The 57,671-nt window shown below is 71.8% G+C and carries 49 protein-coding genes and 1 tRNA gene (1 of these 50 running past the window's edge); 19 read left to right on the top strand and 31 right to left on the bottom strand.

The genetic code is table 11. The features are described from left to right. Window positions 1-16: 16 nt before the first annotated feature. From AB0K08_RS05335 to AB0K08_RS05345, 3 genes are all read right to left on the bottom strand, one after another. Entirely contained in the window at window positions 17-1,762 is a 1,746-nt protein-coding gene (locus AB0K08_RS05335) for a DUF5719 family protein (protein ID WP_363352415.1), read from the bottom strand. Then, complete coding sequence (locus AB0K08_RS05340) at window positions 1,759-5,229, bottom strand: glycosyltransferase (protein WP_363352417.1); 3,471 nt, start codon at window positions 5,227-5,229, stop codon at window positions 1,759-1,761. Before AB0K08_RS05340 ends, AB0K08_RS05335 begins: the two co-directional genes overlap by 4 nt. Window positions 5,230-5,303: 74 nt before the next feature. Then, window positions 5,304-5,903 (bottom strand): WhiB family transcriptional regulator, encoded by a 600-nt coding sequence (locus AB0K08_RS05345; protein WP_363352419.1) that lies wholly within the window; start codon window positions 5,901-5,903, stop codon window positions 5,304-5,306. 376 nt (window positions 5,904-6,279) lie between these two features. On the opposite strand from AB0K08_RS05345, the gene AB0K08_RS05350 reads away from it, so the two are divergent. After that, entirely contained in the window at window positions 6,280-7,116 is an 837-nt protein-coding gene (locus tag AB0K08_RS05350; protein ID WP_363352421.1) for a TIGR03089 family protein, read from the top strand. Here AB0K08_RS05350 and AB0K08_RS05355 read toward each other — a convergent pair. Then, window positions 7,113-7,742: a GtrA family protein gene (locus tag AB0K08_RS05355; protein WP_363352423.1), complete on the bottom strand. Its 630-nt coding sequence runs from the start codon at window positions 7,740-7,742 to the stop codon at window positions 7,113-7,115. The genes AB0K08_RS05350 and AB0K08_RS05355 overlap by 4 nt on opposite strands. Before the next feature lie 186 nt (window positions 7,743-7,928). On the opposite strand from AB0K08_RS05355, the gene AB0K08_RS05360 reads away from it, so the two are divergent. The 3 genes from AB0K08_RS05360 to AB0K08_RS05370 are packed head-to-tail and all read left to right on the top strand — an operon-like array spanning window position 7,929 to window position 11,295. Beyond that, on the top strand, window positions 7,929-9,116 hold the full coding sequence (locus tag AB0K08_RS05360; RefSeq protein ID WP_363352425.1) for a 5-(carboxyamino)imidazole ribonucleotide synthase: 1,188 nt from the start codon (window positions 7,929-7,931) through the stop codon (window positions 9,114-9,116). Beyond that, the gene (gene purE / locus AB0K08_RS05365; RefSeq protein ID WP_363352427.1) at window positions 9,113-9,670 is read left to right on the top strand and encodes a 5-(carboxyamino)imidazole ribonucleotide mutase; all 558 of its coding nucleotides are present in this window, start codon (window positions 9,113-9,115) and stop codon (window positions 9,668-9,670) included. Before AB0K08_RS05360 ends, purE begins: the two co-directional genes overlap by 4 nt. After that, the gene (locus AB0K08_RS05370) at window positions 9,670-11,295 is read left to right on the top strand and encodes an LCP family protein (protein ID WP_363352577.1); all 1,626 of its coding nucleotides are present in this window, start codon (window positions 9,670-9,672) and stop codon (window positions 11,293-11,295) included. Before purE ends, AB0K08_RS05370 begins: the two co-directional genes overlap by 1 nt. A 45-nt stretch (window positions 11,296-11,340) precedes the next feature. On the opposite strand, the gene lhgO is transcribed toward AB0K08_RS05370, so the two are convergent. Continuing rightward, window positions 11,341-12,564 (bottom strand): L-2-hydroxyglutarate oxidase, encoded by a 1,224-nt coding sequence (gene lhgO, locus AB0K08_RS05375; RefSeq protein WP_363352429.1) that lies wholly within the window; start codon window positions 12,562-12,564, stop codon window positions 11,341-11,343. Between the two features lie 151 nt (window positions 12,565-12,715). Between lhgO and manA the strand changes: the two genes are divergently transcribed. Then, entirely contained in the window at window positions 12,716-14,068 is a 1,353-nt protein-coding gene (manA, locus tag AB0K08_RS05380; RefSeq protein ID WP_363352431.1) for a mannose-6-phosphate isomerase, class I, read from the top strand. 113 nt (window positions 14,069-14,181) lie between these two features. On the opposite strand, the gene glpX is transcribed toward manA, so the two are convergent. Beyond that, window positions 14,182-15,147 carry a class II fructose-bisphosphatase gene (gene glpX, locus AB0K08_RS05385; RefSeq protein WP_363352578.1) on the bottom strand — a complete coding sequence of 322 codons (966 nt, stop codon included), beginning with the start codon at window positions 15,145-15,147 and terminating at the stop codon, window positions 14,182-14,184. Window positions 15,148-15,345: 198 nt separating this feature from the next. On the opposite strand from glpX, the gene AB0K08_RS05390 reads away from it, so the two are divergent. Further along, window positions 15,346-15,948, top strand: a complete 603-nt coding sequence (locus tag AB0K08_RS05390) for a DUF4245 domain-containing protein (protein WP_363352433.1) — start codon at window positions 15,346-15,348, stop codon at window positions 15,946-15,948. A gap of 4 nt (window positions 15,949-15,952) precedes the next feature. After that, window positions 15,953-16,624 carry a carbonic anhydrase gene (locus AB0K08_RS05395; RefSeq protein ID WP_363352435.1) on the top strand — a complete coding sequence of 224 codons (672 nt, stop codon included), beginning with the start codon at window positions 15,953-15,955 and terminating at the stop codon, window positions 16,622-16,624. 39 nt (window positions 16,625-16,663) lie between these two features. Here AB0K08_RS05395 and AB0K08_RS05400 read toward each other — a convergent pair whose 3' ends face one another. Continuing rightward, window positions 16,664-17,314: a response regulator transcription factor gene (locus AB0K08_RS05400; protein WP_363352438.1), complete on the bottom strand. Its 651-nt coding sequence runs from the start codon at window positions 17,312-17,314 to the stop codon at window positions 16,664-16,666. Beyond that, window positions 17,311-18,642 carry a histidine kinase gene (locus AB0K08_RS05405; RefSeq protein ID WP_363352441.1) on the bottom strand — a complete coding sequence of 444 codons (1,332 nt, stop codon included), beginning with the start codon at window positions 18,640-18,642 and terminating at the stop codon, window positions 17,311-17,313. Before AB0K08_RS05405 ends, AB0K08_RS05400 begins: the two co-directional genes overlap by 4 nt. Before the next feature lie 210 nt (window positions 18,643-18,852). On the opposite strand from AB0K08_RS05405, the gene AB0K08_RS05410 reads away from it, so the two are divergent. The 3 genes from AB0K08_RS05410 to AB0K08_RS05420 are packed head-to-tail and all read left to right on the top strand — an operon-like array spanning window position 18,853 to window position 22,216. Then, window positions 18,853-19,998, top strand: coding sequence for an FtsX-like permease family protein (locus tag AB0K08_RS05410; protein WP_363352443.1), 1,146 nt, complete (start codon window positions 18,853-18,855; stop codon window positions 19,996-19,998). Window positions 19,999-20,055: 57 nt separating this feature from the next. Beyond that, a complete protein-coding gene (locus AB0K08_RS05415; RefSeq protein WP_363352445.1) occupies window positions 20,056-20,763 on the top strand; it encodes an ABC transporter ATP-binding protein in 708 nt (235 codons plus the stop codon). Window positions 20,764-20,773: 10 nt separating this feature from the next. Continuing rightward, a complete protein-coding gene (locus AB0K08_RS05420) occupies window positions 20,774-22,216 on the top strand; it encodes a class II fumarate hydratase (protein WP_363352447.1) in 1,443 nt (480 codons plus the stop codon). A gap of 122 nt (window positions 22,217-22,338) precedes the next feature. On the opposite strand, the gene AB0K08_RS05425 is transcribed toward AB0K08_RS05420, so the two are convergent. Next, a complete protein-coding gene (locus AB0K08_RS05425; RefSeq protein ID WP_363352449.1) occupies window positions 22,339-22,854 on the bottom strand; it encodes an NUDIX domain-containing protein in 516 nt (171 codons plus the stop codon). Window positions 22,855-22,883: 29 nt separating this feature from the next. Further along, the gene (locus AB0K08_RS05430; RefSeq protein WP_363352451.1) at window positions 22,884-23,390 is read right to left on the bottom strand and encodes a prepilin peptidase; all 507 of its coding nucleotides are present in this window, start codon (window positions 23,388-23,390) and stop codon (window positions 22,884-22,886) included. A 57-nt stretch (window positions 23,391-23,447) separates the two neighbouring features. Here AB0K08_RS05430 and AB0K08_RS05435 point away from each other — a divergent pair, with 57 nt between their 5' ends. Then, window positions 23,448-24,101 carry a rhomboid family intramembrane serine protease gene (locus AB0K08_RS05435; protein WP_363352453.1) on the top strand — a complete coding sequence of 218 codons (654 nt, stop codon included), beginning with the start codon at window positions 23,448-23,450 and terminating at the stop codon, window positions 24,099-24,101. A gap of 359 nt (window positions 24,102-24,460) precedes the next feature. On the opposite strand, the gene AB0K08_RS05440 is transcribed toward AB0K08_RS05435, so the two are convergent. Together AB0K08_RS05440 and AB0K08_RS05445 are read right to left on the bottom strand one after the other, a co-directional pair. Continuing rightward, window positions 24,461-25,801: a PhoH family protein gene (locus AB0K08_RS05440; protein WP_363352579.1), complete on the bottom strand. Its 1,341-nt coding sequence runs from the start codon at window positions 25,799-25,801 to the stop codon at window positions 24,461-24,463. 279 nt (window positions 25,802-26,080) lie between these two features. Next, the gene (locus AB0K08_RS05445; protein ID WP_363352455.1) at window positions 26,081-26,854 is read right to left on the bottom strand and encodes an isoprenyl transferase; all 774 of its coding nucleotides are present in this window, start codon (window positions 26,852-26,854) and stop codon (window positions 26,081-26,083) included. A 221-nt stretch (window positions 26,855-27,075) separates the two neighbouring features. Between AB0K08_RS05445 and AB0K08_RS05450 the strand changes: the two genes are divergently transcribed. From AB0K08_RS05450 to AB0K08_RS05465, 4 genes are all read left to right on the top strand, one after another. Next, a complete protein-coding gene (locus AB0K08_RS05450; RefSeq protein WP_363352580.1) occupies window positions 27,076-27,729 on the top strand; it encodes a hemolysin III family protein in 654 nt (217 codons plus the stop codon). A gap of 73 nt (window positions 27,730-27,802) precedes the next feature. After that, window positions 27,803-28,600 (top strand): MOSC domain-containing protein, encoded by a 798-nt coding sequence (locus tag AB0K08_RS05455; protein WP_363352457.1) that lies wholly within the window; start codon window positions 27,803-27,805, stop codon window positions 28,598-28,600. A gap of 89 nt (window positions 28,601-28,689) precedes the next feature. Then, window positions 28,690-29,355 (top strand): NAD(P)-binding domain-containing protein, encoded by a 666-nt coding sequence (locus AB0K08_RS05460; protein ID WP_363352459.1) that lies wholly within the window; start codon window positions 28,690-28,692, stop codon window positions 29,353-29,355. A gap of 298 nt (window positions 29,356-29,653) precedes the next feature. Then, on the top strand, window positions 29,654-32,806 hold the full coding sequence (locus AB0K08_RS05465; protein ID WP_363352461.1) for an S-layer homology domain-containing protein: 3,153 nt from the start codon (window positions 29,654-29,656) through the stop codon (window positions 32,804-32,806). An 88-nt stretch (window positions 32,807-32,894) separates the two neighbouring features. On the opposite strand, the gene AB0K08_RS05470 is transcribed toward AB0K08_RS05465, so the two are convergent. Then, window positions 32,895-33,329, bottom strand: coding sequence for a hypothetical protein (locus tag AB0K08_RS05470; RefSeq protein WP_363352463.1), 435 nt, complete (start codon window positions 33,327-33,329; stop codon window positions 32,895-32,897). Between the two features lie 40 nt (window positions 33,330-33,369). Continuing rightward, on the bottom strand, window positions 33,370-34,290 hold the full coding sequence (mca, locus tag AB0K08_RS05475; RefSeq protein WP_363352581.1) for a mycothiol conjugate amidase Mca: 921 nt from the start codon (window positions 34,288-34,290) through the stop codon (window positions 33,370-33,372). Between the two features lie 234 nt (window positions 34,291-34,524). Here mca and AB0K08_RS05480 point away from each other — a divergent pair, with 234 nt between their 5' ends. From AB0K08_RS05480 to AB0K08_RS05495, 4 genes are all read left to right on the top strand, one after another. Continuing rightward, window positions 34,525-34,989: a DUF4307 domain-containing protein gene (locus tag AB0K08_RS05480; RefSeq protein ID WP_363352465.1), complete on the top strand. Its 465-nt coding sequence runs from the start codon at window positions 34,525-34,527 to the stop codon at window positions 34,987-34,989. Window positions 34,990-35,280: 291 nt separating this feature from the next. Next, entirely contained in the window at window positions 35,281-35,772 is a 492-nt protein-coding gene (gene greA / locus AB0K08_RS05485; RefSeq protein ID WP_363352467.1) for a transcription elongation factor GreA, read from the top strand. A gap of 106 nt (window positions 35,773-35,878) precedes the next feature. Further along, window positions 35,879-36,517, top strand: coding sequence for a GPP34 family phosphoprotein (locus AB0K08_RS05490; protein ID WP_363352469.1), 639 nt, complete (start codon window positions 35,879-35,881; stop codon window positions 36,515-36,517). A 181-nt stretch (window positions 36,518-36,698) separates the two neighbouring features. Continuing rightward, window positions 36,699-38,516, top strand: a complete 1,818-nt coding sequence (locus AB0K08_RS05495) for a DUF222 domain-containing protein (RefSeq protein WP_363352471.1) — start codon at window positions 36,699-36,701, stop codon at window positions 38,514-38,516. Window positions 38,517-38,546: 30 nt separating this feature from the next. On the opposite strand, the gene ilvA is transcribed toward AB0K08_RS05495, so the two are convergent. The 17 genes from ilvA to AB0K08_RS05580 form a co-directional block, all read right to left on the bottom strand. Continuing rightward, window positions 38,547-39,767 (bottom strand): threonine ammonia-lyase, encoded by a 1,221-nt coding sequence (gene ilvA / locus AB0K08_RS05500; protein ID WP_363352582.1) that lies wholly within the window; start codon window positions 39,765-39,767, stop codon window positions 38,547-38,549. A gap of 80 nt (window positions 39,768-39,847) precedes the next feature. After that, window positions 39,848-41,473 carry an AI-2E family transporter gene (locus AB0K08_RS05505; RefSeq protein ID WP_363352473.1) on the bottom strand — a complete coding sequence of 542 codons (1,626 nt, stop codon included), beginning with the start codon at window positions 41,471-41,473 and terminating at the stop codon, window positions 39,848-39,850. Further along, entirely contained in the window at window positions 41,470-42,435 is a 966-nt protein-coding gene (locus AB0K08_RS05510; RefSeq protein ID WP_363352475.1) for an aldose 1-epimerase family protein, read from the bottom strand. The genes AB0K08_RS05505 and AB0K08_RS05510 overlap by 4 nt, the downstream gene beginning before the upstream one ends. A gap of 118 nt (window positions 42,436-42,553) precedes the next feature. After that, window positions 42,554-43,426 carry a Bax inhibitor-1/YccA family protein gene (locus AB0K08_RS05515; RefSeq protein ID WP_363352477.1) on the bottom strand — a complete coding sequence of 291 codons (873 nt, stop codon included), beginning with the start codon at window positions 43,424-43,426 and terminating at the stop codon, window positions 42,554-42,556. A gap of 186 nt (window positions 43,427-43,612) precedes the next feature. Next, window positions 43,613-43,686: transfer RNA gene (locus AB0K08_RS05520), tRNA-Leu, on the bottom strand. Window positions 43,687-43,817: 131 nt separating this feature from the next. Beyond that, window positions 43,818-45,233, bottom strand: a complete 1,416-nt coding sequence (locus AB0K08_RS05525; protein WP_363352479.1) for an FAD-dependent oxidoreductase — start codon at window positions 45,231-45,233, stop codon at window positions 43,818-43,820. Window positions 45,234-45,312: 79 nt separating this feature from the next. After that, window positions 45,313-46,800 (bottom strand): S8 family serine peptidase, encoded by a 1,488-nt coding sequence (locus AB0K08_RS05530; RefSeq protein ID WP_363352481.1) that lies wholly within the window; start codon window positions 46,798-46,800, stop codon window positions 45,313-45,315. Then, a complete protein-coding gene (locus tag AB0K08_RS05535) occupies window positions 46,797-48,500 on the bottom strand; it encodes a DUF501 domain-containing protein (RefSeq protein WP_363352483.1) in 1,704 nt (567 codons plus the stop codon). The genes AB0K08_RS05530 and AB0K08_RS05535 overlap by 4 nt, the downstream gene beginning before the upstream one ends. 29 nt (window positions 48,501-48,529) lie before the next feature. Next, a complete protein-coding gene (locus AB0K08_RS05540; protein WP_363352485.1) occupies window positions 48,530-49,432 on the bottom strand; it encodes a septum formation initiator family protein in 903 nt (300 codons plus the stop codon). Between the two features lie 181 nt (window positions 49,433-49,613). After that, entirely contained in the window at window positions 49,614-50,897 is a 1,284-nt protein-coding gene (gene eno, locus AB0K08_RS05545) for a phosphopyruvate hydratase (protein ID WP_363352487.1), read from the bottom strand. A 62-nt stretch (window positions 50,898-50,959) separates the two neighbouring features. Then, window positions 50,960-51,817, bottom strand: a complete 858-nt coding sequence (locus AB0K08_RS05550) for a MazG nucleotide pyrophosphohydrolase domain-containing protein (RefSeq protein WP_363352489.1) — start codon at window positions 51,815-51,817, stop codon at window positions 50,960-50,962. 27 nt (window positions 51,818-51,844) lie between these two features. After that, window positions 51,845-53,074 (bottom strand): adenosine deaminase, encoded by a 1,230-nt coding sequence (locus AB0K08_RS05555; RefSeq protein WP_363352491.1) that lies wholly within the window; start codon window positions 53,072-53,074, stop codon window positions 51,845-51,847. Beyond that, window positions 53,067-53,741 (bottom strand): DedA family protein, encoded by a 675-nt coding sequence (locus AB0K08_RS05560; protein ID WP_363352492.1) that lies wholly within the window; start codon window positions 53,739-53,741, stop codon window positions 53,067-53,069. The genes AB0K08_RS05555 and AB0K08_RS05560 overlap by 8 nt, the downstream gene beginning before the upstream one ends. A 147-nt stretch (window positions 53,742-53,888) precedes the next feature. Next, on the bottom strand, window positions 53,889-55,235 hold the full coding sequence (locus AB0K08_RS05565) for a thymidine phosphorylase (protein WP_363352494.1): 1,347 nt from the start codon (window positions 55,233-55,235) through the stop codon (window positions 53,889-53,891). Continuing rightward, entirely contained in the window at window positions 55,232-55,663 is a 432-nt protein-coding gene (locus AB0K08_RS05570; RefSeq protein ID WP_363352583.1) for a cytidine deaminase, read from the bottom strand. Before AB0K08_RS05570 ends, AB0K08_RS05565 begins: the two co-directional genes overlap by 4 nt. Window positions 55,664-55,780: 117 nt before the next feature. Beyond that, window positions 55,781-57,097, bottom strand: coding sequence for an ABC transporter permease (locus tag AB0K08_RS05575; protein WP_363352496.1), 1,317 nt, complete (start codon window positions 57,095-57,097; stop codon window positions 55,781-55,783). Beyond that, window positions 57,094-57,671, bottom strand: partial view of an ABC transporter permease gene (locus AB0K08_RS05580; protein WP_363352498.1) — the 3' portion only. 829 nt of this gene lie beyond the right edge of the window; only the last 578 of its 1,407 coding nucleotides appear in the window; its start codon lies off the right edge, out of view; it ends in the stop codon at window positions 57,094-57,096. Before AB0K08_RS05580 ends, AB0K08_RS05575 begins: the two co-directional genes overlap by 4 nt.

The following is a 57,671-nucleotide window of genomic DNA, read 5'->3' on the forward strand; positions in this document are numbered from 1 at the left end:
CCTGAGCTCCTCGGGCTCAGTACCCCACGCGCACCGGCACACCGGAGACCGGCTGTTGCTGCGGCACCACCGGGTAGGCGGAGATCCCCTGCTCGCCGCGGACGTCGACCCCGGCGTGCACCTGTCCCTGGGTGGTCTCCACCAGGGCCCCTGCGACCTGCGACTCGTCTGCGTCCACGAGGCCGCCGAAGGAGACGGCGCGGGTGGCCTCGGGGCCGAGTTCACGGACCAGGGGGTCCCCCAGGCTGCCGTCGCGCAGGACGGGGGTGATCTCCACGGACCCGCCGGTGCCCGAGTACAGCACCAGGTTCGCCTGGGTCTCGGCAGGCCGCGCCACCAGCCGTTCCAGGCCGAGGGCGCCCACGGCGGAGACGCTGGAGAAGTCGATCGGGCCCCCGGCCTGGCCGGAGAGCCCGCGGGCGCCGGCCACGAGGGGCGCGTCCGCCGTCACGGTGACGGTGTAGACGTCGTGGTCCAGCCCGTCCAGCGGGAAGCGCACGGTGGCGCCGGCCGGCACCTGAACCACGCCGCCCTCGGGAAGCTCCACCGGTCCGTCCGGGCCGCTCACGGTGATCTCGGCGGTGGCGCCGGCGGCCGGTGCGGCCAGCAGCACGGCGGGCCCCGCCTGCTCATAGCCGTCCTGGCCGGTGACGGCCTCGCCGTGCTGCCGGGACGGGACCACCAGCCCCGGCAGCACCGCGCTCTGGGCCGGGGCGGCGGTCGGCTGGATGATCTCCACGCCCCCGGGGGTGATGCCGAACAGCCGGTGCTGCTGCACCGTGGCTCCCACCGCCCCGCCCTGGGCGGTGACGTGGACGGCCAGGTGCTCCTCGTCCGGGGCCAGCCCGCCCAGCACGATCGAGCGTGACTCGCCCGGCGCCAGCACGATCCCGGACGTCCCGGGCGCCTCCACGGGACCCGACCCCCCGTACAGGGACAGGGCCACGGTGCTCGCGGAGGCCGAGGGGTTCGAGAGCACCAGCACGGCGGTGGAGCCCACCGTGGTGGTGGCCCCGGCCAGCCAGTGGTCGTGGCCCGGGGCGGTGCAGGAGCTGGCCTCCGTGCCGGCCAGGTCCCCGTCGGTGGCGGAATACACTGACACGGCGTCGGAGCCGGTGGCCTGTCCGCCGATGGGCTCGACCGTGACCGCGGTCGGACTCCCGGCCTCCCCGCCGGGGGACCCGATGTCCTGGACCGTGGCCTCCCGCACCGGGACGCCGTCCTCGCCGGAGGTGGCCGGGGCACCCTGCTGGACGTCCTCGGGCTGCGAGGCCGTCAGTTCCTCCGGATCACCGCCACCGGCCCCTGCACCGTCGCCGCCACCCTCCGGCTCGGCCGACGGCAGGGTGGCCAGTTCGCTGCCCGGGAACCGGCCGGCCAGGTCGGAGAGCAGCACCGAGGTGACGCGGGAGACGGCCGAGGTGGAGACCGGGCTGAACTGGGTGTCCGTGCCGTCCTCCGCCCCGGCGGGCAGCCGCGGCGGCCCCGCGCACACCGACTGGGTCGGCACGGCGTTCAGGGCGGCGGGCACCGCGGCGCCGTCCACCTCAGGGGCAGTCGGCGGGACGAGGGTCCCAGCGGTCACGGCGGCGGCCACGAGGAGCACGACGCCGGCCCCGGCCAGTCCCGCGGTCACGGGAGCCTTGCGGACCATGCCCCGCTGGTGGGCCTCAAGTGCGGCCTGGCGCCTCTGGTCCCGCGCCTCGGCGGCCCGCTGGACCCGGCGCTGGCCCCGGGACGTGGGTTCGTGGTCCTGGCTCATCGTTCCTCCCTCCGGCTGTCCGTCCGGCGGGTGGGCGAGGGGATCGCCAGCAGGACGGCCAGCACCAACAGGATGCCGGGCAGCCACCAGGCCCAGGAGGCGGCCGGGGAGGAGTGCCAGAGCCGCAGTTCGCCGCCGTGCTCCGGCAGCTCGAACGACTGGTTCCAGGCGGTGCCCTCCACGGGGGCGGCCGTCAGGGGTTCACCATCCAGCGTGGCCTGCCAGCCGGAGTCGGCCCGCTCGGCCAGGACCAGCCGGCGTTCCGGCTCAGCCGCTGCGGCGTCGGAACGGTCCGCAGCCGGGATCTCGGTGTCCACGGTGGCGCCGGACCGGGCCACCAGGTGGGTGGTCTCGCCGGCGCCGTCCTCGATCCGCACCCGGGAGGCGGCGAATCCCATCCGGTCCTCGAGGTCGTGGGGGCCCACCACCGGGATGCCGCCGTCGTCCTCGGGGACCACGCGCCACAGCCAGCCCGAGTCGGTCAGCCCCACGGGGGCCAGCCCCGGGACGGCATCGATGGAGGCTGCCGTGCCCAGCTCACCGCCGTCGGGGTCGCGCAGCACCACGAACCCGGCGCCGAAGTCCTCGAGGGTGGGCCGCGGATCCGCGTTGGCGCCGGAGACCAGCTGGGCGGCCAGGCTGCGCAGCTGTTCGTCCGCGCGGTCGGGGGTGGCCGCCGTCGGGCCCCGCAGGGATCCGGTGAGGGAGCGGGCGGTCCACCCGGCGCTGAGCCGGTCCAGAGCGGGCCCCGCCCCGGTGGCCAGGCTGACCTGGAGCTCGTCCGCTCGGCGTTCCAGCACGACGGTCCGGGCCGCCAGGGCGCTGGTGCCCTGGTCCGCGGCGGTGGCCGGCAGGAGGCGGGCGGGGCTGGATGCCAGCACCGAACCGGTGCCGAGGGTGGACAGGACGGGCTCCGCCTCGCCGTCCGCGGTCCGGGACTCCAGTGCGTGAGCGACGGCGGGGTCCAGGGCGGTGCCGGGTGCCAGGCGCGGGATGGCCCACACGGTGGCGGTGAGCGCGAGGGAGCACACGGCCAGTCCGGACAGCACCACCACGCCGGTGCGGCGCAGCGGGCCGATGCGGCGGCCGAGGGCGCCGTCAGAGCGGTGCCGTCCCAGCAGTCCGTTCAGTCCGGCCACGGCAGCCACCAGCACACCGAGCAGCACGGTGGAGGTGAACGGCCCGGTGAACACCGTCACGAGCTGACCGCGGTCATCCAGGGACGTGGCGATCAGGGGGGCCAGCGCCGTCCCACCCAGTCCGAACAGCGAGAATCCGAGTCCGATCCGTGCCTGCACCCCGATCCTGCCGGTCATGAACGCCCCGGTCAGGGCGGCCAGCAGCACCGGGACCCCGATGACGAGCGCCGCCACCAGGGCCCAGGGGAAACCGGCCCCGCCCGGCACGGCGGAGTCCAGCCAGGGCAGGGCCAGCAGCCCCGAGTCGGCCGCGAAGGCCTCCGGGAAGCCGAGCAGCTGCTGCCAGAGCGGGGCGGGGTCGTAGGCCTGGGGGACGCCCGGATCGCCGAGCAGGGCCCGCGGATCCGTCCAGTGGGAGAGTACGGCGGGCAGGTGCAGGGCCAGCGCGGGCAGCGGGGTCCACCACAGGGCCCGGCCGCGCCGGCGGACCAGGGCCGCCAGGATCAGGACCCCCGGGACGAGGAAGAGCAGCAGGAGCGGGGCGGCCGCGCCGAGTCCGGCGAGCAGCAGGGCCGTCCAGCCGGAGGCTGTCCAGGAGATCACGCCGCGGTGGCCGGGGCGCACCCTGGCGCCGGGCAGGTCCTCGGAGACACCCTCCGGGTCGGGGCGTCGCAGTGCCGCGGAGCCGGTCGCGCGGATGATGGCCAGGGCCAGCCAGGGCAGGGCGAGGTGCACCAGCAGCGCTCCGGGCCGGCCCGTCCCCGCGGCGGTCAGCAGCGCCGGGGAGAGTCCCCACAGCAGGGCCGCCAGCAGGCGGACGCCGCGGCCCCGGGCCACGGCCCCGGCGGCCAGCCAGGCACCGGTGGCGGCCAGCGGCATCGCCAGGATGGTGAGCCACACCAGTGCCAACGAGCCCTGGCCGGTGAGTCCCAGCACGGTCAGCGCCAGTCCGAAGGGCCCGGGCTGGACGGGGGCGCCGGCCCCGGCGGGGGCCCAGCTGCCGGTGGCATGCTGCCAGAGGTCTGCGAGGGAGCCGGAGACGGGCAGCAGCGATCCGCCGGTCAGTGCCGGTGCGGCCAGCAGCTCCCTCAGGCCCACTAGGGACAGCCCGCCCAGCAGCAGCAGGGCGATCATCAGCCCGGTGCCGACCCAGTTGCGTTCCGGGGTGGCCAGGGCCGCGAAGTCGTCATGTCCGCCGGTGGCCTCACTCGGGGCCAGGGTGGATCCGGTGCCGTCCCCGATGATCTCGTCCGGGGATTCGAGGTCCACCACACTGCGCCGGTAGTGGCGCACTGCGGAGCGGGAGGCCTTGAGCGGGGTGAGGATCGAGCGGGGCGAGGTCTGCGTGCGCCGTGCCCGGCGGCGGGATCCGGTCAGCGGCACCACGCGGGCGAGGGTCCGGAGGGAGCCGGCCAGGTAGGCGCCGCCCCGGCCGGGCTCCTTCGCCAGCAGGGAGGCGGCGAAGCCACCGATCCCGGTGATCAGTCCCCAGATCCACAGCAGCGGCACGGCCCAGGGGCGGGCATGCTTCAGCCGCAGCCACAGCGAGGCCTCCCGCACGGCCGAGGTCCCGGCGTAGAGCCCCTCGCCGCGGCCGTCGTGTTCGATCATCGCCCCGGGCACCACCACCACGCGGTGCCCGGCCAGCCGGTTGCGCCAGCACAGGTCCACCGCGGCGGCGGGCCGCGGCCCGGAGGGATCGATCCCACCCAGCCGGGTCCAGACGTCCGCGCGGATGAGCAACCCGGGAGCGGAGACGGCGAAGACGTCCGTGCGGGCGTTGTACTGTCCCTGGTCCAACTCCCCCGGCTCCACGAGGCTGAGGGGTTCGGCAGCGCCGGACACGGTCAGGCCCACATCCATCAGGTGCCGGGGGCGCCCCCACTCGATCTGCTTGCACCCGGCGATGGTCACGGACGGGGAGGTCTCGACCACCGCCATCAGCCGCTGCAGGGCCTCGGGGGCAGCACGCGAGTCGTCATGGATCCACCACAGCCAGCCCGAGCCGCCGCCCGCGGGGATCTGGACCTGGTGGACGGCGGTGGTCTGCGCCTCGAAGGGCAGGCCGGCGTCGTCCACGAGTGCCGCCAGGCGGTGCACGAGGTCTGCGGAGTCGTCACCGGGGGTTGAGGCCACGCCCTCGTCATGAGTTGAGACCTCGGCGTGAGCTGAGACCTGATCGTGAGCTGGGGCCTCGGCAGCTGAGGTCCCCGCCGTCGACTCCGCGGCGGAGGTGCCGGCGAAGACCGCGAGGATGCGGTCCGGGAGCCGCTCCTGCCCGAGGAGGGCTTCCAGGGCCTCCACCGCCAGGTCTGGCCGCTCGTCCACCACGAGGACGGCTGTGACGCCCGAGACCAGGTGGTCCGGGGCGTCGGGGGCGGGCAGGGTGGCCGGAGCTGAGATCAGACCGACCGCTTCCGGAGCCGGCGCCTCTCACGCTCGGACAGGCCACCCCAGATGCCGAACCGCTCGTCGTTGCCGAGGGCGTACTCCAGGCATTCGCTGCGCACGGTGCACGAGGCGCAGACCTTCTTGGCGTCACGCGTGGACCCGCCCTTCTCGGGGAAGAAGGCCTCGGGGTCCGTCTGCGCACAGAGGGCATCGACCTGCCAGGCCAGCTCCCCCTCCACGTCCAGCGGGTCGGCCAGGCCGGGCAGGCCCAACCACACGGAGGCCTGAGCGGCCGATTCCGCCGCCCGTTCGTCTGCCTCACGCCGGGGGTCCGGGCTGCCGGGGTGCAGGACCGTGACCGTGGCATCGTCGAGGGCCGTGGCCGGGGAATCCTCGGCCGCGTCATGACCGGCGAGGAAGGCCGTGGCCTGCTCCTCGAGGGAGGTGCCGGCCTCCAGCCGGCGGGCCGCATCTGGATCGGCCGGATCCAGGAACCAGTCTGCGGGCACGCCGCGGCCCGGATGGGGCCCATCCGTCAATGGCTGGCCGGCCGCACCGTTCCGGTGGGCATCGATCTCGTGGACCTCGTCGAGGCGCTGGGCGTTCTCCATGTGATTCCTCCCCGTTCTCACGCTGGTTCATCCCGTCACCGGTGGTTCCGGTGTCTGCGGATCGGGCAGGGCTCCTGACACGCCTTCCGACCACACCCCGCGGCGCCGGGCGCGCCCGGACCAACTGACCGCCGGAACACCGGCGGCAGCGGGGAAACTGTGGTGGGCGGTGGGAAGCGCCGTGGTCACCATGACCGTTCCACGGTGAATTACACCGGTGTAACTCGCGGTTAGTCAAGCCGGGGCGGCAGAATAGAGGGACGGGAACGGCCCGGTACCTACCGACACGCCGCCGAGCCGACACGCCGGGGACGGCGTGGGGTCCGGCCCCGTCGCCGCGGTCCACCCCGCGGCACCCACCGGCGAAAGGACCCTCATGGTCACCCTCGGCACCAACCTACCCGGCGGCAGCGCAGGCCGCAGCACCGGACGGACGGACTGGTTCGCCGCCCTGGCGGCGTCCCCGCGGCCCGCCGTGGTGGACTACGCCGCCGGCGGTCAGCGGGTGGAACTCTCCGGACGGGTGCTGGCCAACTGGGGCGCCAAGACCGCCAACCTTCTCGAGGCCGAGGGACACGGCCCCGACGCCACGGTCCTGGTGGACCTGCCGCTGGACTGGATGTCCCTGGCCGCCCTGCTGGGTCTCGCCCGGGCCGGCGTCGCGGTGGTCTTCGCCGGACCCGCCACCGAGACCGGTGGCGGGACAGAGAGCCTCGGGGGTGCCGGCCAGCACGCCGACCTCATCCTCACCGGGACGCCCGGGAGGTGGGCCGACCACCCCGCCGACCTGTGGACCGTGGCCCCGGGCTCGGACCCGGGCTCGGGCTCGGGCTCGGATCCGGGCTCAGCCGAGGGCGCAGGCACCAGCCTCCCCGCGCACGCCGTGGACTTCGTCACCGAGGTGCGCATGCAGGCCGACCAGTGCCATCTGCCGCTGCCCGGCGGGCCGGAGGGGCTGCCGGCGCTCGCCGAGGCCTGGGAGGACCTCACGGCCCGTGAGGGTGCCGCCACGACGGCGTCCCGCCTGTCCGTCCGGGAACGCGGGCTGGTGGCGGCCGCCGCCGGTGCCCGCCTGGACCTCGCGGTGGCCCGCGCGACGGCGCGGACGTGGGACCTGGGCCAACCGGTGATGCTGGTGCCGGAGTCCACCGCGCCGTTTAGCGCGGCGACCGACCGGCAGGTGGCGGCCGAGTCGCTCGGAGCGTCGGTCTAGCGGGGTTCGGCCGGCGTACGCGCAGAGGGGGCGGACGAGCCCTGGGCCACGGGCCCGCCGGTGGCCGGAGCCGTCCCGGCGGCACCCTTCGTGCGGTGCCGGCGCGGGGTGTCGGCGGTGCGGATGACCGGCAGCTCTCCGGTGAGGCGCTCCCGGTCGTCCTTGAACCTCGGGTCCGCGTCGAGCTCCTCGGTGAACACCCAGAAGCGGTAGGCGAAGAACCGGAAGATGGTGCCCAGGATGAGGCCGACCACGCTGCCGGCGATGAAGATGCCCGTGGTGGAGGTCACGCCCAGGCCGTACTGCGCCACGAACACGCACGCGGCGGCGATGCCCATGCCGATGACGTTCATCACGGCGAACAGCACGAACTCGCGCATGAGGTTGTTCTGCCGCCGGTGCCGGAAGGTCCAGAACCGGTTGGCGATGTAGGAGAAGACCGTGGCCACGGTGCTCGCCACGACCTTGGACTTGACGTTGCTGCCCTCCATGGGCCCGTGCATGAGCCAGAGGAAGATCCCGGAGTCCACCACGAAGGCGGCCGCCCCGACCACGCCGAACTTGGCGACTTCCCGCCAGAGCATGGCGACCAGGGCCACGACCCGTTGCCACAGGTTGCTGATCATGGGCGTTGGTGGACTCCTTACGGATGGTCACGGTCGAGAACAGTGCGGCGCCGAAAAAGAAATGGGCGCAGAAATCGGAAAATACCTTTGCACACTGTAGACCGGATTTCTGCCCGTTTCCTGACAACTGGACGGCCCCGGGCGGTTCTGCGGGGACCCGGCGGCTGGGCTGGTTACCCTTGGTCCGTGACTTTTCCTGTGATCGGTGTAGTTGGCGGCGGCCAGTTGGCCCGCATGATGGCCCCGGCGGCCACGGCCCTCGGGGTCCGGCTGGAGGTCTTGGCCGAGGGCCCGGACGTCTCGGCCACCTCGGCGGCCCCGCACACGGTGGGTGACTACCGTGACCTCGAGACCCTGCGCGCCTTCGCCGCCGGAGTGGACGTGGTCACCTTCGACCACGAGCACGTCCCCGCGGGGCACCTGGCAGAACTGCTGGCGGCCGGCGTCAACCTGCAGCCGGGCCCGGACGCCCTGCAGTACGCGCAGGACAAGCTGTTGATGCGCGCCGCCTGCGACCGGCTCGGACTGCCCAACCCGGCCTGGGCGGCGGTGTCCACCGTGGCCGAGCTGATCGACTTCGGCGAGCGGCTGGGGTGGCCCGTGGTGCTCAAGACCCCGCGGGGCGGTTACGACGGCAAGGGCGTGCGGGTGGTGCGTTCGGCCGCCGAGGCCGCGTCCTGCGGCGACTGGTTCGAGCTGGTCTCCCCCACCGGGTTCGAGGCGCTGCTGGCCGAGGAGATGGTGGACTTCTCCCGGGAACTCTCCGCCCAGGTGGCCCGCACCCCCTCCGGTCAGACGGCCCCCTATCCCGTGGTCGAGTCGATCCAGACGGACGGCGTGTGCGATGTCGTGACGGCCCCCGCCCCGGGCCTCGACGCCGGGATCGCCCGGGCCGCCCAGGAGGCCGCCGTCGCGCTGGCCGAAGGCCTCGGCGTGACCGGGATGCTCGCGGTCGAGCTGTTCGAGACCCCGGGGACCGGCCCCGGGTTCATGGTCAACGAGCTCGCCATGCGCCCGCACAACTCGGGTCACTGGTCCATGGACGGCGCCGTCACCGGCCAGTTCGAACAGCACCTGCGCGCCGTGCTGGACCTGCCCCTGGGGTCCACGCAGCCCCTCGGGGCCTATACCGTGATGAAGAACTACCTCGGTGGGGCCAACCAGGACCTGTACGCGGCCTTCCCGGCCGCCATGGCCGCCCACCCCGAGGCCAAGATCCACGCCTACGGCAAGTCCGTGCGCCCGGGCCGGAAGATCGGCCACGTCAACGTCACCGCGGCCCGCCCCGAGGACCTCGACTCGGCACGCCGGGCCGCGGAGGACACCGCCGCCATCATCAGTGAGGGCTCGCAGAGCCAGCAGGAGCAGTCATGAATCCCAGCGCAACCCCGCCCGACGTCGCCACCGCGCGGGTGGCCGTGGTCATGGGCTCCGACTCCGACTGGCCCGTCATGGTGGCGGCCGCCGCGGCACTGGAGGAATTCGGCGTCCCGTACGAGGCCGACGTCGTCTCCGCCCACCGCATGCCGCACGAGATGGTGGCCTTCGGCACGCAGGCCCATGAGCGCGGGATCCAGGTGATCATCGCCGGTGCCGGCGGGGCCGCCCACCTGCCGGGCATGATCGCCTCCACCACCCCCCTGCCCGTCATCGGCGTGCCCGTGCCGCTGAAGACCCTCGACGGCATGGACTCACTGCTCTCGATCGCCCAGATGCCGGCCGGCGTGCCGGTGGCCACCGTCTCCATCGGCGGCGCCCGCAACGCCGGCCTGTTGGCCGTGCGCATCCTGGCGGCCGGGGCCGGCCCGGAGGCGGACCGGCTGCGGACCGGACTCGTGGAATTCGCCGCGCAGCTGCGGGACACCGCGAGCGCCAAGGGCGCCCGGTTGCGCGAGTCCCTCGTGGACCGTCCCGGATACCGGCCGTGATGGCCGCCCGTGGCTCCCTGCTGAACCCCCGTGCCGCGGGCGGGGTGGACCCGGTGCGCCATCCTGAGGCCCTGGGCACGCCCCAGCGGACCAAGCGCGGTTGGATCCTGCTGCTGCTCACCCTGCTGATCCCCGGTGGAGCCCAGGTGGTGGCCGGGAACCGTGGACTGGGCCGGGCCGCGCTGCGCGTCACGCTCACCGTCTGGGCCCTGGTGGTCCTGGCGCTCGTGCTGCTGGTGGTCCGGCGCCAGCTGTTGGTGCAGGTCCTGGCCAACACCTGGGTCCAGCTCGCCGGGATCGTGGTGCTCGCGGCGCTGGCGGTGGGCTGGCTGGTGCTGTGGATCGACACCTTCCGGCTGTTGCGGCTGCGCCTCGTGGCGCCCGGGATGAAGCCGCTGCTGGCCTTCTCCACGGTGCTGCTGCTCGTGGTGACCTCCGGCGCGCTGGGCTACGGCTCCTACGCGGTCAACGCCGGTCGCAACGCGCTGAACGAGATCTTCGCGCCCGGGCCCGCGATCGAGCCGGTGGCCGGGCGCTACAACTTCCTGTTGATGGGCGGGGACGCCGGCGAGGGGCGCATCGGGCTGCGCCCCGACTCGATCCATGTGGCCTCCGTGAACGCCAGCACCGGCAGCACCATCCTGTTCTCCATCCCCCGGAACTTCCAGAACGCGCAGTTCACCCAGGACTCCCCCCTGTGGCAGGCCTACCCCGACGGCTTCAGCTGCGGCGACGAGTGCATCATCAACCACCTCTACGTGGACGTCATGCGCAACCACCAGGACCTCTTCCCCGGTGCCGCGGATCCCGGCGCCGAGGCCATGATGGATGCCGCCGGCGGGATCCTCGGCCTGCAGATCCAGTCCTACGCCCTGGTGGACATGGGCGGGTTCTCCCAGCTGATCGACTCCATGGGCGGCGTCACCGTCACCTCGGGGGGCTGGACCACCTACCGCGGCACCCGTCCGGACGGGGTGTGGGGCAACGCCTGGTGGGGTCCCGGCACCTATGACTTCGACGGCGAGCAGGCCCTGGCCTTCGCCCGGTCCCGCCACTTCTCCACCGACTACTCGCGCATCCGCCGCCAGCAGTGCATCCAGTCCGCCATGCTGGCCCAGTTCAACCCGCAGACCCTGGTCACCCGGTTCCAGGGCATCCTGGACGCCGGCGAGCAGATCGTGGAGACGGACCTGCCCGGTCAGCAGCTGGGGACGTTCGTGGGCCTGGCGGCCCAGGGACAGTCCCAGGGCATGGACCGGCTGACCATCGGGCCACCGGACTTCCTGGGCGAGGACGGCCGGTTCACCACCTACCCGGACTTCGACGAGATCCACTCCCGGGTGGCCGACATGCTGGCCGAGGACGGCACCCCGCAGGCCGCCGGGGCCCCTCCCGCGCCACTGCTGTTCGTGGACGCCGCGGCCGGCCTCCGGGCCGCCTCCGAACCCGCTGCCTCCCAGGGGCCGACCGAGGACGGCAGCGACCCGGAGGCGTGGCCGGCGCCGCCCACCCAACCGGACGGCAGCGAGATCACCGAGGAGTACCTGATGCACCTCGAGGACACTTGGCAGTCCGGCCTGCTGGAGGACGCCGCCTCCACCAACCACCTGTGCGTGGCGGGCTAGCCCGGCAGGATGACCCGGTCGGGCCCCGTGGGCTGCGGCCCGTGGTTACGAGGCCGAGGGCTCTGTGGCCTGCAGCCCATGCCCGGCGATCAGCCGTTCCACGAGGTGTTCGGCGATCGCCAGGGATGAGGTGGCCCCCGGGGAGGGGGCGTTGCGCACGAGGGTCGCCCGGCCGATGTCCTCGATGACGAAGTCGTCCACGAGCCGGCCGGCGCGGTCCATGGCCTGCGCCCGGATGCCGCGGGTCAGGGGCGTGGACTCGGCGCCGGTCAGGGACGGCACGTACTGCGCCGCCTGCGCCAGGAACCGCTTCCGGGACACCACGGCGGCGAACTCCCGGGCGGCCGCCCGGGAGTTGCGGGAGGCGAACCGCCAGAAGGCGCCGGAGGCGGCCACCTCGAGACTGTCCCGCACCCCGGGCCGGCGCCCCGAGTAGTTCTCCCGCCCCAGGGAGAGGAAGGCGTTGGGGCCCACCAGCATCTCCCCGTCCACGCGCTTGGTCAGGTGCACGCCCAGGAACGGGTAGGCCGGATCCGGCACCGGATAGACCAGGCCGTTGAGGATGCCCCGGTGCTCCGGCGCCAGCTTCGAGTACTGCCCGAAGAACGGGACGATCCGGGGATACTCGTCCCCGCCGGCCAGCCGGGCGAGGCGGTCCGACTGGAGCCCGCCGCAGACGATGACGGCGTCGAAGGCCTGCGTGCCGTGCTCCGTGGTGATGGCGCACCGCTCGGGCCCGTTGGCGATCGCCGTGACCTCGGCGCCCAGGTGCACGGTGCCGCCGGCCGCGCGCACGTCCTCGAGCAGGACGCGCGTGATCGCCGGATAGTCGATGATGGCGGTGCGCGGGGAATGCAGCGCCAGCCGCCCGGTGGCCCCGGGTTCGATCTCGCGGATCCGCTCCGGCCCGATCAGTTCGACACCGGGCACCCCGTTGGCCACCGCCCGCTCGTGGATGGCGCGCAGCCGGCCCTCCTCCTCCGGCCGCAGGGCCACCACCAGCTTCCCGCACTCCTCATACGGGACGCCCTTCTCCAGGGCCAGGTCCCGCAGCAGGTCCACCCCGCGGCGGCACAGCCGGGCCTTGAGGCTGCCGGGCTCGTAGTACAGACCGGCATGCACCACCCCGGAGTTGTGTCCGGACTGGTGGGCGGCCGCGGCCGGCGCCTTGTCGAAGACCGTGACGTGGTCGGCCGGGAAGCGCCGGGTGAGTTCCCGGGCCGCCGCTGCGCCGAGGATCCCCGCCCCGATGACGGCAAAGGAGTTCATGCCCCCAACGTACCGGCGCCTCCCCCGCGGGCGGGCGCGTGGAGGGCACCCGAGCACCTCGTGCGACCGGATGCAGACCGGTGCGGCTCCGTCCGGCCTGGTCCGGCCTGGTCCGGCCGGGCCACCGCGAAGACCTCGATAGGCTGGGACCATGTACCTCTTGCGCGCCCCCCTCCGTGACTACGCCTGGGGTTCGGTCACCCTGCTCGCCGAGCTGCAGGACCGGGTCCCCACCGGCCGTCCGGAGGCCGAGCTGTGGATGGGGGCCCACCCGAGTGCCCCGGCCGGCGCCGTCCCCGCCGGGGATCCGCAGGACGATCCCCTCCCCTTGAACGAGTTGCTCGGCGCAGATCCCGACCGCCTCCTGGGCGAGGCCTCCCGCTTCGGCCGCCTGCCCTACCTCGTGAAGCTGCTGGCCGCCGGCCGCCCGCTGTCCATCCAGGCCCACCCCACCCTGGACCAGGCCCGGGCAGGTTTCGCCGCCGAGGAGGCCGCGGGGGTCCCCGTCTCGGCCCCGCACCGCAATTACAAGGATGACAATCACAAGCCCGAGATGGTGGTGGCACTGACCCCGTTCGCGGCCCTGTGCGGGTTCCGCTCCGCGGCGGACACCGGCACCTCGTTCCGCCGGCTCGCCGACGTGCTGGCGGAGAATACCGGGCTGGCAGAGAATGTCGGGCTGGCAGAGGACACCGGGCACGACGACGGCCCGGCCGGTCCCGCAGACACCCCGGCTGAGATCCCGGCCGGCTCCTTGGCCGAGACGGTGGCCGGCTACGCCGACCGGCTCCTGGGCTCCGGTGACGGCGTCGACCCCGCCGCCGAGTCGGCGGCGATCGAGTCCGTCTTCTGCGACCTGCTGGACCCGGACGGGAACTGGGCGGCGGGCACCTGGGTGCGGGCCGCCGTCGCCGCCCTGGCCAAGGCACCGCGGGTGCTGGACGAGGACCTGAACCTGGCCACCGCCGTGGGGATCGCCGAGCACTACCCCCAGGACCCGGGGGTGCTGGTCTCGGTGCTGCTGCACCGCCTGGACCTGGCGCCGGGCCAGGCCATCCACCTGCCCGCAGGCAATGTGCACGCCTACCTGTACGGGCTGGGCGTGGAGGTCATGGCCGCCTCGGACAACGTGCTGCGCGGCGGGCTGACTCCCAAGCACGTGGACATCCCGGAGCTGCGCAAGGTCGTGGCGTTCGAGTCGGTGCCCGTGCCCTACTCCACGCCCGCCTCGGACGGGCCGGGGCACCTGGTGTTCCGGCCGCCCTTCGAGGAGTTCCAGGTGGAGCGGCTGGACCTGCCTGCCGCGGACGGACGCGCGCTGTCCGCCCGCGGCCCGGTCCTCGCAGTGTGCACGGCCGGCCGGGTACGGGTCTCCGCCGGCTCGGACACCGCCGAGCTGGCCCCGGGAGAGTCGGTGTTCCTGGGGGCGGACGAGCCGGCCGCCACGGTGCACGGCAGCGAGGGTGCCGACGAGGGGACCCTGTTCGCGGTCACGCTCCCCTGAACCCCCGCAACCCACAACTGGCGGTCGGATCCGGCCCATCCCGGGGTTACCCGCCAGTAGATGGGCCGGATCCGACCGCCAGTTGCGTCGGTGGTGCTGCGGGGCGGGACCGGTCAGCGGACCGGGGTGGCCTCCGGGCCGATCCAGGGCTCCCACTTGCGGGCCTGGTGCTCTGCCTCGATCACGCGGACGGTGCCGGACTTCGAACGCATCACCATGGACTGGGTGGTCACGCGGTCGTTGTAGTAGCGCACGCCGCGCAGCAGGTCGCCGTCCGTGATGCCGGTGGCCGCGAAGTAGGCGTTGTCCGTCTTGACGAGGTCGTCGGTGGTCAACACCGCGTCCAGGTCGTGGCCGGCGTCGATGGCCTTCTGCCGCTCGACGTCGTCGACCGGGGCCAGCCGGCCCTGGATGACGCCGCCGATGGCCTTGATGGCGCAGGCGGTGATGATGCCCTCCGGGGTGCCGCCGATGCCCAGCAGCATGTCCACGTCCGTGTCATGGCGGGCGGCGGCGATGCCACCGGCCACGTCACCGTCCATGATGAACTTCACGCGGGCGCCGGCATCCCGGATCTCCTGGACGAGCTGGTCGTGGCGTGGGCGCTCCAGCACGCAGATGTTCAATTGGCTGACCGGCTTGTTGAGGGCCTTGGACACCAGATGGATGTTCTGCTTGATCGGCAGGCGCAGGTCCACGAAGTCGGCAGCCTCCGGGCCCACCACGAGCTTGTCCATGTAGAACACGGCCGAGGGGTCGAACATGGCCCCGCGCTCGGCCACCGCGAACACGGACAGCGCATTGGGGTAGCCCATGGCGGTCAGGCGGGTGCCGTCGATCGGGTCCACGGCCACGTCCACCTCCGGCCCGGATCCGTCACCCACGTGCTCGCCGTTGAACAGCATGGGGGCCTCGTCCTTCTCGCCCTCGCCGATGACCACCACGCCGTTCATGCGCACGGTGTCCATGAAGGCACGCATGGCGTCCACGGCCGCGCCGTCGGCCGTGTTCTTGTCCCCGTAACCCACCCAGTGGCCGGCCGCGATCGCCGCCGCCTCGGTCACGCGGACCAGCTCCATGGCCAGGTTGCGGTCCGGCTTCGTGCCGGAGACCGCCAGGCTCGGGCTCAGGATGTTGCGATCGGCGAAGGTGGTCCCCGCCGGCTGGTTCGGAACGTCGTTGTTCACGGGCTGGTCAGTGGTCACCGAAATACTCCGTCTGTGGGGGATCTTCTCCATCTTCCATCCTAGTGTCCCGGCGAATGGCAGAATGGTCCGGTGACCTCCCCCCAGCCCACGGCGGATCCGGCCGGTGCCCCCGCCCCCAAGCCCCGCCTGACCCAGAGCCAGGCCAAGCGGGCCGGACAGTCGTCCCGCGCCATGGTGCTGTCCGTGCTGGCCACCCTCGGGATCGCCCTACTGGTGGTGCTGCTCAACCCGCCGAACGCTGAGCGGGAACGCGAGTCCACCGTGGACGTGGCCACCACCGCCGAGCAGGCCTCCGCCACCGCCGGGTTCACCGCCACGGCACCGGCCGTCCCCGAAGACTGGAGCGCCAACTTCGCCCGCTGGAACGGGGCCGGCACGGACCAGGTGGAGTTCTGGGAGGCCGGCTACCTGACCACCGAGGAGGACTTCGCGGGGTTCAAGCAGACCACGCAGGCCAATCCGACGTGGTTGTCCCAGCAGATGGACAACGCGCCGGCCACCGGGACGCGGTCCGTGGACGGGACGCAGTGGGACCTCTTCGAGCCGGTTGATGGCGACCGATATCTGGTGGGCGAGGTGGACGGGACTACCATCGTGGTCAGCAGTTCGGGTGCTCTGGACGATCTGGACACCCTGGCCTCGGCCATCCAGCACGATCTCCAGGAAGGCTGAACCCATGACCGACCGCACCGACCTGACCGCTGCCACCTCCCCGGACGGCACGGCCCTGACACCGGCTGCGGCCTGGGAACTGCTGCGGGACGGCAACGCCCGCTTCACGGGCGGCACCTCCGACCACCCGAACCAGGATGCCGCGCGCCGCACCTCCCTGACGAACGAGCAGCATCCGATCGCCGTGATCTTCGGCTGCTCGGACTCGCGTCTCGCCGCCGAGATCATCTTCGACGTGGGCCTGGGTGATGTGTTCGTGGTCCGCACCGCCGGCCAGGTGATCGACGACGCCGTCCTGGGGTCACTCGAGTACTCCGTGGACGTCCTCGACATCCCGCTGATCGTGGTCCTGGGCCATGACAGCTGCGGCGCCGTAACCGCGGCGGTGGACTCCTACGTCTCCGGTGAGATGCCCCCGGGTTTCATCCGCTCCCTCGTGGAGCGGATCATCCCCTCCGTGATCTCCGCCCGCCGCGCCGGGGTCAAGGACGTCAACGGCACGGTGGCGGAGAACGTCCGCCAGATCAGCTCCCGGCTGATGGAGTCCTCCCTGTCCGTGGCGAAGGCCGTCAACGAGGGCCGCACCGCCATCATCGGCGTCACCTACTCCCTGGACAACGGCACAGCCAACCCGGTCCGGATCATCGGCGACCTGGATCCGGACGAAGTCGGCTGAACCGTCGGCTGAGCCCTCGGCTCACCAGTCGCCCGAGCCTCAGCCCCGGATCAGGTGGCGGGCCCGGGCCACCGTCACGGCCTCGGTCCGGTTGCCCACCCCGAGCTTGCCGAAGATGTGGTTCAGGTGCGTCTTGACGGTGGCCTGGGAGATGAACAACCCGGCCGCGATCTGCTGGTTGGTCCGTCCCAGCGCGAGTTCCTCGAGGATCTCGATCTCCCGCAGGCTGAGCGCCGGTTCCGTCCCGGCCCCGCCGCCCAGCACGCGCCGGGCCAGCTGCGCCGGCAGGACCAGGCTCCCGGCGGCGGCCTGGGCGACGGCGTCACGCAACTCCTGGGCGGAGGCGTCCTTCAGGAGGTAGCCCAGCGCCCCGGCGGAGACCGCCGCCTGCACGTCCGAGACCGTCCCGTAGGTGGAGACGATGAGCACGGGCACCTGCGGGTGGGTCCGCCCCAACTGCTCGGTGGCCTCGATCCCGCTGGGACCCTGGCCCAGTTCGATGTCCATGACCACCACGTCCGGGCCCTCGCCCCGGCCCTGGAGCCGGTCCACGGCGGCGTGCGCCTCGGCTGCCGTGGAGGCCTCGGCCGCCACCTGCAGCCGGCCCGCGGACTCCAGCACGGCCCGCAGCCCGGCCCGGACCACGGGGTGGTCGTCCACCAGCAGGATCCTCAGTCTCGAATCGCTCATGCCCTCTCCCCTCGATGACCCCATCGTGGCAGGCTCAACGCGACCACGGTTCCCGTCCTCGAATCGCCCGGCTCGAGGGCGTCCTCCACCGTGAGGGTCCCCCCGGCGCGGGCGGCGCGGTCCCGCATGGTGGCGATGCCGAAACCCTCGGGGCTGCCGCCGCGGCCGGCACCGTCGTCGAACACGTCCAGGGTCACCTCGTCCCGGTGGACGGCGAAGCTGACCACGCAACGACTGGCCCCCGCATGCTGGAACACGTTGGCAAGCGCGGACTGGGCCACCCGCAGCACGATCGTGGCCGCCTCCGCCCCCAGGCCCCGGTCATCGCCGGGAACCCGGAAATCCACGGTGAGCGGGGCGCCCGCCGAGCGCGCGGTGTCCTGGGTGCTGCGGCAGACGGCGGCCAGCTCCGCGGTCAGACCGGCCCCGGGGCTGCGCTGCTCCACGAGGGCGCGCGCCTGGGCCAGGTTCTGAACGGCGGAGCGCTCGATCTGCCGCAGCTGGCCGGCCAGGGGCTCGGCGGGCTGCTGCTCCTGGGCGGCGCGGGAGAGCAGCACCACGGAGGCCAGGCCCTGGGCCAGGGTGTCATGCAGGTCCTGAGCCCAGCGCTCGCGTTCCCGCATGGCCCCGGCATGACGCTCGGACCGGGCGAGGTCGTCCCGGGTGGCCTGCAGTTGGGCGGCGATACGCCGCTGGGTGCGGGCCTCGGCGTAGAACAGCGTGTAGGCGGCGGACATGGCCACCGCCACCACGGCCCCGATGACGGGCCCCACCACGGCGCCGATCCCCAGGGTGCCCTCGTGCCACCAGAACCCCGCCAGCACCACCGCCGTCAGCGCCACCACCAGGGCGAGCGCCAGCGGCACGGAGCGTGGGCCCACCACGTGCAGGTGCAGGAAGAACAGCGGGAACACCAGCCAGGCGAAGTCCACGTGCACCGCCATCAGGCCCAGCCAGGTCAGCGTCACGGCGGCCAGCCAGAGGACCTGGCCGCGCACCACGATCCGTCCCGCCGCGCCCTGACGGCGGCCGTCGCTGCGGCGCTTCTCCACGACCGTCCCGGCCAGGTAGATCGCCGCGAACACCGCGGCCAGGATGCCGACCTGCCAGATCAGGCCGTGGTCACCGGCTCGCACGGCCGGCGCCAGCGAGCGGACCAGGCCGATGACCAGCAGGCCGGCCACGGTCACGTGCAGCAGGACGCGCATGGCCGCCAGCAGGGCCGGGATGCGGCTGTCCTCCGCCGGGTTCGGCACGGGGCGGGAGGGCCGTCGAGAGGTCCGGCCGGCCGGCGTCCGGGGCGGGAGTGAGAAGCGTGCGGAGCCCATGGGTGCAGGGTAGCGCGGCCTTCCCCCGCCCCTCGCGCCGGGAATCAATCGAAGGGTTGATCTGGCTCCGGCCGGGTGGCCGATGTGCACCGACGCCGACGACGGAAGGCTGGAGATCAGCCGCACCGGAGCGCCACCGGCTCTCCGACGCCCAGACCTCCACCGAGCACGTACCGCTTCACCCACCCGCTACACCCGAGGAGTCCTCCCGTGTCATCTCCCGCCAGCCCGCTGTTCCTCTCCCTGCGGGACGTCCGTTTCTCCGCCGGACGCTTCACCCTGATGGGTGCGGTGGTCGGGCTGATCGCCCTGTTGCTGGTCTTCCTGACCGCCCTGACCAACGGGCTGGCGCACCAGAACATCTCCGCCGTCACGGCCTGGGGCGAGGCAGCCACCACCTCCGGTGCGGAGGCCAGCGATGTCACCGTGGTCTTCGGCGCGGCGCACGCGGAGACCACCGAGGACGTGGAGTCGGACTTCACGGCCTCCTCCGTCACCGCCGGACAGCTCGAGGGCTGGCAACAGGACCCCCAGGTCCGGTGGGCCGAACCCGTCGGCGTGGGCCAGGCCCGCGCCGATTCCGGCAGCGCCGTGGCCGCCGTGACCCTGATGGGCCTACAGGCCGACAGCCGACTCACCCCGGGCGCCCAGGACGGCGCCACCGTGGCGGACGGCGCCCTGATCAGCGCCACCGCCGCCGGGCAGCTCGGTGTGGGCGCCGGGGACGAGGTGTCCGTCAACGGCCGCGAGGTGCCGATCTCCGGGACCATCGAGGACCACTGGTACTCCCACACCCCCGTGCTCTACCTGCCCCTGGACACCTGGGCCACCGTGACGCATGCCCCCGAGGGCACCGCCACCGTGTTGGTCGCCGGCACCGGGCACGACGCCGGCCACGCACCGGCCGCGGCACGGGAGACCACCACGGTGGCCACGGATGTGGACGGCGCCCTGAGTGCGCTGCCCGCCTACTCCTCGGAGAACGGCTCGCTCGTGATGATGCAGGCCTTCCTCTACGGCATCTCCGCCCTGGTGATCGCCGCCTTCATGGCCGTGTTCACGCTCCAGCGCACCCGGGACATCGCTGTGCTCAAGGCCCTCGGCGCCACCACGGGGTGGGTCGTGACCGACGCCCTCACCCAGGCCGGGATCGTGCTGCTGGCCGGTGCCGCCGTCGGCGGTGCCCTGGGCCTGGGCGGGATCGCCCTGGCGTCCGGCGTGGTGCCCGTGCAGGTGGACGCCGCCGCGGTCGCCATCCCGGTGGCCGTCACCGTGGTGCTGGGGATGGTGGCCTCGGTGGCGGCCGTCTGGCGCACCTGCCGCGTGGACCCGCTCGTGGCCCTCGGCGGCAGCTGAGCCCCTGCCGTCCCCACTCCCCCGCCCCGTTTCCCACTGATCCAGAAGGATTCCCCCATGCTGCACCTGTCCGACGTCACCCTGACCTATCCCGACGGCGAGAACGGCACCCTCAACGCCCTGGACCGCGTGGACCTGACCGTCCCGGCCGGCCAGATGCTCGCCCTCGTGGGCCCCTCCGGATCCGGCAAGTCCTCCCTGCTGGCCGTGGCCGGCGCCCTCGTGACCCCCACCTCCGGGACCGTGCACCTCGGCACCCAGGGTCCATCTGGACCCCGTGCACCGATCGAGATCACGGGGGCCAGCCAGGCCGAGCGGGCCCGGTTGCGGCTGGACCACATCGGGCTGGTGTTCCAGCAGCCCCAACTGATGCCCTCCCTGACCGCCCTCGAACAGCTCCAGCTGGTCGGGGTGCTGCGCGGAGCCCGGCCCCGTGCGCTTCGGGCGGCGGCCAGGGAGGCCCTGGCCGCCGTCGGGATGGAGTCCGCGGCCAGGAGGCGGCCCCACCAGCTCTCCGGTGGACAGCGGCAGCGCGTGAACATCGCCCGCGCGCTGATGGGAACGCCCTCCGTGCTGCTCGTGGACGAGCCGACCTCGGCCCTGGACCAGCACCGCTCGGAGGACGTCATGGAGCTGATCGCCACCCTCACCCGCGAGCTGGGCACGGCCACCGTGGTGGTCACCCACGACCTGGAGTTCGTGGACGTGGCGGACCGGGCGGTCACCCTGCGTGACGGGCGGCTCGCGGAGCACGCCAGCGTCTAAAGTGGGATTCATGACCGATTCTTCGCAGCAGCCCACCGGGCAGCAGACTGAACAGCAGTTCCGCATCGAGCACGACACCATGGGCGAGGTGAAGGTGCCGATCGACGCCCTGTACCGGGCGCAGACCCAGCGCGCCGTGCAGAACTTCCCGATCTCCGGCAAGCCCCTGGAGCCCGCCCACATCCACGCGCTGGCGCAGGTCAAGAAGGCCGCCGCGAAGGCCAACGCCGAGCTCGGCGTCATCTCCGCCGAGCGTCGCGATGCGATCGTGGCCGCCGCGGACGAGGTCATCTCCGGCACGCATGACGACCAGTTCCCGATCGACGTGTTCCAGACCGGCTCCGGCACCTCCTCGAACATGAACACCAACGAGGTGCTCGCCAACCTGGCCACCCAGTCCCTGAAGGCCGCCGGCTCGGCGGACGAGGTCCACCCCAACGACCACGTCAACGCCTCCCAGTCCTCCAACGACGTGTTCCCGACCTCGGTGCACGTCGCCGTGACCGGGGCCCTGATCAACGACCTGAAGCCGGCCCTGGAGCACCTCGCCGTCTCCCTGGAGAAGAAGGCGGACGAGTTCGCCTCCGTCGTCAAGTCCGGCCGCACCCACCTGATGGACGCCACCCCGGTCACCCTGGGCCAGGAGTTCGGCGGCTACGCCGCGCAGGTCCGCTACGGCATCGAGCGCGTCGAGGCCTCCCTGCCGCGCGTGGCCGAGGTCCCGCTGGGCGGCACCGCGGTGGGCACCGGCATCAACACCCCGAAGGGCTTCTCCGCCCGGGTCATCGAGCTGTTGGCCGAGGAGACCGGCCTGCCGATCACCGAGGCCCGCAACCACTTCGAGGCCCAGGCCAACCGCGACGGCCTGGTGGAGGCCTCCGGCCAGCTGCGCACCATCGCCTACTCGATGATGAAGATCAACAACGACCTGCGCTGGATGGGCTCCGGGCCGAACACCGGCCTGGGCGAGATCGCGATCCCCGACCTGCAGCCGGGCTCCTCGATCATGCCGGGCAAGGTCAACCCCGTGATCTGCGAGGCCGCCATCATGGTCTGCGCCCAGGTCATCGGCAACGACACCACCGTGTCCCTGTCCTCCACCAACGGCGCCTTCGAGCTGAACGTCGGCATCCCCGTGATGGCCGCCAACCTGCTGGAGTCCATCCGCCTGCTGGCCAACACCTCCCGCGTGATGGCGGACAAGATGATCGACGGCATCGAGGCCAATGTGGAGCGCGCCGCGTTCCTGGCCGGTGCCTCCCCCTCGATCGTCACCCCGCTGAACAAGGTGATCGGCTACGAGGCCGCCGCGGAGATCGCCAAGCACTCCGTGGCCCAGAAGATGACCGTCCGCGAGGCCGTCATCGACCTCGGCTACGTGTCCCGAGGCGAGGTCACCGAGGAGCAGCTGGATGCGGCCCTGGACACCATGTCCATGACGCGCCCCGCCTGACCCACCACCAGATGACGCTTTGAGGGCAATCCCACCGTGGGGATTGCCCTCAAAGTGCCTTAACGGTGGTCTAGCGGTGGTCCAGGGGTGCTCCAGCGGTGCACGGGGGCGGCCGTCCGCCGTCAGGAGACGAAGCGGGCGCCCTCGGACTCTTCGAGGCCCCAGGCCAGGGCACGGGCGTGCAGCGCCGGCAGCTCGGGCAGCCCGTCGAGGGTGAACCATCCGACGGCCGTGTTCTCGTCATCGTTGACCCGCGCCTCGCCGCTGACGTAGTCCATCACCATGACCACATCCAGGTACCGCGCCTGGTCCCCGTTCGGATAGGTCACCTCACCCGTGGTCCCGACGCCGGCCAGCCGCCGCGGTGCGCACGTTACGTCGGTCTCCTCCAGGGTCTCCCGCACGGCGGTCGACGCCGGCTCCTCACCCGGTTCGATGATCCCGGCCGGCAGCGTCCAGCGGCCGTTGTCCGCGCGGCGGACCAGCAGCACCTCGAGCTCCGACCCGGCGTCTGACCCGCCGCCCGCCGCGGCACCGTCGCGGCCGCCGCGCAGGACGACCGCCTTGCACCCGGGCAGCCACAGGGGCGCCGTGCCGACCTTCTCGCGCAGGGACAGGATGAACTCTGGAGTGGGCATGCCACCCACGCTAACCGCCCGCACCCCGATCAGAGGAGTAGAGCCACCGCGGTGCCGGCGAGCATGGCCGGGCCGAAGGGAAGATGCGTGGAACCGGTGGCACGGCGGGTCACCACCAGCGCCAGGGCCACCAGTCCGCCGGCCATGAAGCCGAGGACGATGGCCGCCAGAAGGTGGTCCCAGCCGAGCCATCCGGCGTAGAGCCCCAGGCCGCCGGCCAGCTTGACGTCTCCCATCCCCATTCCGGTCCGGTTGATCAGGTGCAACAGCAGCATGAGCGCCAGGTAGACCGCACCCCCGCCGAGCATGGACCAGAACCGGGACCAGCCGACGTCGTCCACCAGGCATCCCAGACCGAGCGTGAATCCGCCGCCGGCCGCCAGGGCGCCGGTCCACGGGTTGGGCAACCGGTGCTCCCGCAGGTCCATGACGGTCAGCCTCACGGCACACACGGCGAAGACCACCAGCCCGGCCGCCAGGGCGGCCAGCAGTAGCCAGTTCCCCTCGCGGGCGGCCGCGGCCAGGATCGTCGGCATGCCCTCAGCCTAGAGCGGCGGGCCGTGGTGCGGGGCACCAGTCACTAGGCTGTGGACATGTCACCCGCCGATCCCGTCCGACGCCCGTCCTCCCGCCATCGGGTGATCGAGAAGCTGCGCTCCTACCCCGCCTGGATCCAGCGGGCCCTGCCCGTGCTGGGCCTCGCGCTGCTGCTGTGGGTCCTGGAGATCATCGACCTGTTCCTGGGCGGATGGCTCAACCAGTTCGGGATCCAGCCGCTGGAGCCCTCGGGCCTGCCCGGCATCCTCTTCGCGCCCCTGCTGCATTCGGGGTTCGGCCACCTGATCTCCAACACGGTGCCCCTGGTGGTGATGGGGACCATGATCGCCTGGCTGACCCGCAGGTGGTGGCTGATCACCGCCGGCATCTGGCTGCTGGGCGGGCTCGGCACCTGGCTGATCGGCGGAATCGGGACCAACCACATCGGCGCCTCGGTGATCGTCTACGGCTACGCCGCGTTCCTGGTGGCCTACGGGATCCTCGCCCGTCGGTTCACCGCGATCCTGGCGGCGGTGGCCGTGGTGCTGCTCTACGGCGGGATCGTCTGGGGCTTCCTGCCGATGAACCCGCGCATCTCCTGGCAGGGGCACCTCGCCGGTGCCGCGGCCGGCGTGCTGGTGGCCTTCGCGGACACCAAGCAGGCCCGGCGGGACTGGCGCGAGCGCCGCGAGGCCCTCGGAGGCGGGTGAGCGACGTGGCCGTGACGGCGGTGGGCGACCGGCCGTCGGGCTGGCCAAAGGTCCCGCCAAGACTGACCAGAAGTCGAATGGTGTGACTTTCCACTAAATGGTAGGAATCACGGCCGTCTCGGAGTATGCTGAAGTCGCTTCCATCCGTGCGACACCGACTCATCTCCGTGAACCGTCAGTGGAAGCAGCAAGGCTCCATGGCCTCCATCCCGTTTCTAGGGGCCATGGTTGCGGTGGATCATCCCCCGGTCCCCCTCATCCCCCCTCCGCGGGGGCCCGGACGGAGTTCACCCCTAGGGGCCGTCGCACCCAGTGCGACGGCCCCTAGTTCTCTCTTCCCGTTCATTCTCCCCGGCCGCTCAGATGCTGGCGTCCTCGAGCAGCTCCGTGACCAGCGCGGCGATCGGCGAGCGCTCCGAGCGGTTCAAGGTGACATGCCCGAACAGCGGGTGGCCCTTGAGCGTCTCCACCACGGCGGCGATACCGTCATGGCGGCCCACCCGCAGGTTGTCCCGCTGGGCCACGTCGTGGGTCAGCACGATCTTGGAGTTCTGGCCCATGCGGCTCATCACCGTCAGCAGCACGTTCTTCTCGAGGGACTGGGCCTCGTCCACGATCACCCAGGAGTCGTGCAGGGACCGGCCGCGGATGTGGGTCAGCGGCAGCACCTCGAGCATGCCGCGGTCCACCACCTCGTCCAGCACCTCGGTGGACACCAGGGCGCCGAGGGTGTCATACACGGCCTGGCCCCAGGGGTTCATCTTCTCGTTCTCCGAGCCCGGCAGGTATCCCAGCTCCTGGCCGCCGACGGCGTACAGCGGGCGGAACACCACCACCTTGCGGTGCTCGTTGCGCTCCATCACGGCCTCCAGCCCGGCGCACAGGGCCAGGGCGGACTTGCCGGTGCCGGCGCGGCCGCCGAGGGAGACGATGCCGACGTCCGGGTCCAGCAGCAGGTCGATGGCCAGCCGCTGCTCGGCCGAGCGCCCGTGCAGGCCGAAGACGTCCCGGTCACCGCGCACCACCCGGGTGGAGCCGTGCTGGTCCACCCGGCCGAGGGCGGATCCCCGGGGCGAGGTGATGACGAGCCCGGTGTTCACGGGGAGGCCCTGGGTCTCGGCCAGGGTCACCGGCTGGTTGTCATACAGCGCACTGATCTCGTCCTCGCCGGCCGTGACCTCGGCCGTTCCGGACCAGCCGGAGTCCTTGACCAGCTCGTTGCGGTACTCGTCCGCCTGCAGACCCATGGCGGAGGCCTTCACCCGCATCGGCAGGTCCTTGGAGACCACCGTGACGTCCCGGCCCTCGTCCGCGAGGTTCTTGGCGACGGCGAGGATGCGCGAATCGTTGTCCGAGGTCCGGAAGCCGTAGGGCAGCACGTCCACGGAGATGTGGTTGAGCTCCACGCGCAGGGTCCCGCCCTGGGTACCCAGGGGGATGGTCCGGTTCAGGGATCCGTGTTCCAGACGCAGCTCGTCCAGCAGCCGCAGGGCCTTGCGGGAATAGAAGCCCAGGTCCGGGTCATCCCTCTTCCGCTCCAGCTCGGAGATGACCACGATCGGCAGGATGACCTCGTGCTCGGCGAAGCGCAACAGGGCCCGAGGATCGGACAGCAGCACGGAGGTGTCCAGCAGGTAGGACTTCTCGCCGACACTGACCCGCTCGTCGGGCTGGGCCGCTGCGGGGGTGTCAGTGACCAGGGTGTTCGTCAGGTGCTCCACAAGGACTCCAGACCGGGGCACACGCCCCGATGATCGAGGGTGGGTGGGGCGGACCGGCCGGGGCCGGGACGGCCCACCGTTTCGACGCTGTCTGGGATGACGGCATACGGCTTGGCCTTTCCGATCAATCCGCGGTGCGGATCCGAGACCAGGTGGCCCCGGCCGTTCCCGCCGGTGACTGATAACCCCACCGTAGGCCCGCACTGGCACCCGGGGCGGAAGGCGAGGGCCGTTTCCTGTGAACGTCTCGTAAACGATTCAGGAACCGAAGCGGCGCTGTCGGGAGGAGAAGTCCCGCAGGGCCCGGACGAAGTCCACGCGGCGGAAGTCGGGCCACAGGGCCTCGCAGAAGTAGAACTCGGAGTAGGCGGACTGCCACATCAGGAACCCTGAGAGCCGCTGCTCCCCCGAGGTGCGGATGACCAGGTCCGGATCGGGCTGGCCCCGGGTGTAGAGGCGGTCGGAGATCTGCTCGTCCGTGAGTTCCCGGGCCACCTCGGCGGCACCGCGGCCCTCGCCGTCGGCCTCCACCAGCAGCTCCTTGACGGCGTCCACGATCTCCCGCCGCCCGCCGTAGCCCACCGCCACGTTCACGTGCAGCCCCTCGGCATCCGCCGTGCGCGCCTCGAGGTCCGCCAGGGTGCCGGCGAGGCCGGCCGGCAGCAGCTCCGAGGCGCCCACGGCCTGCACGCGCACCCGATGGCCGTTGGGCAACCCGTCCCCCAGGCGCCTGAGGGTGGTCCCGATGATCCCGACCAGCTGCGCCAACTCCTCCGGCGGCCGGCTCATGTTGTCCGTGGAGAGCATGTACAGGGTGACCACCTTGATGCCGAACTCGTCACACCAGCCCAGGAACTCGTGGATCTTCTCGGCCCCGGCCTGGTGCCCGTCCGCGGTGGTGGCCCCGGAGGCCTTGGCCCACCGGCGGTTGCCGTCCAGCACCACCCCGATGTGCCGGGGCAGCTTGTCCCGCTCGAGGCCCGCCGCCAGCCGGCGCTCGTAGAAGCTGTAGAGGACGTTCGGTAGGTGCATGCGCGTCCCCTTGTCCGGTTCCCGGCGCCGCCGTGGGCGCGGCACCGGACTCATCGATCTCATCGTCGTCCCTACGGTAGCGAACTGACCCCGGCCCGCATGGTTACCCACGGGTAACATTCAGCCACCGGACGTATCCTGTTTCCATGGCACACTCCCCCCCGCCTGGCCCCCCGGTCGGCCCGACCGCTGCTCCCGCGACTCCCGACCGCCGCTGGCGCATGGACCGGGTGGTGGACCCCCAGCACCCCGACTTCAAGCCGCGGCTGCGCGGGTGGAGCCACGCGGCCATGACCCCGCTGGCCCTGGCCGCGGGCATCGTCCTCATCGTCCTGGCCCCGACCGCCACCCTGACGTGGGCCAGCGCCGTCTACGCCCTGACCGGTCTGCTGCTCTTCGCCGTCTCTGCCACCTACCACCTCGTGCAGTGGTCACCCCGGGTGGCGATCGTGCTCAAGCGGCTGGACCACACGAACATCATGCTGGTGATCGCCGGCACCTACACACCGCTCGCGCTGGCCCTGCTGACGCCGGAGAAGGCCGCCGTCCTGCTGGCGGGCGTCTGGATCGGGGCCGTGGCCGGCGTCGCGTTCCGGGTGTTCTGGACCGGGGCCCCGCGCTGGCTCTACACCCCCGTGTACGTCATCCTGGGGCTGGCAGCGCTGCTCTACCTGGGTGACTTCTTCGCCGTCAGCCCCGCCGCGGCCGTCCTGGTCTGCGTCGGCGGGGCCAGCTACATCACCGGGGCCGTGTTCTACGCCCTGAAGCGGCCCAACTTCCACCGCGAGTGGTTCGGCTTCCACGAGCTGTTCCATGTCTTCACCATCGGCGGCTTCGTGTGTCACTACATCGCGATCATGGTCGCGGTGCTCTAGGCCTAGCCTCCGGTTCTCGCTTTCAGACTCCGCGTCTGGGCAGGAGCCGGCCCCACCGTGATTGGATGGGCCCATGCCCACCGCCCCTGAGCCCACCGCCTCCCCGCCGCTCCCCGACCACCCCGTGGGGCGGATCACCGCCGTCCGCGTGGGGGCGGTGCGTACGGTGCGCTGGCGCGGAGAGGACGTGCCGACGGGCGCCTTCAAGGAGCCGGTCGAGGGGCCGGTGCCGCTCGGGATGACCGGCCTGGCCGGGGACGAGCAGGGCGATACGGTGCACCACGGCGGGCCGGAGAAGGCCGTGATGTACTATGCCCGCAGCCACTATGCCGCCTGGCGGGCGGACGGGCTCGACCTGCCCGAAGGGGCCCTGTTCGAGAACCTCACGGTGGACGGCCTGACCGAGGCCGACATCTGCCTGGCGGACGTGTGGCAGGTGGGCGATGCCGTGCTGCAGGTGAGCCAGTCCCGGCGTCCCTGCTGGAAGCTGTCCTCCCGCTGGGGCATCCCGGACCTGGCCCGCCGCGTGCAGGCCACCGGGCGCACCGGCTGGTACCTGAGGGTACTGACCCCGGCACCCGTGCAGTCCGGCCACCAGATGCGCCTGGTGGACCGGGCTCCGGGCGCCGTGGACCTCGCCGAGCTCTCCCGCGTCATGACCGTGGACAAGGACGACCTTGCCGCCGCCGAGCGCGTCCTGGCCTCCCCCGGGGTCCCGGACGGCTGGCGCGGCGCCCTGCAACGCCGGCTCGAGACGCGGAGGCCAGGCCAGGCGGGACGGACGGGCCAGGCGCGACGGACGGGCCAGGCGCGACGGACGGGCCAGGCGGAGACCTTCCCGGACGAGGACACCGACCGCCTCGGGCCGTGACCGTGCTCACGGCCGGAATACTTCCGGCTGACGACGGCGTTTCCCCAGTGAACTCTGACCTGTGAAACGTTGACCCGGCAAAGGAACCCATGTCCCCCTCGGCAGACAGCATCCGCAGCATCGGCATCCTCGGCGCAGGCCGCGTCGCCACGGCCCTGGCCCGCCGGGCCGTGGCGGCCGGATACGACGTGCGGATCGCCACCGCCAAGCCCGCCGCCGAGATCTCCCTGCTCGCCGAGATCGTCACCCCCGGTGCCACCGCCGTCGACGCCGCAGACCTGGCCCGCACGGACCTGACCGTCGTGGCGATCCCCCTGCGGAAGTACCGCGACCTGGACCCCTCGCACTTCGCGGGCCGGGCCGTCGTCGACGTCATGAACTACTGGGCCCCCACGGACGGCGAACTGGCGGATTTCGAGGCCGACCACCGTACCAGCAGCGAGGTCGTCCAGGACCACCTCGCCGGGGCCCTGCTGGTCAAGGCCTTCAACCACATCGGCTACCACGACCTCGAAGCGGATCACCGTCCCGCCGGCGCCGGCGACCGCCGGGCGCTCGCCGTGGCCGGCGACCACGAGGACACCCGGAGGGCCGTGGCCACCGTGATCGACCGCCTCGGCTTCGATGCGGTCGACGCCGGCCCGCTCGCCGCCGGTCGCGTCCTGCAGCCGGGCACGGAGATCTTCAACGGCAGCCACTCGGCCGCCCAGCTCAGCGGCCTGCTGGCTGAGGCCTGCGCCGGGGCGCGGGTGTGAGGCCCGGCCGGGCGGTGACTTGGCTGAGCGGCGGCTGAACGTTCACCGGGGGTTCATCCGGCGTCTGACCCGCGGCCCGAATGGCTTGCTGTAGTCAGTCCTGATGCCGCCGGTCCGCCCCTCGGGGGTCGATCCGGCCGGGGCATCAGCTCCACCCACCCCCCACCGACCCGCGGCCTTGCCCTGCCCTGAAAGCGGCCCTCCTCATGCTGCCCACCGTGTGGCGGCACGGTCCGGGCCCCTCCTTCAGATCGCCCGGCCCAGCCCGCCGGGTCACCCGAGTGAAGGAACATCACGCATGCATCAGCGCCGCCTGCTCGCCCCCGTGGCCGCCAGTGCGATCGGACTGTCCCTGGCCTTCGGCACCCTGCCGGCCATGGCTGCCCCGACCGCGGAGCCGACCTCCGTCTCGTACTCCAACATGGTCATGAACATCGGCTCCACCGAGGCCGACCGCAACTTCGTCTGGTACTCCTCCTCGGACTCCGCCGAGCAGCAGGTGCGACTGGTGGAGAAGGACGCCGAGGACGCCGTCCAGCTCCTGGACTCCACGGACACCGGCACCTCGAAGGACTTCCCTGAGCTGACCTGGAACCACGCCGGGGTGACGGGCCTGAAGCCGGGCACCACCTATGGGTGGCAGGTCGGCTCCGAGGCCGAGGGCTGGTCCGAGACCTACGAGTTCACCACCCAGGCCGATGAGCGCCTGGACGTCCTCGTCTTCGGCGACACCCAGATCGGCTCCGGCGGGGGCGTCCCCACCGACGGCGGCGCGTGGCAGAGCACCCTGGACACCGCCCTTCAGGGCGTGGCGAACCCGGACTTCCTGCTGTCCGTGGGCGACCAGGTGAACACCCATGACAGCGCCTCGGAGTACACCGACTACCTGGCCCCGGACGGGGTGCGCGAGCACGCCCTGGCCACCAACATCGGCAACCACGACGACGGCAGTGCCTCGGACGAACAGCACTCCTACGCCGAGCACTTCAACATGCCCAACCGGACCGCCAACCCCGGCTGGAACAACGAGATGGGCAACTACTGGTACATCCAGGACAACACCCTGTTCGTCTCCCTGAACTCCAACCACGGGGTCGCCGCAGACCACGAGGAGTACGTGCGCGAGGTCGTGGCCGAGCACGGTGCGGACGTGCAGTGGAAGGTCGCCACCTGGCACCACTCCCTGTACTCCACCGCCTCCCACGCCACCGACGGTGACATCGAGGACCGCCGCGAGTGGATGCCGTCGCTGATGACCGAGCTCGACTTCGACGTGGTGTTCTCCGGTCACGACCACGTGTACAACCGCTCCAACCTGCTCTACAACGGCCACCCGGTCAACAACCCGGTCACCGAGGCCAACCCGGAGGCACCGTCCGAGCTCGCCAAGTACGAGGGCGAGGTGCTGTACATGACCATGCAGTCCTCCACCGGCTCGAAGTACTACGGCATCCAGGACGGGATCGAGTTCCCCTTCAACGCGGTCCAGTCCCAGCTGCGCACGCCGGCCTACGCCCACCTCGAGGTGGACGGGGAAACGCTGAGCATCACCGAGCACCAGGTCGACGGCGAGGTCATCGACGAGGTCTCCATGACCCGCCAGGGCACACCGAACCCGGTCGCCCCGCCCGAGGGCATCGGCCAGACCGAGTTCGAGGGCCCCGGCGTGGTGGACACCCCGGTCGAGAACGTGCTCGACGAGGAGACCGGAGAGGTCACCGTCGAGGCACGCACCCTCTCCCCGAACGACGACGTCGAGGAGAGCGTCGGCGACGGAGCGATGGACATCAGCTCCTCGGACATCGAGATCGTCCAGGAGTCCCCGGGCGACGAGGACCTCGACGACCAGTTCGCCGGGCTCCGCTTCGACCAGGTCGGCATCCCCGCCGGCGCCACCATCACGGGCGCCCATCTGCAGTTCACCACGGACGAGCACGACAAGACCGGTGACCCCTTCGACGTACAGATCCACGTCGAGGACACCGGTGCCGCCGCGAAGTACACGGACGACGACTTTGCCGTGTCCTCGCGCAGCTACCTCGACCAGACAGTGGCCTGGAAGGACGCCCCGGTCTGGACGGAGAACGGGGAGCAGGGCGAGGCGCAGCGCACCCCGGACCTGACCGCCTTGGTGCAGGCCGTCGTCGACCGGGACGACTGGGCCCGGGGAGGCGCCCTGAACTTCATGCTCTCCGGCACCGGCACCCGCACCGCCGAGGCCTACGAGGGTGGCGGCAGCGAGCAGGCACCGAAGCTGATGGTCACCTACACGCTCGAGGACGGCGTCACCGAGGTCAGGGGCGAGATCGCCGAGGACCGCGACGACGTGGAGCAGTACGTGGACGGCGTCGAGGCCGGAAAGATGGACCACGGTTCCTCCGACCTCGAGCTCGTGGACGAGAAGTCCGACCAGAAGCAGGCCGTCGGACTGCGCTACGCGGACCTGCAGGTCCCGGCCGGCTCGGAGATCCTCTCGGCCCGCGTGCAGTTCACCACCGACGAGGCGGACAAGAACATCGATCCGTTCGACGTCGCCATCGCCGCCGAGGCCGCCGACGACTCCGCGGCCTTCTCGGACGAGCCCGGCGACCTGACCTCGCGCACCCTGACGGAGGCCACCGCCGAGTGGTCCGGCATCCCGGCCTGGGAGATCGAGCACGAGTCCGGCACCGCCCAGCGCACCGCCGACCTCTCCGACGTGCTCCAGGAGGTCGTGGACCGGGAGGGCTGGGCCGCCGGCAACGCGCTGTCCCTGGTGCTGACCGGCGAGGGCCAGCGCTCCGCCGAGTCGCGCGACGGTGAGGAGGACATGGCCCCCGAGCTGTGGGTCACCTACCGCGAGGCCGGCCAGGAACCGACGGAGCCGACCGACCCGACGGAGCCGACCGACCCGGTCGAGCCCGAGGCCCCGGAGCCCTTCACCGACAACACGGATGAGGACACCTGGTTCTTCGCACCGGTCCGGTGGCTGCAGCTCGAGGACCTCACCATGGGCTATGCCGACGGCAGCTTCGGTGTCCGCAAGAACATCACGCGCGGCGAGTCCCTGGCCTTCATCTACCGGTACCTCGACCCGGAGACCACCGGCGCCACCGAGGACTTCTCGGACATCGATGCGCACAACGTGTTCTTCGACCCGATCCGGTGGGCCGCCTCGAACGGCATCACCCAGGGTTACTCCGACGGCGAGTTCAAGTCGACCCGGCCCGTGACCCGCGGCGAGTTCGCCTCGTTCCTGTACCGGGCCGTGGATCCCGAACACACGGCGCCGGTGACGAACGGGTTCCCGGACGTCCCGGAGGACAACGCCCACCACCGCTCCATCTCGTGGCTGTCCGGCGAGGGCCTGGTGGACGGCTACTCGGACGGCAGCTTCGGCACCTCGCGTGAGATCACCCGCGCCGAGGTCGCGAAGATCCTGTTCAACTACAACGAGACGCTCCAGGGCTGACCCTCCGAGCAGGCAGAACGCGAACGCCCCGTCCCACCTGAGTGGGACGGGGCGTTCTCGTCCTGTGTGTCTCGGCCGCGCCGGGGGCTCAGTCGCGCCCGGAGTCCGGACCCTTCGGCTCCGGGGCCGGGCTGTCCAGATACCCCGGGAACTTCTCCTGCAGCCGGGCCTTCTGCCGGTCCAGGTCGGAGGCGGACCGCACCTGGGGGTCCTCCTCCCCCCGGGCCCGGAGCTCGTCCTCGGGCAGGTACCCCTGGTAGCGCTCCACCAGCATGTCCTCGGCGTCCACCGAGCGGTACTGCACGCGGCGCACGGAGCGGACCATCAGGCGCAGGACCACGATCACCATGGCCACCATCAGCGCCGTGAAGAGGAAGCCCTCGATTCCGGGGGTGACGTCGGCCTGCTCCAGCCCGGGACGCAGCGTCGGCTCGCCCACTCCCGGCACCGGCTGCTCGGACGCATCCGCGGTGGAGCTCGGGGCGGCGGAGAGGGTCACGGCAAGCGGGGGGAAGGCATTCACGGTAGACCAGTCTACCGGGGTGCCCCGGTGGGTCCGCCGATCACCGCAGCCCGGTGAACAGGTCCGTCTCCGGCAGCGTGGTCTCCACGCGCGAATCGATCAGGACGTAGTCCTCCCACGGCCAGGTCTGCCGCTGCCGGGCGTTCGGGGTCGAGAAGAAGTGCCCTGCCGGGTCGATCTGGGTGCGGTGCGCCCGCAGCGCGTTGTCCCGCTGCTCGAAGTAGTCGGCCACGTGGATCTGCGTGGTCACCTGGTGGCGCGTCATCCGGAAGCGTCCCGGTGCGGCCGCGCTCGGGGTCTGCTCCGCTGCCTCTCCGCGTTCCTCGCGTTCCTGCTCCTCCTGGAGCTTCCGGTACCACGCCAGCCGCTCCACGTACGGTGATTCCTCGCCGGCGCTGAGGTAGGCCTCGTGCAGTGCCTCATACTTCGCCGGGTTGAACGCACGGTCGTAGTAGAGCTTGGAGACCGTCCAGGCCTCCCCCGTGCCGGGGTACCGGTCCGCGTCCCCCGCGGCTCGGTAGGCCTCGACCGTGATCTCGTGGGACTTGATGTGGTCGGGGTGCGGGTAGCCGCCGATCTCGTCGTAGCTGATCAGCACATGGGGGCGGAACTCCCGGATCAACCGGACCAGCGGCGCCGCAGCCTGTGCCAGGGGCACCGTCCCGAAGCTGCCGAACGGCAGCGGCGGCATCGGGTCGCCCTCCGGCAGCCCCGAGTCCATGAAGCCCAGCCACCGGTGTTCGATCCCGAGTGCGGCCCCGGCCTCCTGCATCTCCGTCCGCCGGACGCCGGTGATGTCCCGGTCCAGGCGCACGGTGTCCCCGTAGCCGGGATTGAGCAGGTCGCCGCGTTCTCCGCCGGTGCAGGTGACGACCATGACCTCGGCGCCGGCCGCCTCGTAGGCGGCCATCATGGCGGCACCCTTGGAGGACTCGTCATCCGGATGCGCGTGGACGGCCATCAGCCGCAGCCCGGCGGAGGCCGGGACGCCACCGGCCTCGGGCACCGTGTGGTGCTCCTCGGGCTCCAGGGAACCATAGGTGGCCTGTCCCACGGACACTCCGAACTCCGGCGTACCGGTCCCGTCCGGGGCGTCCCGGTCGTTCGGCTCGATCCGATCATCGGGGGAAGGGGGGTTCACGTGGCCTCGATTGCTTTCGGGACTGTGGGGGGCGGCGGGATACTATGGCATGACATGACTTCCACACCCCAGACATCGGCTGACCCGGTGCCGAGTGACAGCCTAGCGAACCGGTACGGGCGCCCCCAAAGCACGGGCCCGTCGTTCCTGAAGCGCCGCGGCAAGTGGATCGCCGTGATCGCCCTCGTGGCGGCCGTCGCCGTCACCTTCTGGTTCGCGACCTCCTCGCACAGCCGGACCCTGGACTGGAAGGACGTGGGCTTCACCATCGACTCCCCGACCCGGGCCTCGGTGACCTTCCAGCTCACCAAGGACCCCGAGGACACGGTGCAGTGCGCCGTCCAGGTCCTCTCCCCGGAGTTCGCGGTGGTGGGCTGGCGCACCGTCACCGTCGGGCCGGAGACGCCCGCGGCGGACGCGATCCCCTCGGACCGCACGACCATGTATGACGTCGACCTGCGCACCGATTCCCTCGGCACCAACGGCGGCGTGAACGACTGCTGGTTCCCGGACGAGTAGCAGAACCCGGAAGTCCAAGCCGGCCGGGCCGACGTCGTGACGGGTTGTTACCTGCATCACCACAGGAATGACGGATCTGAAGCGTTTCCGTTAGAATAGGGGCTCAGTACGTTGTCACCCCGCCTGTCGGGGGTCGCCCGCACCATGCCGGGTGGCTCCGCTGGCGGGGTTCTTGCATGGTCGCCCCACGGGCCGCAACCCGCGGCACAGCGTCATGCACGCGGCGGCGTGGCGACCCAGCATCGGTCCCGCACTTCCGTTGACCACCAGATTGAAGGAGACTTCGCGTCCATGAGCACCACCGACAACGCTCCCTGGCTGACCCAGGAGGCCTACGACCGCCTGAAGCAGGAACTGGATCACATCTCCGGACCGGGGCGCCAGGAGATCATCGACCGCATCGAGCAGGCCCGCGAGGAGGGTGACCTCAAGGAGAACGGCGGCTACCACGCCGCCCGCGAGGAGCAGTCCAAGAACGAGGGCCGGATCATCGAGCTCAAGCACCTGCTCGAGACCGCCCAGGTCGGCGCCGCCCCGGCAGACAACGGGGTCGTGGAGCCCGGCATGGTCGTCGAGGCCAAGATCGCCGGCGACCTGGAGACCTTCCTGTTCGGCAATCGCGAGATCGCCGATGACAAGGACTCCATCACCGTGTACTCGGAGCGGTCGCCGCTCGGCGCGGCCATCCACGGCTCCAAGGTAGGCGACAAGCTCAGCTACGCCGCCCCGAACGGCAAGGACATCGCCGTCGAGGTCGTCTCCGCCAAGCCCTACAAGGCCTGATCGGCCGGCTCGGCCCCACCACACCGTGCACGACGGCGGCGCACCGGTTCCCCGGTGCGCCGCCGTTGCGCTGTGGTGGGCTTGCCGGGCTTGCTAGGTTGAGGGCATGCTCATCGTCGAAGAGATGTTCCTGCTGCTCACCCAGGACAACGGCACCACCGACCGCGCCCGCAGATACCGCCGCTACGGGCTCGTGGCCGCCGCCCTGACCGACCTGGCGGAGGCCGGTGTCCTGAAGATCGCCGCCGAGGGCAAGGACCCGAAGGCCACCGTCGTCCGCGCCGGGATGACCGGCCAGGCCCCACTGGATGCGATCCTGCCGGCCCTGGACGGGCTGTCCGGGAGGACGCTGTCCCAGCTGGTCTCCAGCTCCAAGCTCAATCCGGAGAAGGCCACCGGCCAGGCCCTCGCCCGCCAGGGGATCGTCCGGGAGGACTCGGGGTACCTGACCGTCAACCCGGCCCCGGAGATCGCCCTCCGCGAGCGGCTCGGCCAGGTCCTGTCCGGACACCGCGATCCCAGCCTGGCCGAGGCCACGGGGTTGGGCATCCTCAAGGCGCTGAACGTGGCCCACGGCCTGCTGGGCCCCGCCCGTGGAGACCTGGACCGGCGCGGGCTGTCCCGGCGGATCGAGTCCCTGGCCCAGGGGGTCCCAGCCGTGGAGGCCCTGAAGAAGGTCGTGGACCCGATCACCGCCTCCACCATGACCATGGCCACCGCTGCGGGGTCCGCAGACGCGAGCTGAGGACCTGTCGGCTCCTCCACATCCGGCCGAGTTCCTCCTTGGGTCCACAACCCGTCCGCGGGACCGCTAACGCGTCCGGCCCCTGTGATCGAATACCAGTACTAGAACAACAACTGGTGGTCCACGGTGGAGGTCCCACGGTGGAGGTCCCACGGTGGAGGCGATGAGGGCGGGAGGGGTCATGGCGGGCGGTAACGGCGGCAACGGCGGCAACGGCGGCAACGGCAGCCTGGCCGATGTGCCCCTGGCTGAGCTGTTGGCCCGGACCCACGCGCTGGCCGGCGAGTTGTCGTCCAGACTGTCCGATCCACGGCTCGTCGATTCACTCCCCCGGCTCCGGACGGTGGCGGAGGACCATGATCACTCGGAGGACTGGGGCCTGTACGCCCCTGCGGGTCGCCCAGCACCCGGCCCACTGGCGGACCGGCCGGAGACCGAGGCGGCCGACTCCACCTCGAACATCCCAGGTGACCTCCCCGGCCCGGCCGGGTCTCTGTCCGAGTTGCAGGTCGGCGTCGAGGACCTGGCCCGCGTCATCGATACCGCCCGTACCGCCCTGGCCGGGCACACGGATCGGATCTTCGATGCACACCAGCTCCGGGAGGAGCTCCTGGGGATTCCTCCGGGCAAATGCGCCTTCAGGAACGGGTCGGAGTACCTGCGGGACGTGCTGCGGATCGGCCGGCGGGAGGCCAAGGCCCGCGTCTCCCGCGCCGCGCACACCATGGCGTCGCTCACCCTGGACCACTGCACCGTGGTGGAGGCGGGCATGCCCGCGCTGGCAGATGCCGTCCAGGGTGCCGAGCTGGGCAGCACGGCGGTGGACCTGATCGTCACGACGGTGGCCGACGCCCGGCGAGAGGCCGTCCTGGCCGATGTGCCGCCAGGCGCCGTGGACGAGTTGCTGGCTAGCGGCGAAGCGTTGCTGGTCGCCCAGGCCCGGGAGGTGGATCCGGACACCCTGAGGAAGATCTGTGCGCATTGGCGGCTGAGGTTCGAGGCCGCGGTGAACCCGGACGGTTCAGAGCCCACCGAGGCTCAGCTCAACGCCACCCAGGGACTGTTCTACCGGGGCGAGGCCAAAGGCCTGCATGAGTGGCACCTGTGGGCGGACGACGCCCAGCACGAGATGCTCAAGACGGTGGTCTCGGAGGGATCGAATCCTCGGCGGACCCCCGGAGACACAGCAGACCACGGCTCCACGCAGGAAGACTGCGGCACGGAGGGGTGGAACGGCCTCGACGACCGTGCGGCCACCCTCGACGGCCGGAGCCGGGCACGGCGCGAGCTCGACAGCCTCGTCAGTGCCCTGACCGGCGCACTGTCCCTGGTCGGAGTCGGCTCTGGCGCTGGCACTGGCACTGGCACTGGCACTGGCACTGGCACTGGCACCGACTCTGGCACTGAATCGGGCCCTGGCGGGACAGCCGGATACCGCACCCGGCCCCAGGTCATGGCCGTCATCGACTACGAGACGCTGTTCGAGCGGTTCGGTCAGGACCCTCCGAGGAACGATGCGGCGGCTGGCCCACCGGACGGGATGGCACCGCCTCGACCGCGCATCGACAGGATCTCGACGACGTCCTACGTGGGCGACGTCAATCCACAGACCATCCGTCGGCTCGCCTGCGAGGCCGATCTGATCCCGGTCGTCCTCGGTGGCAGCGGTGAGGTCCTGGACGTGGGCCGGTCGCGACGCCTGTTCACGCACCGGCTCCGTCGCGCCATCAGCGCCCGGGACGGCGGTTGCACGGCGCCCGGATGCTCCATCCCTGCGCCCTGGTGCGAGGCGCACCATATCCAGCATTGGGAGGACGGCGGGCCCACCTCCGTGGACAACGGGACGCTGCTGTGTTCGCATCATCACCATGCCGTCCACGCCGGGGCGTGGAGGATCTCCGTCTGGCAGGGCATTCCGTGGTTCGTCCCGGCGCGGTACCTGGACCCGGATCGGCGGCCACGCCGCAATCTCTACTGGCGGCCCGGTCTGGCGGCCTAGTGGTGTCTGGAGCGGCTGTTGGAGTGAGGCCTAGTGCTGCACGAGCGGCTGGTACCCGGAGGAGCGCAGCCGCCCGAGCACCTGCTCGGAGTGCTCGCGTCCCTTGGTCTCCATGTCGATCGTGATGGTCACGTCCCCCATGCTCAGGGAACCGCCGATCCGGCTGTGGTCCACGCGGGTGACGTTGGCATCCGTCTCCGAGATGATCCGGGAGATGTTGGACAGCTCGCCAGGGCGGTCCCGCAGGGACATCTTCACGGTCAGGTACCGGCCTCCGGCGGCCAGACCGGACTGGATGACCTTGAGCATCAGCATCGGATCCACGTTGCCCCCGGAGAGCAGCGCCACCGTCCGCTGGGACTCGATCCCGAGCTCCGCCAGCTTGCCCTCGAGCAGGGCGGCCACACCCACCACGCCGGCGGGTTCCACCACCATCTTGGAGCGCTCCAGCAGGAAGACCAGGGCGTTGGCGATGGCGTCCTCGGAGACCGTCACCACGCCGTCCACGAGTTCCTTGATGATCTGGAACGGGATCTGGCCCGGCTTGCCCACGGCGATGCCGTCCGCGATGGTCGAGACGTGGGTCAGCGGCACCACGGCGTCTGCGGCCAGGGACGGCGGATAGGCCGCCGCGTTCTCAGCCTGCACACCGATGATGTTGATGTGTCGGCCCTGACGGCGTGCCATCTCCTTGACGGCCACGGCCACCCCGGCCAGCAGCCCGCCGCCGCCGATGCCCATCACCAGGGTGTCCACCTCGGGATCCTGTTCGAGGATCTCCAGGCCGATGGTGCCCTGGCCGGCCACCACGTCCGCGTTGTCGAACGGGTGGATGAACACGGAGCCGGATTCCTCCGCGAAGCGCTGGGCCTCGGCGAGGGCCTCGTCCACGTTGTTGCCGAAGAGCACCACCTCGGCGCCGTGGTCCTTGGTGGCCTGCAGCTTGGGCAGCGCCACCCCGCGCGGCATGAAGATGGTCGCCTTGATCCCCAGCTTGGAGGCCGCCAGGGCCACGCCCTGGGCATGGTTGCCGGCGGAGGCCGCCACCACGCCACGGGAGCGCTCCGCCTGCGTCAGCTTCGCCATCCGGACGTAGGCGCCCCGGACCTTGAAGGACCCGGCGCGCTGCAGGTTCTCGCACTTGAGGTGCACCACCGAGCCGGTCAACCGGCCCAACGCCCGGGAGTGGTCCAGGGGGGTGCGGACGATCACGCCGTCGAGCAACCGCCGGGCGCTCTCGATATCCGCCAGGGTGACGGGGAGGTCCGAACGGTCGGCCGGGCCGTCGGCCGGTGCCGCGACCGGATCGGCGTTGCTGGGGGGCGTGGTGGTCACGTGGTTCCTCCGTCCTGGTCCGGCCGTCGGCCGGAGTGGTCCATCCCCGTATTGTCCTCCTCCGCCGAGGACGTGTCGCGCAGGTTGCCTGCGGTGCCGTCTGCGGCACCGGGGCCGGTGCCGGTGCCGGTGCCGGTGCCCGGGCCAGGGCCGGTACCGTGCTCGGTGACCGGGCCGGCGTCGTGCTCCTTGCGGGAGGGTGTCTTCGCGCGCTTGAGCTCGCGGCGCGCCCGCCGCCGTTCCCGGGCCGTGGTGCCGGACGCCGCGGCGCCCTGCTGCCCATGCACTGCGGGGCCACCGGCGGTGGCGCGGCGGACCACCCCGTCGAGGGTCTCATAGGCCCGCCCCCACGGGCCCTCCAGACTGGCGGCGCGCGCCTTGAGCCGGGTGTCCCAGACGTCGGACGCGCCGGCCGGTTCCGGCTCGGCCGCGAGCCACGGCTTGGCGTGGAAGTACTTGATGGTGGCGTTGAGGAAGGCCATCACGGGCACGGCGAAGATCGCGCCGACCAGGCCCAGCACAGCGGTGCCTCCGGCCACGGCCAGGAACACGGCCAGCGGGTGGAGGCTGACGGCGCGTCCCATCACCAGCGGCTGCAGCACGTTGCCCTCGATCTGCTGCACCAGCAGCACCACGCCGAGCATGATCAGGGCGTTGACCCAGCCGTTGGCCACGAGCGCCAGCAACACGGCCACCGCGCCGGTCAGGAAGGCACCGACCAGCGGGATGAACGAACCGAAGAACACCAGCACCCCCAGGGGCAGGGCGAGTGGGACCCCGAGGATCCAGGCGCCGGCACCGATGCCGACGGCGTCCACGAACGCCACGAAGATCTGGACCCGGACGTAGCTGCCGAGGGAACCCCAGCCGGCCTGCCCGGCGCCGTCGATGGCCTCCCGGTGGCGACGGGGAACGAAGTTCAGGCAGAAGCGCCAGATCCCCTGGCCGTCGAACAGGAAGAAGATCAGGGCGAAGACCACCAGGACCGTGCCGGCGGCGATGTTCCCGGCGGTGGATCCGAAGCCGAGGGCCCCGGAGACGATCGTCTGGCTGTTGTTCCGCACCGCCTCCGTGAGGTCGCCGGCGATGTCGTTCCACTGGTCCGTGGTCACGCCCAGGGTCTCCAGCCAGCCGACGATCCCCTGGACGCCGACCACGATCTGGTCCCGCATGTCCGTGAACCCCACGGCGAGCTGCTGGCCCACCAGCGTCAACAGGCCCAGCACCATCAGGATGAACCCCAGGATGACGGCTGTCACGGACAGCCCCCGTGGCACACCCCACCTGATGAAGCGCCGGTGGATCGGCATCAGGAGGGTGGCCAGGAGGGCGGCGATGATCAGGGGGATGACCAGGATGGAGACATGGCTCAGCAGCCAGATGCCGGCACCGGTCATGGCCAGGATCAGCAGGACACGCCAGGACCAGGCGGCGGCCACGGTCAAGCCGTAGGGGACGTCCGCGGCCAGGCGGTCCCTCTCCTGCTCTGCGTTCAGGACCGGTTCGGGGCCGGGTTCAGTGACCGGTTCGGTGACCGGTTCAGTTAACGGGGCACCGGGCGCCGGGACGCCTGGGGCCGAGTCGCCTGTCCCGGGGACGCCGGGCTGTGGGCTCGTGGTCAACGTGCTGTCTCCTCTCGGTCGACGCCGCCGGCGGTGGTCCGTCCGGTGATCCCCCAGGAGGCTGTCAGCGATTCGCCCGAGGCGATCCACACCAGGCCGTCGCCGCTGTTCAGGGCGTTCGCCGGGGCCGTCATCGGCTCGACCGCGACCGCCCGGTGCCGGCCGGGGAACCGGTCCGTGAAGAAGACGTGCACATAGCCGTAGTCCGGCTCGGCCCAGAGTTCCACGCTCCGTCCGTCCGGTGCCGTCAGCGTGTGGTGGTGGCGCCCGTCCGACCCGGGGGTCAGGTCCGTGAACGCGGCGTCCAGCAGGCCGGTGCCGACCACCCGTCCGGCCCGGAAGTCCTCGTCCGTGCCCTGCACGGGTCGGGTGCCGGTGGGGATCAGCCGCTCGTCCGCCAGGATCCGGGTGGCGGCGGACAGGGTGAGGGTCAGCTCCTCGCTGGGCACCTCGCCCAGGCGCAGGAACGGGTGGGCGCCGAACGCTGCCGGCGCGGGCCGAGGCCCGTGGTTGGTGAGGTGCTGGCGCACCGTGAGGGAGCCGGCGTCGTCCAGGGTGTACGCCACCTGGTGGGTGAGGCGGAACGGGTAGCCGTGCTGCGGGTGGATCTCCCCGCGCAACACCACCTCCCGCGCGGAGTGGGCGGTGGCCAGGAACGCGGTGTTGCGCAACAGCCCGTGGCTGGCGTGGCCGCGGGAGGGCTCCGTGAGGTCGAGCTGCTGGACCTCACCGTCCAGGTACCAGCGGCCGTCCCGCACCCGGTTGGGCCAGGGGGAGAGCTGGATCCCGCACGCCGCCGGTGGGAGCTCGTCCGCCCCGAAGCCCTCCACGAGAGCGGTTCCGCCCACCTCGTAGCGGCGCAGGGCACCGGCCAGCGAGACGACCGTGACCTCGGCCCCGCCGTGGCGTAGCTCGTACTGGGTCCCGGTGGCAGCGGGACCCCCGACGTCGGGTGCGGTCATGGACATGACTCCTCGATCAGTGGCAACGGTCTGAGTCCATTCTGCCGTGCCGGGAGAGCGCAAAGGCCGGCCCGGCACCGGAGGTTCCCGGTGCGGGGCCGGCCTGTGCCGGTGGTGATCAGTCGCTGCCGCGCAGGATCGCCAGGATCCGCAGGATCTCGACGTACAGCCACACCAGGGTGACCGTCAGGCCGAAGGCGGCGGACCAGGAGTACTTCTGCGGGGCGCCGGCCTTGACGCCCTGGGTGATGGCGGTGAAGTCCATGACCAGGGAGAACGCGGCCAGGAAGACGGCCAGCAGGCCGATGCCGAGGCCCAGCAACGGGAACTCGCCGCGCAGGCCGAACATGGCGTCCGTGACGCCGAAGAGCATGAGGAACAAGTTCACCAGCGAGAACGCGGCGTAGCCGATCATCGCGATCATGAAGATCTTCACGGACTTCTTCGAGACGCGCCACTTGCCGGAGGCGAACAGCGCCAAGGTCACCGCGAACACGCACAGGGTGGCCAGCACGGCCTGCACGGCGATCCCCGGCCACATCTGTTCGAAGACGCCGGAGATGCCGCCGAGGAACAGGCCCTGGGCCGCTGCGTAGATCAGGATCAACGCGGGCGAGGGCTCACGCTTGAAGGCGTTCACCAGGCCCAGCACCAGGCCGACGATGGCACCCGGCAGCATCAGGGCCGGCATGTTCCAGCCGATGGCGGCACCGGCCACCACGAGCAGCAGCGTCATGAGGGCCTTGCCGATGACGTCGTTGTAGCTCATCCGGCCGGTGTCACCGGGGCCGGCGGCGGGCTCGCGGTAGGACTGCTCCAGCTGGGCGAGCTGCTCAGGCGTGTACTGCTGCTGCTGTCCGTACTGCGGCTGGGCCGGCTGCTTCCCCTGGGCACCCCCCTGGTACCAGCCGGGCGTCTGGGTGGCGGTCTGGCCGTCACCGGAGTGCATCTGCTGCTGGAAGTTCTTGGTGTTGAAGACGGGGTTGGCCACGGGCCATCTCCTCAGGTTGGTGGCGTGCAGTCCACTTCGCGTGGGTCCGGCCCGGTGTCTCGTGGAGGAAATCCGTCCTGGACCTGCAGTGGGGGCTGGGGTCAGTCTATCGGGCCTGGCTGGAAATCAACTCGGAGCGGCCACCGGACCCCGGTGATCCGCGCTCGGCTGAATCCGCGGGAAGAGTACCCCCAGTGGGACTCGAACCCACAACACAGAGATTTTAAGTCTCCCGCCTCTGCCAATTGGGCTATGGGGGCCCGGCGGACCGGATCAGCAGCGCACCGGAGCGACTGAACCGCAGACACCCAACACGTCACGACGCCGGCCCGGCACCTTCCAAGGGTACCGGGCCGGCGTCGTGGTGTGGGGTCACGTGCGGTCTAGCGCGTCACTTCTTCGCGGACTCCAGCGCCTTCGGGTTGTCGAAGCGGCCGGGCTTCAACTCGCCGCCGGCTGCCTCCAGGAAGGGGTTGTGCGGGTTCTCGAGGCCTTCGAGCGGGGTGGTGTCCCGGCCGAAGACCAGCTCCATGACCCAGCCGGAGACCACGCGGGCCTTGCGCTCGACCATCGGCATGGCCAGGCCGTGGTAGCCGCGGTGGGCCAGCCAGGCCGGGACGCCGGTGAGCTTCAGACCCATCGGGTTGCCCACGCCCTTGCCGAAGCCGAGGCCGGCCACGGCGCCGAGGGACTTGTGCACGTACTCCTCCACGGCGCCCTCGCCGAAGCGGACGGCCAGCAGGTTGGCGGCGAGGCGCTTGGCCTGGCGCACGGCGTGCTGGGCGTTGGGAACGCAGTGGCCGCCGGGGCCGTCGCCGGTCAGGTCCGGCACGGCGCAGACGTCGCCGGCGCCCCAGGCGCCTTCGAGCACGCCGCCGGTGCCGTCGGAGATCTGCAGGGTCGGGGTGACCTCGATCCGGCCACGCTGCTCCACCGGGAAGTCGGTCTGCTTGGCCACGGCGTTGGCGGCCACGCCGGCGGTCCACACCAGGGTGTCGGCCTCGAAGGAGCCCGCGTCGGACTTGTCCTGCATGTTCATGAGCTTGAGCACGCCACCCTCGGCGCCGGCCAGGGAGGTGTTCAGCAGCACCTCGATGCCGCGGGACTTCAGGTGCTCGACGACCTCGAGCGCCTGCTCCTCGCCGACCTCGGGCATGATCTTGCCCATGGCCTCGATCAGCACGATGCGCGCATCCGACTGGGCCAGCCGCGGGTTGCCCTTGATGTAGGCCCGGATCAGGTCCTCCATCTCGGAGATGGTCTCCACGCCGTTGAAGCCGCCGCCCACCACGGCGAAGGTCAGGGCGCGGGAGCGGGCCGCCGGATCGGTCAGGGTGGAGGCGATCTCCAGGCGGTTCAGGATCTGGTTGCGCAGCTGGACGGCTTCCTGCACGGTCTTCATGCCGATCCCGGCCTCACCCAGGCCCGGGATCGGGAACACGCGGGTGGTGGCGCCGGCGGTCATCACGACGTCCTGGTACGGGATCTCGAACTCGGAGCCGTCCTGCGTCTGGACGGTGGCGGTCTTGCGGGCGTGCTCGACCTTGATGACCTTGCCCTGCACGACCTCGGTGCGCTTGAGGTGGGTGCGGTGGTCCACCACGATGTGGCGGGGCTCGATGTGGCCGCCGACGACCTCGGGCAGGAACGGCTGGTAGGTCATGTACGGGTTCGGGTCCACGACGGTGACGACGCCGCCGCGCTCCTTGACCTTCTTCTCCAGGTTCTTGGCGACGTAGAGGCCGGCGTAACCGCCGCCGACGATCAGGACACGGGGCTTCGGGGACAGCTGCGGAGTGGTTGCCATGCCCCCACCCTAAGCCCGCGACCCCCACTTCGTGAAATTTCTCACAAAGTCACAATCTCCTCATCCTGACCGCCCGGCATCACCCTTCGGAGGAGGATCTCCGCTGCCGCAGATACACCACCACGGCCGTCCCGGCCAGCCCAGCCACCAACACCCCGGTGCCGATCACCAGTGCGGGGCGCAGTCCCGGCGCCGGGTCCCGGGGTGCCGCGGCCTGCGGCAGGTCGGTGGGCAGGGGATCCGGCCACGACGTCGGCCCGGCAGCCTCCCCGCCGGGCGCTGCGGACGGCGTGGGGGCACCGGAGGACTCGGCGCGGCGGTGCACCCGGATCCAGTCGGCGAGGGTGTCCATCGGGTTGCGGTCCACGGTCCCCACCTCGGCCCCCACGGCCGCGGCGGCGTCGATGATGCCGTGGCCGTAGACCGGGTCCACGCCGGGCACCCCCGCGTCCTCGGCCGTGGTCAGGATGCGGTGGATGACCTGATGGGCGGGCATCTCCGGGTGGGCCGAGCGGATCAGCGCGGCCAGGCCGGCCACCATCGGTGCGGCCCCGGACGTGCCCGCCCACGCGCGCCGGCCTCCACCCGGCACTGCGCCGACCAGGGGCTCAGCCGGCGCCGCGACACCGATCGAGATGCCCTCGGTGGACGAGTCCCAGCTCGCCGTGCCGTCCGCGTTCAGGCCGGCCACGGTCAGCACTCCGGGAATGGTGGCCGGTGCCCCGGCGGTCATGGTGCCCGAGGCGCGGTTGCCGGCGGCGGCCACCACCACCACGTCGTTCTGCTCGGCGTGCAGGAAGGCATCGTCCCAGCTCTCCGGCCAGTCCTGGCGGGTGGAGCCCAGCGACATGTTGATGACGTCCGCGCCCTGGTCCACGGCCCACGTCACGGCCCGGGCGATCTGGTCCTCCGCCGAGGGCCCATCCGGGTCCTGGGCCCCGAGGTTCACGGAGACGGACAGCAGCTCCGCCTGCGGGGCCACCCCGACGATCCCGTCCGGTCCGGCCACGCCGTCCGCGGCGTCTACACCGTCCGCGCCGTCCGATGCCGCAGCGGAGCTGGAGGGCGCGGCGGGTGTGGCGGCCGGGGCAGCCGCCGGAGCGGAGGCCGTGGCACCCGAGGGGAGCGTGGAGGGCACGGGGGTGGCCTTCGCGCTGCGGCGTTCCTCCTCGGCCTGGCGTAGCGCGGCCTCGTTGTTGCCGTGGCCGGCCAGGACGGAGGCCACCATGGTCCCGTGCTCGGCCATCTGGCCCACCGGCTCGGTGCCGGAGTCGTTGCCCGCCCCGGAGACGTCCAGACCGCCGACCACCTGGCCGGTCAGGTCCGGATGGTCGGCGTCGATCCCCGTGTCGATGACGGCCACGGTGACCCCCGCGCCCCGGGAGGTCTCCCAGGCCTGGCTGAATCCGTACTCCGTCAGCCAGTACTGCTGGTCCCGCCACTCATCGGCCGTGGCCCTCGGGAGGGTGCCCGGCGTGACGGGGCCCCACGGGAGGACGGGGCCCAGCACCAGGGCTCCCAGCAGCACGGGGGCGGCCGCGGCGAGGGCGGCCCGGCGCCGGGTCATCCCGCCTGGGACAGGGCGATCCCGTCCAGGATGTCGTGCTCGGAGGCGGTGGCCGTGGTGACCGTGCCACCACCGGCCTGGGCCACCCGGCGCACGATCATGGACCAGATCAGGGCCCCGGCCCCGATCACGTCCACGCGGCCCGGGTGCATGTAGGGCAGGGCCGTCCGCTCCGCGCGGGTGGCCGCGAGCAGCCGTCCGGCGGTGTCCGCGATGACGTCCACGTCCAGCTCGGCGCCGTGGATGGCGTCCGGTTCGTAGGCGGTCAGTTCGAGCGCGGCGGCGGTCACGGTGGTGACGGAACCGGCCACGCCCACGACGGCGGCCGCCTCCCCGAGAGGGACGCTCGCCTCGACCTCGTCCAGCACGGCCTCGATCTCCCGCACCGCGGCCTCGATCTCGGCGTCCGAGGGCGGGTCCGTCCGCAGGTGCCGTTCGGTGAAGCGCACGCAGCCCATCGGCATGCTCACAGAGTGGGTGACGCGCGGTCCCGCGGCCGGGGGGTCCGAGGGCACGCCGTCGGAGAGCGTGCCGTCCGAGAGCGTCCCGAGGACGAACTCGGTGGATCCCCCGCCCAGGTCCACCACGAGCACCCGCCCGGGGCCCTCGCCGCCGGCGAGGCCGCGGGCCTCGCCACCGTCTCCGCCCGCGAAGCGCGGGGCCAGCACGGAGACCGCACCGGCGAAGGACAGGGCCGCCTCCTCCTCGCCCGAGACGACCTCCGGCTCCACGCCCAGCCGGTCCCGGACGCCGGCGGTGAACTCGGCGGCGTTGGCGGCGTCCCGGCTGGCGGAGGTGGCCACGAAGCGGACGGACTCGGCGCCGTACCGGCGGATCAGTGCCGCATAGTCCTCGATGGCGGCGAAGGTGCGTGCCATGGCGGCCTCGGACAGGCGCCCGGTGGCGTCCACGTCCTCACCGAGCCGGACCACGCGCATCTCGCGGTGCAGGTCGACGAGCCGCGGCGGTGACCCCGCCCCGGCGTCCTGGCCGGACTCGAGGCGCGCCACCAGCAGGCGGATGGAGTTGGTGCCGCAGTCGATCGCGGCCACGGTCCGGGTCCCGGGGACCGACACCTGCTCCCCGGCCCCCTGCACGGGGTTCATCTCCCCGGCCAGTCGTTTCACGTGCCGGCTGAGGTCCTTGCTGGGCACGGGCGCCTGCTGGTCCCAGGCCCCGGTGCAGCGGCAGGTCGTTGCCGTCCACTCGGGGCTGATCAGCGCCAGCGCCTCGTCGCCGAGGGGGTTCACGCCGGGGCCGGCGGCCAGCGAGTGTCCCACGAGCACGTGCAGGCACTTGACCCGCTCGGGCATGCCGCCGGCGGAGATCCCGGTGATCTCGGGGACCCCGTCCGTGCCGGCCACCCGCCCCACCCGGTCCCGTTCGGCCAGGTAGGCCTCATGGGCGGCGCGGTAGCCGGCGGCCAGGTCCTCATCCCGGCCGAGCCGGTCGGTCATCTCCGCCATGGTCCCGGCGGCCTCCAGCCGGGAGACGGCGGCCGTCAGCACGGGGTGGGTGAGGTAGAAGGTGGTGGGGAACGGGATGCCGTTGGACAGCCGCGGGGCCGTGGTGGCCACCAGCGGATTGCCGCACACGCACCGGGCGCCGATCTCGACGACGTCGCGTGCCGGGCGGTTCAGCTGCCGGCTGATGGTGTCCAGGTCCTGCTGCGTGGGGGTTCGGTCCGGGTGCTGCGTCATGGTCTTGATTGTGCCCTGTCGAGTCGAGTTCAGTCGGTCCCCGCGCGCACCACGGAGTCCCAGAGGGCATCCGCCCACGGCAGGTCCGGGTTGACCTCGCCCGGGCTGGCCGGCGCGGGCACCGGATCCTCCACGGCCTCGTCGCCGCCGATCACCATGTAGGTCTGCTCGCCTGGCATCACCAGGTTGAAGCGTTCGCGGGCCTGCTGCTGGATGAAGGCCGGATCGTCCCACCGCGAGATCTCGTGGGTGAGGTCCTGTTCCAGCTGCCGCTCCGCGGCGATGTCCTCCCGGACGGCCCGCAGTTCAGCCTGCTGGTCCAGGAACACCCGGAGGGTCGGGGCCAGCAGCACGGCCGCCACGAAGAGCACCACCAGGAACGCGACCGAGCGGCCGGTGAAGTTCCGGGCGGGGACGGGCTCCACCGCGGCGTGGGCCTGGGGCGCCGTCCCGGCAGCGGCCGCGGACGCGGCCGCCCGGCCCCGCCGCGCCGACGTGCGGCGCAGGCGGGGGGTGGAACGGCTCAGCAGGGTTCGGCGGGCCTCGGCGCGGCGCTGTTCCGGAGTGAGCTCCGGCCCGGCCTCAACCTCCGGCCCGGCCTCAACCTCCGGCCCGGCCTCATGCTCCAGCCCATCCTCGACCTCCAGCCCAGCCTCCGACTCAGGGTCCAAGGGCTCGAGGACCTCCGGCTCGGCGGACTCCACCGCGGGACCGGCGGCCGACCCGTGGCGCGAGGGCGCCGCGTCGAGGGGGATGACCTTCGCGGAGTGCCCGCCCACGGGGTGGGGCGCGGAACCGGCGCCGGCGAACCGGGCTGCCGGGCCGGCGTCGTACCCGGGGTGCAGGCCGGCCGAGTGGGAGGAGGCGCCCGCGCCGACGTCGGCGAACTGGCGTTGCGAGGTCTTGGGTACCCGTGGACGGCGAGTTGCCACCTGTACCTCCCGCGTGCTGATCAGAATCCGGACATCTGACGTGAAAACCCGGCGGCGGGCCGGGTCCTTCTGAGGATAACGGCTGACCTGCCGCCAGCCGGGGCAGCGCGCCGGGCCGAGATCACTTTGAGGGCGATCCCACCGGTGGGATCGCCCTCAAAGCGAGGGGGCGGCGCGGGGCTCAGGCGCGGCGGGCGCGCGGGAAGGCCGAGGCGCCCGCGTAGATCGCGGAATCGCCCAGCTCCTCCTCGATGCGCAGCAGCTGGTTGTACTTGGCCACACGGTCCGATCGGGCCGGCGCGCCGGTCTTGATCTGGCCGGCGTTGGTGGCCACCGCCAGGTCCGCGATGAACGTGTCCTCCGTCTCGCCGGAGCGGTGGGAGATCATGCAGTGGAACAGGTGGCGCTGGGCCAGCGAGATCGCGTCGAAGGTCTCGGTCAGCGAGCCGATCTGGTTGACCTTGACCAGCAGGGCGTTGCCGGAGGCCTCGTCGATGCCGCGCTGCAGGCGCTCGGGGTTGGTGACGAACAGGTCATCCCCCACGAGCTGCACCTGCTGACCCACGGCGGCGGTGAGCTGGGCCCAGCCCTCCCAGTCGTTCTCGTCCAGGGGGTCCTCGATGGAGACCAGCGGGTAGTCGGCCACGAGACCCTCGTAGTAGGCGATCATCTCGGCGGCGGACTTCTGCTCGCCCTCGAAGGTGTAGGCGCCGTCCTCGCAGAACTCGGAGGAGGCCACGTCCAGGGCCAGGGCGATCTGCTCGCCGGGGGTGTAGCCGGCCCGGGTGATGGCCTCGGTGATGAGGTCGAGGGCGGCGCGGTTGGAGGGCAGGGAGGGGGCGAAGCCACCCTCGTCCCCCAGCCCGGTGCCCAGCTCGCGTTCCTGCAGGACCTTCTTGAGCGTGTGGTAGACCTCGGTGCCCCAGCGCAGGGCCTCGGAGAAGCTCGGGGCGCCGATCGGGGCGATCATGAACTCCTGGATGTCCACGTTCGAGTCGGCGTGCGCGCCGCCGTTGAGGATGTTCATCATCGGCACGGGCAGCACGTGGGCGTTCGGCCCGCCCAGGTACTTGAACAGGGACAGGTCGGCGGAGGCGGAGGCCGCGCTGGCCACGGCCAGGGAGACGCCGAGGATGGCGTTGGCGCCGAGGGTGCCCTTGTTCTGGGTTCCGTCCAGGTCGATCATCATCGCGTCGATCAGGCGCTGGTCCGTGGCGTCCTCGCCCTCGAGCTCGTCGGCGATGTCCTCGATCACGGCGTTGACCGCGCCGAGCACGCCCTTGCCCAGGTAGCGCTCCGGATCCCCGTCGCGGCGTTCCACGGCCTCGAACTCGCCGGTGGAGGCGCCCGAGGGGACCGCTGCCCGACCGAGGGAGCCGTCCGTCAGCAGGACCTCCACCTCCACGGTGGGGTTGCCGCGGGAATCCAGGATTTCACGGGAATGGATGGCGTCGATCAGGGCCATATGCGGTCTCCTTTGAAGGGCTTCTTCGGTGGCGGCGGCGCGGGGTGCAACGCGGGTTCAGCCTATCGGGTCGCGGCGGGTCCCGAGAGGTCGTGACGCAGCCGGGTCAGGTGCCGCCGCAGCGCCCGCTCAGGGTCCAGCCCGGCAGCGCGGGAGCGCTGGACCAGCCCGAACAGCGCAGCGCCCAGCGCGTCCTCGTCCTGCAGGACGGCGGAGTCGAGGTCAGCGGAGTCGTGGGAGGCGGATTCCGGGCCCGACGGCGGCCGGCCGGGTCCGGCCAGCGGGTCCACCGGTTGCCGGGCGGCCCGGTCCACCACCTTCGCGGCGGCAGCCAGGGCGGGCAGGTGGGCCGGGACGTCCGCGAAACCGGCGACGCCGGCCACCGCGGCGGGTGCGCCGGCGCACCGGGGTGCCGGGCCGGCGTCGGGCCCCTCCCCAGGGCTCTGCGCGTCCGACGGCGCGTCCGACTGTGCGCGCGCCGCATCCGCCTCGCGCTCCGCCCGCTTGATCCGCTCCCAGTTCTTCTCGATCTCGCCGATGCTCGCCGCGGCGAGGTCCCCGGCGGGCAGCAGGGTGCCGTCCGGGTGGAAGACGTGCGGGTTGCGGCGGATCATCTTGTCCGTGATGGCCTGCACGGTGCCGTCGAAGGTGAAGCCGCCGGCGTCCTGGGCGATGGCCGCGTGCAGGACCACCTGGAACAGCACGTCCCCCATCTCCAGGCGCAGCCGCTCGTAGGTCCCGTCCGCCAGCGCCTGCGCGGGCCAGCCGTCCGCGGGCGTGGACTCGATGACCTCCACGGCCTCATAGGCCTCCTCGATGAGGTACTCGGTCAGCACGTCATGGGTGAGCCGCCGCGTCCACGGGCAGTGCTCCCGCAGCCGGGCGACCACCCAGACGAGCCGGTCGACGGCGGTGCTCATGCGCCCTCCATCATGATGCGGCGGTGCTCATTCGTCCTCGTCGTCAGCGTCTTCCAGGGCCTCCAGGATGACGGGGCCGTCGCCGTCCGCACCACCGGAGATGGCGTCCCCCCAGGACTCGACCAGCAGCTCGGCCAGGGCCTCCCGGTCCTCCAGCGGCTGGAACGCGGCCTCGGCGGCGTTGAGCTGGAAGTCGAGCAGCTCCTCGAGGGAGTAGTTGAAGACCTCGGCGAGCAGGTAGAGCTCGTCCGTCAGGGACACCCCGCTCATCAGCCGGTTGTCCGGGTTGATGGTGACGCGGAAGCCCAGCTGGGCCAGCATGTCGACCGGGTGGGTGGAGACGGTGCCGCCGTAAGTCGCGACGGCACCGGTCTGCAGGTTCGAGGACGGGCAGACCTCGAGGGCTATGCCGCGGTCCCGGACCCAGGCGGCGGTGGCGCCGAGGTCCACGAGGGCGTGGTCCTCCCCCACCGGTTCACCGTTCTCGTCCGTGGCATTGAACTCCACCGTGATGTCGTCCGCGATCCGGACACCGTGGCCCAGGCGCAGGGCCCGGCCGTTGACGAGGGCGTCCTGGATCGAGGCGATCCCGTCCGACTCGCCGGCGTGGACGGTGGCCGGGAACTGCTGGGTGGCCAGCCAGGTGAAGGCCTCGGTGAACCGGGACGGTGGGAAGCCGGTCTCGGGACCGGCGATGTCGAAGCCCACCGCACCGGAGCCCCCGGTCTCGCGGTGGCGTACCGCGAGCTCGGCGATCTCAAGCGAGCGGTCGTTCTGGCGCATCGCGGTGATGAGCTGGCCCACCCGGATGGGGGTGCCGGCCGCCTCGGCGGCGTCCACGCCCTGATCGAGCCCGGCCTGGACGGCTTCCACGGCCTCGTCCAGGCTCAGCCCGCCGGCGGTGTGCTGCTCGGGGGCCCAGCGGATCTCGGCGTAGACCACGCCGTCCTCCACCAGGTCCTCCACGAACTCGCGGGCCACGCGCTGCAGGGAGTCGGCGCTCTGCATGACGGCGATCGTGTGGTCGAAGGTCTCGAGGTAGCGCTCCAGCGTGCCGGAGTTCGCGGATTCGGCGAACCACTCGGCCAGGGAGTCGGCGGTGTCAGCGGGCAGTGCGTGGCCGATCTGTCCGGCCAGCTCCAGGATGGTGGCCGGGCGCAGGCCGCCGTCCAGGTGGTCGTGGAGGCTGATCTTGGGCAGGGCTGCCAGATCGACGTCGAGGGGCGAGGGGGCGGAGAATTCGATCGTGTCAGTCACGGGGCGAGTCTACGGCAGGGGCCACGGCCTGCCGGGCCGGTCGGTGGCCTTCCGCCATGCGGGCCCGTGCGGCCATCCTCGCCAGGATCCGTTTCAAGACCTGGTCCGCCAGCCAGCCCACGGCCGCCGCCGCCACCACGGCCACCGTGATCTGCAGCAGCGTGTTGTCCATCCACCCGGTGGTGGCCTTGGCGATGCCGATCGAGTACGCAGACCAGAGGAAGGCCGCGAACACGTCCAGCAGGGTGAACCGCAGGCGGGGGTAGCCGGTGGCCCCGGCCGTGTAGTTCACGGCCACCCTCCCGCCCGGGATGTACCGGGCCGTGCAGATCACCAGGGCGCCGTGGCCGTCCAGGGCACGGCGGGCGCTGCCGATCGCGCGCCGCACGCTGCGGGTCCGCATCCACCGGAAGCGGTCGATCCCGATGGCGCGGCCGAGGCTGTAGGCGATCTGGTCACCGGTGATGGCCCCCAGGGCGCCGAGCAGCCAGACCCACCACAGGGACACGGTGTCCGCCGTGCCCGAGATCGAGGCCAGCGCCACGATCACCGACTCGGAGGGCACCACGGGGAAGAAGCCGTCGATGGTGCACAGCAGGTAGAGCGCGAGGAGCACCCACCACTGCCCGGCGGCGTGGAGGACGGCATCCTCGATGAGCTGGAACACACGCCCAGCCTAGCGACCGGAACCGGGTCACCGGACCGCGGCGGACGCGGATCCGGGATGGTTCAGGGTCATCCCCGAGGCGTCCTCCGTGCTCGGTCGATCCGTGGCCGATACGCGGTCGATCCGCGGTCGGCACTCGGCCGGTTCTCAGTCGATCCGGTCGATGATCAGGGGCCGCGGCGCGAAGCCCTCCGCCGCCGGCGTCCCCTCGGCCGCCACCTCGAAGCCGCCCTCAAGGGCGGCCTGTGCGCGGTCGAACTGCTCCGGGGTGTCCGTGTACAGGGTCAGCAGCGGCTGGCCGGCCCGCACGGTGTCCCCGGGCTTGGCATGCATCCGCACGCCGGCGGCGGCCTGCACCGGGTCCTCCTTGCGGGCCCGGCCGGCTCCGAGCCGCCACGCGGCCAGCCCGACGGCCATGGCGTCCAGCCGGGTCAGCACCCCGGACTCCGGGGCGGTGATGACGTGGGACTCCCGGGCGGTCGCCATCGGGGCGTCCGGGTCGCCGCCCTGGGCGGAGATCATCCGGCGCCAGACGTCCATGGCGCGGCCGTCCGACAGGGCCTCGGCCGGGTCCACGCCCGTCACGCCGGCGCCGGCCAGCATGGCGCGGGCCAGCTCCACGGTCAGCTGCACGACGTCGGCCGGTCCCCCACCAGCGAGGACCTCCACGGATTCGGCCACCTCGAGGGCGTTGCCGGCGGTCAGCCCGAGCGGGGTGTCCATGTCCGTGAGCAGGGCCGAGGTGTTCACCCCGGCGTCCCGTCCCAGGTCCACCATGGTGCGGGCCAGCTCGCGGGCCATAGGCTCGGTCTTCATGAACGCCCCGGAGCCGCACTTCACGTCCAGCACGAGGGTGCCGGTCCCCTCGGCGATCTTCTTGGACATGATGGAGGAGGCGATCAGCTCGATGGCCTCCACCGTGCCCGTGACGTCCCGCAGCGCGTAGAGCTTCTTGTCTGCCGGGGCCAGGCCGGCGCCGGCGGCGCAGATCACGGCGCCGATCTCGGAGAGCTGGTCCATCAGGGCTGCGTTGGACAGCTCCGCCTGCCACCCGGGGATGGCCTCCAGCTTGTCGAGCGTGCCACCGGTGTGTCCCAGGCCGCGGCCGGAGAGCTGGGGCACGGCCACGCCGTACACCGCCACCAGCGGAGCCAGCGGCAGCGTGATCTTGTCCCCGACCCCGCCGGTGCTGTGCTTGTCAGCGGTCGGCTTGGGGCCGGCGTCGGGCCCGGCGGAGGCGGATGCCGCGCGCAGCCCGGAGAAGTCCATCCGCTCGCCCGAGGCGATCATGGCGTGCGTCCAGCGCGCGATCTCCGCGCGGTCCATGCCGTTGAGCAGGATGGCCATGGCCAGGGCGGACATCTGCTCGTCCGCCACCACGCCGCGGGTGTAGGCGTCCACCACCCAGTCGATCTGGGGGCCGGTGAGCGTCTGGCGGTCCCGCTTGGCGCGGATGACCTCGATCGCGTCGAAGGGTTCTGCGGTCCGGGTCATCGGCCACGCTCCGTTCTGTCCGTCATCTCCGTCATGTCCGCGGGGCCGAAGGCCTGCGGCAGGACCTGTTCCATGGTCAGTTCGCCCTCGGGGCCCATCAGGCGCATGCCCGGGGCGTGGAATTCGAAGAGCAGCTGGCGGCAGCGGCCGCAGGGCATCAGCACCTGGCCGTTGCCGTCCACGCAGTAGAACGCCAGCAGCCGTCCGCCGCCGGTCATCTGCAGGTTGGACACCAGGGAGCACTCCGCGCACAGGGTCAGGCCGAGGGAGGCGTTCTCGATGTTGCAGCCGGCCACCACGCGGCCGTCCTCTACCAGCGCGGCGGCCCCCACGGGGAACCCCGAGTACGGGACGTAGGCGCGGGTCATGGCGGCGCGCGCCGTGGACTCCAGCCGCTGCCAGTCGATGCCGGATCCGGTGCCCGTGATCCGCGGCAGGGACGCGGTAAGGGGGATGTCGTCCTCGAAGGGGTCGCTGAATCCGTGTCCGCCGGCCTGGCCGGACCCGTCGTGCTGTTCCACGCCTACTCCTCCACTCTTCCTTCACTACTCCTTGACATACGGTGAGCCGTTGGCCGCCGGAGCACGCGAGCGGCCGACCAGGCCGGCCACCACCAGGATCGTCACGAGGTACGGCAGCATCGCCATGAACTGGCTGGGGACCGGGGTGCCCAGGATGGCCAGCACGTACTGCATGTTGGTGGTGAAGCCGAACAGCAGCGCGGCGAAGAAGGCCCCCAACGGGTTCCAGCGGCCGAAGATCACGGCCGCCAGGGCGATGAAGCCCTGGCCCGCGGTCATCTCCTTGGAGAACGAGGAGGCGGACACGAGGGTGAAGAAGGCGCCGCCCATCCCGGCGATCGCCCCGCCGAGCAGCACGTTGGTGTACCGGGTGCGGATGACGTTGATGCCCACCGTGTCCGCGGCCTTGGGGTGCTCGCCGACGGCCCGCACCCGCAGCCCCCACTTGGTGTGGAACAGGCCGATGTACAGGAGGATGACGATGACGTACATGCCGTAGCCCAGCAGGGTCTGGTCGAACAGGATCGGACCGATGATCGGGATGTCCGCCAGCAGCGGGATGCGCAGGTTCGGGAAGTGCGGCGGGGAGTTGAACAGGGAGGAGTTCGCCGACAGCACGGTGCTGAACAGGAAGCTGGTCAGCCCGGCCACGAGGACGTTGAGGACCACGCCGACGATGATCTGGTTGACCAGGTAGCGGATGGCGAAGACCGCCAGCAGCACGGAGACCAGCACACCGGCCACGATGGCGGCGATGAGCCCCGCCCACACCGACCCGGTGACCGAGCCGGTGACGGCCGCCGTGAAGGCGCCGGCCAGCAGCTGGCCCTCGATCGCGATGTTCACCACGCCGGAGCGTTCCGAGAGGACACCGGCCATGGACCCGAAGATCAGCGGGATGGCCAGGGTCACGGACCCGGCGATCAGGCCGGTAAGGAACACCGTGGTGGTGTTCGCCGCGCCGACCACCCACACGAGGAAGCCCATCACGAACAGGGCGGCGAACGCGGCGGGGACCCAGCCGTTGACGGTGCCGGTCCGGCGCACCTGGAGGAAGGCCATCACGGTCAGGGCCGCGAGCAGCGCCGTCACGGCCCACCCGACGGGGACGGTGGCCGCCACGACGTCCGGGATCTGGACCGCGTCGGCGTCCGTGGAGATGCGGAAGGTGGCCGAGGCACCCGAGGCGTTCAGGGCGAAGACCACCAGGGACACCGCCGTGAGCACCGCCAAGGCGACCGGGGTGGTCCAGTGGCGGACGACATCCTGGGTCGGTGCCGCGGCGGCGGGGGCGGGGGCTGCCGGGGAGGGGCCGCCCGGGGTGGTCACGGTGCTGCTCATCGCTGCTCGCCTTCCGCGTCGGGGGTGGTACTCGCGCTGTCCGGCTCGGCGTCACCCGTTCCCGGGCTCTCCCCGATTCCTGCCGTGTCGGAGGGCACGGCGTGGCCGTCAGCCGTGGTGGCGGCCGCGGCACCGGCCAGGGCGGGCTGGGTGACGGGGTCCGCGGTCCTCCGCGCCTGCAGGGCCCCGGGTGCCGGGAGCCGGAAGATCAGGCGCACCAGGGGCGGCGCCGCGATGAACAACACGATCATCGACTGGATGATCAGCACGATGTCGATGGGGACGCCGGTCTCGGTCTGCATGGTGACGCCACCGGCGCGCAGGGCGCCGAACAGAAGCCCGGCGCCGAAGACCCCGATCGGGTTGGAGCGGCCGAGCAGGGCCACCGTGATGGCGTCGAAGCCGAAGGAGCCGGCGACGTCCGTGTTCAGCATCTTCTCCGTGCCGGCGACCTGGCTCATGCCCGCCAGGCCGGCGAGGCCGCCGGAGACGGCCATGGCCACCACGTACATGCCCTTCACGGACACCCCGGCGGTCCGGGCCGCGTCCGGGTTGGCGCCCACGGCGCGCAGCT

The sequence above is a fragment of the Citricoccus sp. NPDC055426 genome (assembly GCF_040677445.1).
In the GTDB taxonomy this organism is placed as follows: domain Bacteria; phylum Actinomycetota; class Actinomycetes; order Actinomycetales; family Micrococcaceae; genus Citricoccus.

Coding starts and splice junctions, on each gene's coding strand:
- AB0K08_RS05335 (WP_363352415.1), bottom strand. CDS start 1,762: ATGAGCCAGGACCACGAACCCACGTCCCGGGGCCAGCGCCGGGTCCAG.
- AB0K08_RS05345 (WP_363352419.1), bottom strand. CDS start 5,903: ATGGAGAACGCCCAGCGCCTCGACGAGGTCCACGAGATCGATGCCCAC.
- AB0K08_RS05350 (WP_363352421.1), top strand. CDS start 6,280: ATGGTCACCCTCGGCACCAACCTACCCGGCGGCAGCGCAGGCCGCAGC.
- AB0K08_RS05355 (WP_363352423.1), bottom strand. CDS start 7,742: ATGATCAGCAACCTGTGGCAACGGGTCGTGGCCCTGGTCGCCATGCTC.
- purE (WP_363352427.1), top strand. CDS start 9,113: ATGAATCCCAGCGCAACCCCGCCCGACGTCGCCACCGCGCGGGTGGCC.
- AB0K08_RS05370 (WP_363352577.1), top strand. CDS start 9,670: ATGGCCGCCCGTGGCTCCCTGCTGAACCCCCGTGCCGCGGGCGGGGTG.
- lhgO (WP_363352429.1), bottom strand. CDS start 12,564: ATGAACTCCTTTGCCGTCATCGGGGCGGGGATCCTCGGCGCAGCGGCG.
- manA (WP_363352431.1), top strand. CDS start 12,716: ATGTACCTCTTGCGCGCCCCCCTCCGTGACTACGCCTGGGGTTCGGTC.
- glpX (WP_363352578.1), bottom strand. CDS start 15,147: ATGGAGCTGGTCCGCGTGACCGAGGCGGCGGCGATCGCGGCCGGCCAC.
- AB0K08_RS05395 (WP_363352435.1), top strand. CDS start 15,953: ATGACCGACCGCACCGACCTGACCGCTGCCACCTCCCCGGACGGCACG.
- AB0K08_RS05400 (WP_363352438.1), bottom strand. CDS start 17,314: ATGAGCGATTCGAGACTGAGGATCCTGCTGGTGGACGACCACCCCGTG.
- AB0K08_RS05405 (WP_363352441.1), bottom strand. CDS start 18,642: ATGGGCTCCGCACGCTTCTCACTCCCGCCCCGGACGCCGGCCGGCCGG.
- AB0K08_RS05415 (WP_363352445.1), top strand. CDS start 20,056: ATGCTGCACCTGTCCGACGTCACCCTGACCTATCCCGACGGCGAGAAC.
- AB0K08_RS05420 (WP_363352447.1), top strand. CDS start 20,774: ATGACCGATTCTTCGCAGCAGCCCACCGGGCAGCAGACTGAACAGCAG.
- AB0K08_RS05425 (WP_363352449.1), bottom strand. CDS start 22,854: ATGCCCACTCCAGAGTTCATCCTGTCCCTGCGCGAGAAGGTCGGCACG.
- AB0K08_RS05430 (WP_363352451.1), bottom strand. CDS start 23,390: ATGCCGACGATCCTGGCCGCGGCCGCCCGCGAGGGGAACTGGCTACTG.
- AB0K08_RS05435 (WP_363352453.1), top strand. CDS start 23,448: ATGTCACCCGCCGATCCCGTCCGACGCCCGTCCTCCCGCCATCGGGTG.
- AB0K08_RS05445 (WP_363352455.1), bottom strand. CDS start 26,854: ATGCACCTACCGAACGTCCTCTACAGCTTCTACGAGCGCCGGCTGGCG.
- AB0K08_RS05450 (WP_363352580.1), top strand. CDS start 27,076: ATGGACCGGGTGGTGGACCCCCAGCACCCCGACTTCAAGCCGCGGCTG.
- AB0K08_RS05455 (WP_363352457.1), top strand. CDS start 27,803: ATGCCCACCGCCCCTGAGCCCACCGCCTCCCCGCCGCTCCCCGACCAC.
- AB0K08_RS05460 (WP_363352459.1), top strand. CDS start 28,690: ATGTCCCCCTCGGCAGACAGCATCCGCAGCATCGGCATCCTCGGCGCA.
- AB0K08_RS05465 (WP_363352461.1), top strand. CDS start 29,654: ATGCATCAGCGCCGCCTGCTCGCCCCCGTGGCCGCCAGTGCGATCGGA.
- mca (WP_363352581.1), bottom strand. CDS start 34,290: ATGGCCGTCCACGCGCATCCGGATGACGAGTCCTCCAAGGGTGCCGCC.
- AB0K08_RS05480 (WP_363352465.1), top strand. CDS start 34,525: ATGACTTCCACACCCCAGACATCGGCTGACCCGGTGCCGAGTGACAGC.
- greA (WP_363352467.1), top strand. CDS start 35,281: ATGAGCACCACCGACAACGCTCCCTGGCTGACCCAGGAGGCCTACGAC.
- AB0K08_RS05490 (WP_363352469.1), top strand. CDS start 35,879: ATGCTCATCGTCGAAGAGATGTTCCTGCTGCTCACCCAGGACAACGGC.
- AB0K08_RS05495 (WP_363352471.1), top strand. CDS start 36,699: ATGGCGGGCGGTAACGGCGGCAACGGCGGCAACGGCGGCAACGGCAGC.
- AB0K08_RS05510 (WP_363352475.1), bottom strand. CDS start 42,435: ATGACCGCACCCGACGTCGGGGGTCCCGCTGCCACCGGGACCCAGTAC.
- AB0K08_RS05525 (WP_363352479.1), bottom strand. CDS start 45,233: ATGGCAACCACTCCGCAGCTGTCCCCGAAGCCCCGTGTCCTGATCGTC.
- AB0K08_RS05530 (WP_363352481.1), bottom strand. CDS start 46,800: ATGACCCGGCGCCGGGCCGCCCTCGCCGCGGCCGCCCCCGTGCTGCTG.
- AB0K08_RS05535 (WP_363352483.1), bottom strand. CDS start 48,500: ATGACGCAGCACCCGGACCGAACCCCCACGCAGCAGGACCTGGACACC.
- eno (WP_363352487.1), bottom strand. CDS start 50,897: ATGGCCCTGATCGACGCCATCCATTCCCGTGAAATCCTGGATTCCCGC.
- AB0K08_RS05550 (WP_363352489.1), bottom strand. CDS start 51,817: ATGAGCACCGCCGTCGACCGGCTCGTCTGGGTGGTCGCCCGGCTGCGG.
- AB0K08_RS05565 (WP_363352494.1), bottom strand. CDS start 55,235: ATGACCCGGACCGCAGAACCCTTCGACGCGATCGAGGTCATCCGCGCC.
- AB0K08_RS05575 (WP_363352496.1), bottom strand. CDS start 57,097: ATGAGCAGCACCGTGACCACCCCGGGCGGCCCCTCCCCGGCAGCCCCC.